This is a genomic window from Marinicauda salina (assembly GCF_003122085.1).
GTDB classification, from domain to species: Bacteria; Pseudomonadota; Alphaproteobacteria; order Caulobacterales; family Maricaulaceae; genus Maricicauda_A; species Maricicauda_A salina.
In genome coordinates this window covers 1-53042 of the sequence record NZ_QEXV01000007.1, presented here as the reverse complement: position 1 = coordinate 53042, position 53042 = coordinate 1, and the positions used below count along the sequence as shown (strand labels likewise).

The 53042-nt window shown below is 70.0% G+C and carries 62 protein-coding genes (1 of these 62 running past the window's edge); 39 read left to right on the top strand and 23 right to left on the bottom strand.

Annotated elements, in window-relative coordinates:
* Positions 1-166, bottom strand: the start of a protein-coding gene (locus DDZ18_RS13195; RefSeq protein ID WP_109253875.1) for a bile acid:sodium symporter family protein. It extends 776 nt beyond the left edge of the window; 166 of the gene's 942 nt are visible here — the first part of the coding sequence; the start codon lies at positions 164-166; its stop codon lies beyond the left edge, outside the window.
* Between the two features lie 449 nt (positions 167-615).
* Here DDZ18_RS13195 and DDZ18_RS13190 point away from each other — a divergent pair, with 449 nt between their 5' ends.
* From DDZ18_RS13190 to DDZ18_RS13180, 3 genes are all read left to right on the top strand, one after another.
* A complete protein-coding gene (locus DDZ18_RS13190) occupies positions 616-1074 on the top strand; it encodes a hypothetical protein (protein WP_109253874.1) in 459 nt (152 codons plus the stop codon).
* A gap of 144 nt (positions 1075-1218) precedes the next feature.
* The gene (locus DDZ18_RS13185; protein ID WP_109253873.1) at positions 1219-2982 is read left to right on the top strand and encodes a M28 family metallopeptidase; all 1764 of its coding nucleotides are present in this window, start codon (positions 1219-1221) and stop codon (positions 2980-2982) included.
* 146 nt (positions 2983-3128) lie between these two features.
* On the top strand, positions 3129-3917 hold the full coding sequence (locus DDZ18_RS13180) for a DUF3800 domain-containing protein (protein WP_158272163.1): 789 nt from the start codon (positions 3129-3131) through the stop codon (positions 3915-3917).
* Positions 3918-4049: 132 nt separating this feature from the next.
* On the opposite strand, the gene DDZ18_RS13175 is transcribed toward DDZ18_RS13180, so the two are convergent.
* Positions 4050-4778 (bottom strand): M48 family metallopeptidase, encoded by a 729-nt coding sequence (locus DDZ18_RS13175; RefSeq protein ID WP_109253871.1) that lies wholly within the window; start codon positions 4776-4778, stop codon positions 4050-4052.
* A gap of 98 nt (positions 4779-4876) precedes the next feature.
* Here DDZ18_RS13175 and DDZ18_RS13170 point away from each other — a divergent pair, with 98 nt between their 5' ends.
* Positions 4877-5113 (top strand): (2Fe-2S)-binding protein, encoded by a 237-nt coding sequence (locus DDZ18_RS13170; protein WP_233245846.1) that lies wholly within the window; start codon positions 4877-4879, stop codon positions 5111-5113.
* Positions 5114-5116: 3 nt separating this feature from the next.
* Here the strand turns inward: DDZ18_RS13170 and DDZ18_RS13165 are convergent, their stop codons facing one another.
* Positions 5117-5500 (bottom strand): DUF4112 domain-containing protein, encoded by a 384-nt coding sequence (locus tag DDZ18_RS13165; protein ID WP_109253869.1) that lies wholly within the window; start codon positions 5498-5500, stop codon positions 5117-5119.
* Positions 5501-5576: 76 nt separating this feature from the next.
* On the opposite strand from DDZ18_RS13165, the gene bfr reads away from it, so the two are divergent.
* From bfr to DDZ18_RS13150, 3 genes are all read left to right on the top strand, one after another.
* Positions 5577-6059 (top strand): bacterioferritin, encoded by a 483-nt coding sequence (bfr, locus tag DDZ18_RS13160; protein WP_109253868.1) that lies wholly within the window; start codon positions 5577-5579, stop codon positions 6057-6059.
* Between the two features lie 274 nt (positions 6060-6333).
* Positions 6334-7116, top strand: a complete 783-nt coding sequence (locus tag DDZ18_RS13155) for a ZIP family metal transporter (RefSeq protein ID WP_109253867.1) — start codon at positions 6334-6336, stop codon at positions 7114-7116.
* A gap of 57 nt (positions 7117-7173) precedes the next feature.
* The gene (locus tag DDZ18_RS13150) at positions 7174-7692 is read left to right on the top strand and encodes a DUF3299 domain-containing protein (protein WP_109253866.1); all 519 of its coding nucleotides are present in this window, start codon (positions 7174-7176) and stop codon (positions 7690-7692) included.
* A 223-nt stretch (positions 7693-7915) separates the two neighbouring features.
* Here DDZ18_RS13150 and DDZ18_RS13145 read toward each other — a convergent pair whose 3' ends face one another.
* A complete protein-coding gene (locus tag DDZ18_RS13145) occupies positions 7916-8413 on the bottom strand; it encodes a GNAT family N-acetyltransferase (protein ID WP_269845079.1) in 498 nt (165 codons plus the stop codon).
* Positions 8414-8574: 161 nt separating this feature from the next.
* On the opposite strand from DDZ18_RS13145, the gene DDZ18_RS13140 reads away from it, so the two are divergent.
* Complete coding sequence (locus tag DDZ18_RS13140; RefSeq protein ID WP_109253864.1) at positions 8575-9513, top strand: DMT family transporter; 939 nt, start codon at positions 8575-8577, stop codon at positions 9511-9513.
* Here the strand turns inward: DDZ18_RS13140 and DDZ18_RS13135 are convergent.
* Complete coding sequence (locus tag DDZ18_RS13135; RefSeq protein ID WP_109253863.1) at positions 9501-10127, bottom strand: TetR/AcrR family transcriptional regulator; 627 nt, start codon at positions 10125-10127, stop codon at positions 9501-9503. The genes DDZ18_RS13140 and DDZ18_RS13135 overlap by 13 nt on opposite strands.
* A gap of 158 nt (positions 10128-10285) precedes the next feature.
* Between DDZ18_RS13135 and DDZ18_RS13130 the strand changes: the two genes are divergently transcribed.
* On the top strand, positions 10286-10492 hold the full coding sequence (locus DDZ18_RS13130) for a twin transmembrane helix small protein (protein ID WP_109253862.1): 207 nt from the start codon (positions 10286-10288) through the stop codon (positions 10490-10492).
* Here DDZ18_RS13130 and DDZ18_RS13125 read toward each other — a convergent pair.
* Complete coding sequence (locus DDZ18_RS13125) at positions 10489-11574, bottom strand: serine hydrolase domain-containing protein (protein ID WP_158272162.1); 1086 nt, start codon at positions 11572-11574, stop codon at positions 10489-10491. The genes DDZ18_RS13130 and DDZ18_RS13125 overlap by 4 nt on opposite strands.
* Positions 11575-11689: 115 nt before the next feature.
* On the opposite strand from DDZ18_RS13125, the gene DDZ18_RS13120 reads away from it, so the two are divergent.
* The 4 genes from DDZ18_RS13120 (at position 11690) to DDZ18_RS13100 (ending at position 15044) form a co-directional block, all read left to right on the top strand.
* Positions 11690-12265 carry a cob(I)yrinic acid a,c-diamide adenosyltransferase gene (locus tag DDZ18_RS13120; RefSeq protein ID WP_109253860.1) on the top strand — a complete coding sequence of 192 codons (576 nt, stop codon included), beginning with the start codon at positions 11690-11692 and terminating at the stop codon, positions 12263-12265.
* 129 nt (positions 12266-12394) lie between these two features.
* Positions 12395-13012 carry a YceI family protein gene (locus DDZ18_RS13115; RefSeq protein ID WP_109253859.1) on the top strand — a complete coding sequence of 206 codons (618 nt, stop codon included), beginning with the start codon at positions 12395-12397 and terminating at the stop codon, positions 13010-13012.
* A 338-nt stretch (positions 13013-13350) separates the two neighbouring features.
* Entirely contained in the window at positions 13351-14100 is a 750-nt protein-coding gene (locus DDZ18_RS13105; protein WP_109253857.1) for an electron transfer flavoprotein subunit beta/FixA family protein, read from the top strand.
* Positions 14100-15044: an electron transfer flavoprotein subunit alpha/FixB family protein gene (locus DDZ18_RS13100; RefSeq protein ID WP_109253856.1), complete on the top strand. Its 945-nt coding sequence runs from the start codon at positions 14100-14102 to the stop codon at positions 15042-15044. The genes DDZ18_RS13105 and DDZ18_RS13100 overlap by 1 nt, the downstream gene beginning before the upstream one ends.
* 288 nt (positions 15045-15332) lie before the next feature.
* Here the strand turns inward: DDZ18_RS13100 and DDZ18_RS13095 are convergent, their stop codons facing one another.
* On the bottom strand, positions 15333-15917 hold the full coding sequence (locus DDZ18_RS13095; protein ID WP_109253855.1) for a TlpA family protein disulfide reductase: 585 nt from the start codon (positions 15915-15917) through the stop codon (positions 15333-15335).
* A gap of 54 nt (positions 15918-15971) precedes the next feature.
* Between DDZ18_RS13095 and argH the strand changes: the two genes are divergently transcribed.
* From argH to DDZ18_RS13075, 4 genes are all read left to right on the top strand, one after another.
* A complete protein-coding gene (gene argH, locus DDZ18_RS13090; protein ID WP_233245845.1) occupies positions 15972-17399 on the top strand; it encodes an argininosuccinate lyase in 1428 nt (475 codons plus the stop codon).
* The gene (gene lptM / locus DDZ18_RS13085; RefSeq protein ID WP_109253854.1) at positions 17396-17605 is read left to right on the top strand and encodes an LPS translocon maturation chaperone LptM; all 210 of its coding nucleotides are present in this window, start codon (positions 17396-17398) and stop codon (positions 17603-17605) included. The genes argH and lptM overlap by 4 nt, the downstream gene beginning before the upstream one ends.
* A 77-nt stretch (positions 17606-17682) precedes the next feature.
* Positions 17683-20133: a DUF4175 domain-containing protein gene (locus DDZ18_RS13080; protein ID WP_109253853.1), complete on the top strand. Its 2451-nt coding sequence runs from the start codon at positions 17683-17685 to the stop codon at positions 20131-20133.
* Between the two features lie 57 nt (positions 20134-20190).
* Entirely contained in the window at positions 20191-21420 is a 1230-nt protein-coding gene (locus DDZ18_RS13075) for an Acg family FMN-binding oxidoreductase (protein WP_109253852.1), read from the top strand.
* Here the strand turns inward: DDZ18_RS13075 and DDZ18_RS13070 are convergent.
* Positions 21417-22142, bottom strand: a complete 726-nt coding sequence (locus tag DDZ18_RS13070; protein WP_158272168.1) for a DUF3426 domain-containing protein — start codon at positions 22140-22142, stop codon at positions 21417-21419. The two genes, DDZ18_RS13075 and DDZ18_RS13070, sit on opposite strands and share 4 nt — an antisense overlap.
* An 81-nt stretch (positions 22143-22223) precedes the next feature.
* On the opposite strand from DDZ18_RS13070, the gene ftsE reads away from it, so the two are divergent.
* From ftsE to DDZ18_RS13045, 5 genes are read left to right on the top strand one after another with little or no spacing between them, the layout of a single operon-like run.
* Positions 22224-22943, top strand: a complete 720-nt coding sequence (ftsE, locus tag DDZ18_RS13065; RefSeq protein ID WP_109253850.1) for a cell division ATP-binding protein FtsE — start codon at positions 22224-22226, stop codon at positions 22941-22943.
* Positions 22940-23833 (top strand): cell division protein FtsX, encoded by an 894-nt coding sequence (locus tag DDZ18_RS13060; protein WP_109253849.1) that lies wholly within the window; start codon positions 22940-22942, stop codon positions 23831-23833. The genes ftsE and DDZ18_RS13060 overlap by 4 nt, the downstream gene beginning before the upstream one ends.
* Positions 23834-23888: 55 nt before the next feature.
* Positions 23889-24485, top strand: a complete 597-nt coding sequence (locus tag DDZ18_RS13055) for a YdcF family protein (RefSeq protein ID WP_109253848.1) — start codon at positions 23889-23891, stop codon at positions 24483-24485.
* Between the two features lie 12 nt (positions 24486-24497).
* Positions 24498-25238 (top strand): lysophospholipid acyltransferase family protein, encoded by a 741-nt coding sequence (locus DDZ18_RS13050; protein WP_199241158.1) that lies wholly within the window; start codon positions 24498-24500, stop codon positions 25236-25238.
* A complete protein-coding gene (locus DDZ18_RS13045) occupies positions 25235-26308 on the top strand; it encodes a DUF2125 domain-containing protein (RefSeq protein ID WP_109253847.1) in 1074 nt (357 codons plus the stop codon). Before DDZ18_RS13050 ends, DDZ18_RS13045 begins: the two co-directional genes overlap by 4 nt.
* Here DDZ18_RS13045 and hisC read toward each other — a convergent pair.
* Positions 26305-27384, bottom strand: coding sequence for a histidinol-phosphate transaminase (hisC, locus tag DDZ18_RS13040; RefSeq protein ID WP_109253846.1), 1080 nt, complete (start codon positions 27382-27384; stop codon positions 26305-26307). The genes DDZ18_RS13045 and hisC overlap by 4 nt on opposite strands.
* A 17-nt stretch (positions 27385-27401) precedes the next feature.
* Complete coding sequence (locus tag DDZ18_RS13035; RefSeq protein ID WP_109253845.1) at positions 27402-28169, bottom strand: class I SAM-dependent methyltransferase; 768 nt, start codon at positions 28167-28169, stop codon at positions 27402-27404.
* A gap of 81 nt (positions 28170-28250) precedes the next feature.
* On the opposite strand from DDZ18_RS13035, the gene gloB reads away from it, so the two are divergent.
* The gene (gloB, locus tag DDZ18_RS13030; protein ID WP_109253844.1) at positions 28251-29018 is read left to right on the top strand and encodes a hydroxyacylglutathione hydrolase; all 768 of its coding nucleotides are present in this window, start codon (positions 28251-28253) and stop codon (positions 29016-29018) included.
* Entirely contained in the window at positions 29018-29482 is a 465-nt protein-coding gene (locus tag DDZ18_RS13025) for a cupin domain-containing protein (protein ID WP_109253843.1), read from the top strand. Before gloB ends, DDZ18_RS13025 begins: the two co-directional genes overlap by 1 nt.
* Here the strand turns inward: DDZ18_RS13025 and DDZ18_RS13020 are convergent.
* Together DDZ18_RS13020 and phbB are read right to left on the bottom strand one after the other, a co-directional pair.
* On the bottom strand, positions 29479-30207 hold the full coding sequence (locus DDZ18_RS13020; protein ID WP_109253842.1) for a DUF4908 domain-containing protein: 729 nt from the start codon (positions 30205-30207) through the stop codon (positions 29479-29481). The genes DDZ18_RS13025 and DDZ18_RS13020 overlap by 4 nt on opposite strands.
* 78 nt (positions 30208-30285) lie before the next feature.
* On the bottom strand, positions 30286-31011 hold the full coding sequence (gene phbB / locus DDZ18_RS13015) for a beta-ketoacyl-ACP reductase (protein ID WP_109253841.1): 726 nt from the start codon (positions 31009-31011) through the stop codon (positions 30286-30288).
* Positions 31012-31187: 176 nt separating this feature from the next.
* On the opposite strand from phbB, the gene phaR reads away from it, so the two are divergent.
* On the top strand, positions 31188-31763 hold the full coding sequence (gene phaR / locus DDZ18_RS13010) for a polyhydroxyalkanoate synthesis repressor PhaR (RefSeq protein ID WP_109253840.1): 576 nt from the start codon (positions 31188-31190) through the stop codon (positions 31761-31763).
* Between the two features lie 132 nt (positions 31764-31895).
* Positions 31896-32234: a hypothetical protein gene (locus DDZ18_RS13005; RefSeq protein WP_146190678.1), complete on the top strand. Its 339-nt coding sequence runs from the start codon at positions 31896-31898 to the stop codon at positions 32232-32234.
* A gap of 142 nt (positions 32235-32376) precedes the next feature.
* Here DDZ18_RS13005 and DDZ18_RS13000 read toward each other — a convergent pair whose 3' ends face one another.
* Entirely contained in the window at positions 32377-32841 is a 465-nt protein-coding gene (locus DDZ18_RS13000) for a hypothetical protein (RefSeq protein ID WP_233245843.1), read from the bottom strand.
* A 165-nt stretch (positions 32842-33006) separates the two neighbouring features.
* Positions 33007-33741: a glycosyltransferase family 2 protein gene (locus DDZ18_RS12995; protein WP_109253838.1), complete on the bottom strand. Its 735-nt coding sequence runs from the start codon at positions 33739-33741 to the stop codon at positions 33007-33009.
* A gap of 125 nt (positions 33742-33866) precedes the next feature.
* Between DDZ18_RS12995 and DDZ18_RS12990 the strand changes: the two genes are divergently transcribed.
* Positions 33867-35558 carry a glycosyltransferase family 39 protein gene (locus tag DDZ18_RS12990; protein ID WP_109253837.1) on the top strand — a complete coding sequence of 564 codons (1692 nt, stop codon included), beginning with the start codon at positions 33867-33869 and terminating at the stop codon, positions 35556-35558.
* Entirely contained in the window at positions 35555-36481 is a 927-nt protein-coding gene (locus tag DDZ18_RS12985; protein ID WP_109253836.1) for a hydroxymethylglutaryl-CoA lyase, read from the top strand. Before DDZ18_RS12990 ends, DDZ18_RS12985 begins: the two co-directional genes overlap by 4 nt.
* Here DDZ18_RS12985 and DDZ18_RS12980 read toward each other — a convergent pair.
* The 4 genes from DDZ18_RS12980 to cysS form a co-directional block, all read right to left on the bottom strand.
* Positions 36429-37352, bottom strand: a complete 924-nt coding sequence (locus tag DDZ18_RS12980) for a glycosyltransferase family 2 protein (RefSeq protein ID WP_109253835.1) — start codon at positions 37350-37352, stop codon at positions 36429-36431. The two genes, DDZ18_RS12985 and DDZ18_RS12980, sit on opposite strands and share 53 nt — an antisense overlap.
* Positions 37353-37358: 6 nt before the next feature.
* Positions 37359-37718 carry a membrane protein insertion efficiency factor YidD gene (gene yidD / locus DDZ18_RS12975; protein ID WP_109253834.1) on the bottom strand — a complete coding sequence of 120 codons (360 nt, stop codon included), beginning with the start codon at positions 37716-37718 and terminating at the stop codon, positions 37359-37361.
* Between the two features lie 82 nt (positions 37719-37800).
* On the bottom strand, positions 37801-38235 hold the full coding sequence (locus DDZ18_RS12970) for an iron-sulfur cluster assembly scaffold protein (protein WP_109253833.1): 435 nt from the start codon (positions 38233-38235) through the stop codon (positions 37801-37803).
* 43 nt (positions 38236-38278) lie between these two features.
* Positions 38279-39670, bottom strand: coding sequence for a cysteine--tRNA ligase (cysS, locus tag DDZ18_RS12965; RefSeq protein WP_109253832.1), 1392 nt, complete (start codon positions 39668-39670; stop codon positions 38279-38281).
* 280 nt (positions 39671-39950) lie between these two features.
* Here cysS and folE point away from each other — a divergent pair, with 280 nt between their 5' ends.
* Positions 39951-40577, top strand: coding sequence for a GTP cyclohydrolase I FolE (folE, locus tag DDZ18_RS12960; protein WP_109253831.1), 627 nt, complete (start codon positions 39951-39953; stop codon positions 40575-40577).
* Positions 40578-40660: 83 nt separating this feature from the next.
* On the opposite strand, the gene DDZ18_RS12955 is transcribed toward folE, so the two are convergent.
* Together DDZ18_RS12955 and DDZ18_RS12950 are read right to left on the bottom strand one after the other, a co-directional pair.
* On the bottom strand, positions 40661-41326 hold the full coding sequence (locus DDZ18_RS12955) for a DUF1013 domain-containing protein (protein ID WP_109253830.1): 666 nt from the start codon (positions 41324-41326) through the stop codon (positions 40661-40663).
* 153 nt (positions 41327-41479) lie between these two features.
* Positions 41480-42478 (bottom strand): NAD(P)H-quinone oxidoreductase, encoded by a 999-nt coding sequence (locus DDZ18_RS12950; protein WP_109253829.1) that lies wholly within the window; start codon positions 42476-42478, stop codon positions 41480-41482.
* A 69-nt stretch (positions 42479-42547) separates the two neighbouring features.
* Between DDZ18_RS12950 and DDZ18_RS12945 the strand changes: the two genes are divergently transcribed.
* The 10 genes from DDZ18_RS12945 (at position 42548) to rpmE (ending at position 49724) form a co-directional block, all read left to right on the top strand.
* Positions 42548-42736 carry a DUF1192 domain-containing protein gene (locus tag DDZ18_RS12945; RefSeq protein ID WP_109253828.1) on the top strand — a complete coding sequence of 63 codons (189 nt, stop codon included), beginning with the start codon at positions 42548-42550 and terminating at the stop codon, positions 42734-42736.
* 100 nt (positions 42737-42836) lie between these two features.
* Entirely contained in the window at positions 42837-43370 is a 534-nt protein-coding gene (gene rcdA / locus DDZ18_RS12940) for a protease adaptor protein RcdA (RefSeq protein WP_109253827.1), read from the top strand.
* 39 nt (positions 43371-43409) lie between these two features.
* The gene (gene thiE / locus DDZ18_RS12935; RefSeq protein ID WP_109253826.1) at positions 43410-44027 is read left to right on the top strand and encodes a thiamine phosphate synthase; all 618 of its coding nucleotides are present in this window, start codon (positions 43410-43412) and stop codon (positions 44025-44027) included.
* Complete coding sequence (locus DDZ18_RS12930; RefSeq protein ID WP_109253825.1) at positions 43967-45100, top strand: tetratricopeptide repeat protein; 1134 nt, start codon at positions 43967-43969, stop codon at positions 45098-45100. The genes thiE and DDZ18_RS12930 overlap by 61 nt, the downstream gene beginning before the upstream one ends.
* Positions 45101-45167: 67 nt before the next feature.
* Positions 45168-45677 (top strand): glycoside hydrolase family 108 protein, encoded by a 510-nt coding sequence (locus DDZ18_RS12925; protein WP_109253824.1) that lies wholly within the window; start codon positions 45168-45170, stop codon positions 45675-45677.
* Between the two features lie 119 nt (positions 45678-45796).
* Complete coding sequence (gene efp / locus DDZ18_RS12920; RefSeq protein ID WP_109253823.1) at positions 45797-46363, top strand: elongation factor P; 567 nt, start codon at positions 45797-45799, stop codon at positions 46361-46363.
* Positions 46364-46386: 23 nt separating this feature from the next.
* Positions 46387-47160, top strand: a complete 774-nt coding sequence (locus DDZ18_RS12915; RefSeq protein ID WP_109253952.1) for an inositol monophosphatase family protein — start codon at positions 46387-46389, stop codon at positions 47158-47160.
* Between the two features lie 111 nt (positions 47161-47271).
* Positions 47272-48279: a hypothetical protein gene (locus DDZ18_RS12910; RefSeq protein ID WP_109253822.1), complete on the top strand. Its 1008-nt coding sequence runs from the start codon at positions 47272-47274 to the stop codon at positions 48277-48279.
* Between the two features lie 7 nt (positions 48280-48286).
* Complete coding sequence (locus DDZ18_RS12905) at positions 48287-49303, top strand: peptidoglycan -binding protein (protein WP_109253821.1); 1017 nt, start codon at positions 48287-48289, stop codon at positions 49301-49303.
* Between the two features lie 199 nt (positions 49304-49502).
* On the top strand, positions 49503-49724 hold the full coding sequence (gene rpmE / locus DDZ18_RS12900; protein WP_109253820.1) for a 50S ribosomal protein L31: 222 nt from the start codon (positions 49503-49505) through the stop codon (positions 49722-49724).
* 171 nt (positions 49725-49895) lie between these two features.
* Here the strand turns inward: rpmE and DDZ18_RS12895 are convergent, their stop codons facing one another.
* The 3 genes from DDZ18_RS12895 to DDZ18_RS12885 all read right to left on the bottom strand — a co-directional run bounded on the left by DDZ18_RS12895 (position 49896) and on the right by DDZ18_RS12885 (position 52921).
* Complete coding sequence (locus tag DDZ18_RS12895; protein WP_158272161.1) at positions 49896-50510, bottom strand: hypothetical protein; 615 nt, start codon at positions 50508-50510, stop codon at positions 49896-49898.
* Positions 50511-50642: 132 nt separating this feature from the next.
* The gene (locus tag DDZ18_RS12890) at positions 50643-51662 is read right to left on the bottom strand and encodes a class I fructose-bisphosphate aldolase (protein WP_109253818.1); all 1020 of its coding nucleotides are present in this window, start codon (positions 51660-51662) and stop codon (positions 50643-50645) included.
* A 71-nt stretch (positions 51663-51733) separates the two neighbouring features.
* The gene (locus DDZ18_RS12885) at positions 51734-52921 is read right to left on the bottom strand and encodes a phosphoglycerate kinase (protein WP_109253817.1); all 1188 of its coding nucleotides are present in this window, start codon (positions 52919-52921) and stop codon (positions 51734-51736) included.
* Positions 52922-53042 lie beyond the last annotated feature (121 nt).

Sequence of the window (53042 nt, the reverse complement as noted above, 5' to 3'; positions counted from 1 at the left end):
CCGCGCCGAGAAAACGGGCGGGATCGCGCCGGAGGAATGCGAACTGCTCGAGCCGGAGCGCGAGCGCGACGGCGAACATCATCGTCATCAACCCGATCGGCAGCAGCGCGTCGAAGCGCGGATCGAGCGTGATCCGCCAGCTCTCGATCTCGCTCATGTCGACCATGCCGCCTCCGGCGCCGGCCCCGCCGGGCGGCGGAGCGAACAGCGTTTACTCTGGACGGGCGGGGGCGGGGCTGTCGAGGGTTGGGGCGGGACTGCACCGGGCTTGATCGGGACGTTTTTCTGCCGGAGGTTGTCCCGGAGCAAACCCGGATCGCGGATGACCCACCATCGCGGGTATGAAGCGCCGAGAGCAGACTCCTTGCCCGTCGGAGGCTACTAGGAAGGGTGCAGAGAGACGAGCGCACTAAAATTTCGGAATTGCAGTAATGAAAAATAAGAATACAAATAAAAAAGTATACAATTTCATTTTGATTGCTGCCATAGGATTTGTGATAATTTCAACTATAACATGGGGCCTCGAAGGATACTTCATATCTTTCTTGATCAGCTCGATATTCACAATAATATCTGCTCATGTTCTCGGCGTAGCCCATACGAAGTGGACAAAGGATGATGATTAAGGGGAGTTGGCTGCGCGGCATTTCGATGGCTCACCGATTTGCCTGCCAATTGAAACCGGTCTGGGGAGCCCAGACACCTCTAGGCAATTTTGCCGGAGGCTTCCTCGCTTTCGGGGCCTTGTTAATTGGAGCGTGCACCCCGTCGAGCCCCAACGACATCCTGACCATCGTCATTATCGATGAGCGCGCTTCTGACGCGAGCGGCGAGCCGGTCGCGCGCATCTGCGGAGACGCCATCGCCCTTCGACGGGTCGAGAACGTCTACGTGCATTCGGAAGTCTATCGCTGCGAGGGCAGCGTGGACGTTGCGCTGGCTGATCCTGGAGGCGACCGTGTCTGTGAAGCCGAAGCGGAGTACATAACGCGACGCCTCGGGCGGATCGTCATCTATTACCGCTTGATGGACACCCGCGCGGGATGCGGGTTCATCAGCCACTTCAGCCTTTAGGTCTCTAGCGCGACAAATCCCGAGTTTCACCGAGCCGACGTCCCGCCGCTGAAGCGGGCGACGCGGGCCCCGGCGCCCGGCGGCCTTGCGCTCGGCGCGCCGGGATGCACCATGCGCCCACATGAATCCTAGGGGAGACCGACTATGACTCGCTTGAGCCTGCTCGCGGGCGCGGCGCTTTTCGCGCTGGCCGCCTGCGGCGAACCCGTCGAGGACGCCGACGTCCAGGCCGACGCCGAAACCGGCGCCGACGCCGGGGCCGCCGAGACAGAAACCGCCGCGGCCGGCGACTGGCCGCCGCACGAAGCCACCGATCCGGCGATCACGGCGGACGACTTCGCCTATCGCGTCTCGACGCTCGCCGACGACCGCTTCGGCGGCCGCGGCCCGGGCACCGAGATCGGCGAACCGGCCGCCGACTGGATCGCCGGGGAGATGGAGCGCGCCGGGCTCGAGCCGGCCGGCGAGGACGGAAGCTGGTTCCAGACCGTGCCGCTTCTGCAGATCACGCTCGACGAGGACAGCTCGTCCTACGACATCTCGATCGACGGCGAGCCGATGGGCCTCCAGCTCGGCGCCGACGCGGTCTACTGGTCGCAGAACGCCGAGGAGCAGGTCACGCTGGAAGCCTCCGACCTCGTCTTCGTCGGCTACGGCGTCAACGCGCCCGAATACGGCTGGAACGACTACGAGGGCCTCGACGTCGAGGGCAAGACGGTCGTCATGCTGATCAACGATCCGGGCTTCGCCGATCCGGACTCCGGCCTCTTCAACGGCCGGGCCATGACCTATTACGGCCGCTGGACCTACAAGTACGAGGAAGCCGCCCGCCAGGGCGCCGAGGGCGCGATCATCGTCCACCAGACCGAGCCGGCCTCCTATCCCTGGGAAGTCGTCCACTCGTCCTGGACCGGCGCGCAGTCCTCGCTGGTGCCGGACCCGGACGCCGACTTCGTCGACGTGCAGAGCTGGATCCAGCTCGAGACCGCCCGCGAACTGTTCAGCGCCGTCGGGCTCGACTTCGACGAGCTCGCCGAGGCCGCGGTCAGCCCGGACTTCGAGGCCGTCGAGATGGAGGGCGCCCAGCTCAGCGCCACGCTCAACCAGTCCTTCGAGACGACGGAATCGCGCAATGTCGCGGGCCGGCTTCCCGGCGCCGAGCGTCCCGCCGAGCACGTTCTGTTCATGGCCCACTGGGACCATCTCGGCCAGCGGCTGAACTTCGCCGGCGACGATCAGGTCTATAACGGCGCCGTCGACAACGCGACGGGCACGGCGGCGATCCTGGAGATCGCCGAGCGCTACGCCACGGCCGAGACGCCGCCGGAGCGCTCGCTCATTTTCGTTTCCGTCACCGCCGAGGAGCAGGGCCTGCTGGGCTCGGCCTACTACGCCGAGAACCCGCTGGTCCCGCTGGACGAGACCGTCGGCGGCTTCAACTTCGACGGCATGCTGCCCACCGGTCCGACCGAGGACGTCGTGGTGATCGGCTACGGCGCGTCCGAGCTCGAGGACATCCTCGCCGAAGAAGCCGAGGCGCGCGGGCGCTATGTCAGCCCCGACCCGACGCCGGAGGCGGGCTATTTCTACCGCTCCGACCACGTCACGCTGGCGCGCAAGGGCGTGCCGATGCTCTACGCCGACGGCGGCTCGGTCCATGTCGAGCACGGCCGCGAACATGTCGAGCAGATCGAGGCGGCCTATCGCGCCGAGGCCTATCACAAGCCCGCCGACGAGTTCGACGAGGACTGGGACCTGTCGGGCTATGTCGCCGACATGGAGCTGATGTACGACGTCAGCCGCCGGCTGACGGACTCGGAGGCCTGGCCGAACTGGTACGAGGGCAACGAGTTCCGCGGCCTGCGCGACGCCATGATGGAAGACGGCGACATGGAGGACGGCGAGTAGCCTCGCCTCCTTCCGCCTGATCAGGGGCCGCGTCTTCGGGCGCGGCCCTTTTTTCAGGCTATTATACTTTACGTTGCTAGTTGCGATTGAGCATTATATTCCCACGCTTAGCCTCTCTTTGATTATCTGGAGCAAGCTGGATCGCCGTGCCAGTCCTCTGCTATCTCGACGACAGCTACGTAGAAGGCGGAAAAGTCACTGCGCTGGCCGGCTATTATGCGCCGAACGATAACTGGGCTGCGTATGAACGCGAAGCTGCAGAAATTTACAGAGATTTTGGCATCGAGACCCTTCACACAAATAGATTTCACAACTGCCGTGATGATTTCGAAGGGTGGAGTTTCGAGTATCGAGATGCCTTTTTAACACAACTATTTGGCGCAGCAAAAGACAATAATATCGCTGGTGTTTCATTCTGCATTACAGGAAATGTCGTAAGGGACTTTAAAAGAGCAAGCAAAAAAACGGCTCAGTTTTCGGCATTGGGAATGTTATTCGGGATGCTAACAACGACGGTATGTGACAACATTGGTCTTTTAGAATTGAGTGGGCCACGAAACGTTTCTTTTTTTATTGAATCAGGCAACAAAAACAATAGAAATATATCGAATATATATAAATCGCTTCGCAACGAAGGTAAAATGCAATTGGTAGATGAATTAGAGTTCATTCAAAAGCATGAATGTCTCGCAATACAACTCGCAGATTTTTGGGCATATTACTCAAGACGATATGCATCGAAAGCGATACAAACGGGTCTTTCTGAAAATTTTGAACCTGGTAGCGTTATAGACAAGATGTGCGCTGCAGCTTTTGCATCATGCCCACATATAATTAAGATATTTACAGGGCCGGTCACATGCCCGATTGATAATCCTAACCTACTTTCTATTGGAGACCCTAAGAGTTATTATTTTGGACCTTCGTGTAGATAGTTATTAATTCTTATCTAAATTTGTTTTTTAAATTAGAATTGGTGTGTCGTCCATTCAGTTCCGGTGAAGTTCGTTCGCCACTGTGGATCGATTCCGCGGATTCGAATAACAAATGTCACCCCTGCTGGTGCTTCAGAAATGCGCCCCGGCCGGCGCGGCCGCGGCGAGCGCCCTGCGCCGCGCGCGGTGGTCGGGCATCAGCCGGTCCATCAGCGCGTGGAAGCGGGGCCCGTGGTTCATCTCGACGAGATGGCAGGCCTCGTGGGCGCAGACATAGTCGATGAGCGCGTCCTCGAACGCCATCAGCCGGACATTCATCCGGATCACGCCGTCCGACGAACAGCTGCCCCAGCGCGCCTTCTGGGCGCGCAGCTTCACGACCGGTTCGGGCAGGCCGAGGCGGTCGGCCCAGGCGATCACTTTCGGCGGGATGACCGCCTCGGCGTCGCGCCGGCGCCAGCGCTCGAGCGCCCGGCGCACGGTCGCGGCCCTGAGATCGCCGTCGAGGCGCTCGTCGACCGACACCGTCACCGCCTGGTCGTCGTGATCGATCAGCGTGCGCGCCTTCGCATGCGGTTCGATGCGCAGATCGAGGCCGCGGCCGAGCCGCGGGATGATCTCGCCTTCCACGCCCTTGAGCGGCTGCGGCGCGGGGCGGTCGGCCCATTTCTCCAGCGTCTTGAGCACCCAGCGCGACTTGTCGCGGATGACGCGCTCGGCCTCGCGCTCGCCGGCGCGGCCGGGCAGCGTCACGACCAGCCCCTCGGGGCCGACCTTGAGCCCGATCGTGCGCCGGCGCGCCGAGCGCTTCAGCGTGTAGGCGACCTCGCGGCCGTCGAGGCGAATCGCGCGGGCGGTCATGAGCCCAGCCTAGCCGCGCCGCGCCGGCGCGCCAGATGCAGTGCGCGGCGGGGTTCGCAGTTGACAATCATTCGCATGATCGGCATATGATTTTGAGAATGATTTGCGGGTATGCCGCCCGCCTGGAGAGCCGCGCGCCCATGTATGTGTGCATCTGCAACGCCCTGAAGTGCCGCCAGTTCAAGGACGCCGCCAAGGCCGGCGCCCGCGACGTGCCGAGCGCGTTCAAGGCGTGCGGCGCCAAGCCCAAGTGCGGCCGCTGCTTCGAGGAGGCCGCGCGCATGCTCACCGGCGCCGAACCCGTCCGCGACCCGCTGGCGACCCCGGCGGAATAGGCTTCACCCCCGCTTCTTCGCCCAGGCGCGCTCGATCAGGGCCAGGCTCTTGAGGTTCGACCGGTAGACGAAGTCGATCGCGTCGCCGAGGACGGGAACCGCGCCGACGACGAGGTCGAGCACGGTGTAGCCCAGGATCCGCGTCTTCACCCACCAGGACAGGCCGAGCTCGTCGGCGGCCTGGAGCATGACCATGCCCCCGATCAGCCCGACGACGAGGTCGCCGGCGACGGGGGCGAGGCCGACGAGCGCATCCACGCCGAAGCGGAACCCGCCCACCGAGAACTGCGCGTCCATGAGATGCGCGACGGCGCGCGCCCGCGCCAGCGCGGGCGGGATGTCGGCCTCGGACTCCGAGGCGGTTCGGGTGCGGCGTCTCCGGCGCATCGCGATAACCCTTCAGGGAACGGCCGGGCTTGTCTAGGATTTGAGCTCACGCCAACCGATTCCGGAGAGTCCTCTCATGAAAGGCGACGCGGGCGTCATCGAGCATCTCAACAAGGCGCTGAAGCTCGAGCTGACCACGATCAACCAGTACTTCCTCCACGCGCGCATCTTCCGCGACTGGGGTTTCCACCGCATCGCGAAGATCGAGTACGACGAATCCATCGACGAAATGAAGCACGCCGACGACCTGATCGAGCGGATCCTCTTCCTCGAGGGGCTGCCCAACGTCCAGGATCTCGGCAAGGTGCGCATCGGCGAGACGCTGAAGGAATGCCTCGAATGCGATCTCGAGGCCGAGCGGCTGGCCCATCCCGTCTACAAGGAGGCGATCGCCTACTGCGAGGAGGTCGGCGACTACGTCTCGCGCCAGCTCCTCGACCACATCCTCAAGGACGAGGAGGAGCACATCGACTTCCTCGAGACCCAGCTCGAGGTGATCTCCCGGATCGGCGAGGAGCGCTACATGCAGAGCCAGCTCGGCGAGGAAGAGGGGAGCTGAGGCGGGGTTCGGCGGCCGCCGCTTGGGGCTGATGAAATTCGATGCTTGTCATCCCGGAAGCCCGCAGGGCTATCCGGGACCTACGTTGAGCGTTTCCCGAATTCTGCCTGCGATTCCGGTAGATCCCGGCGCTCGCGTCGCTCGGCCGGGATGACAGGTTTCCTGGACGGTCCTCCCGGCGAAGCGCTCCGTCTCGGCCCCTTGCATCCCCGCCCCGCGAGGCGTAGAGAGGCGCGGCGTTACACAGTAACGTTCGCCCTCGAAAGGCCGCCGCGTGTCCCCCGTCCTCGCCTCCGCCCTGTTCGGCCTCGCCGCGGCCGCCGTCACCGTGATCGCGCTGGTGATGGTGCGCTTCGCCGCCGGGTTCACGCGGACCCATGCGCCGGTCTTCGCCGCCTTCGCCGCGGGCCTGGTCATCGCGGTGTCGATCCTGCGGCTCCTGCCCGAGGCGCTCGACGCGATCCCGGCCGCGCCCTGGCTGGTGCTCGCCGGCTTCGGCCTGGGCGCGATGATGCAGCGCCTGCTGAGCCTGCGCGGACCGGCCGGCCTGCAGGCCGCCTCGAGCCTCGCGCCGGTGCTGGCGATCGCGCTGCACTCGCTGATCGACGGCGTGGTCTATGCGGTGACCTTCGCCGTCGGCGCCGCGATCGGGCTGGCCGCCGTGCCGGGCCTGGTAATCCACGAGTTTCCCGAGGCGGTGATCTGCTTCGTCCTGCTGCAGCGCGCGGGCCTGTCCGACCGCGCCAGCGCGGGCTACGCCTCCCTGGCCGCGGGGGGCACGACGCTGTTGACCGCTGTCGCCGCCGCGCCCGTCGCCGCCTCGCTGTCGCCGGAAGTGCTCGGCGGACTGTTCGCCGTCGCCGCCGGCCTGCTTCTGCATGTCGGGGCGGTGCACCTGCTGCGTCATACGGAAACGACCCGCTGGACGCTGTCGACGCCGGCCGTGCTCGGCGGCGCCGCGCTGGCGGCGGCGATGACGCTGATGCATACCCCGCCCGCGCGCGATCTCGACACGATCGAGGTCGGCGGCCATTTCCATCAGCACGCCGCGAACTGAGCCCCTGCGACGACGACGCGCTTGAAGCCCGCCGCGCGACGCCGCACATATCCGCCCATGACACGCACGCTGATCCTCGCCCTCGCCGCCGTTTTCGCGCTCGTCGCCGCCGAAGCCCGCGCCCAGTCGAGCGCGCCGCGCGAGCTGGAATGGTCCGACCTGCTGCCCGAGGGCGAGGCGCGGAACATCGCCCGGCTCCAGGAGATGCAAGCCAATGCGATGGGCATGGACCATTTCGGCGTCGACCGCATGCCCCAGATCCGCACCTACAATGTCGTCGACGCTCTCGACGGCGAGCGCGTGAAGATCGGCGGCTACGTCCTGCCGTTCGACTACGCCGCCGACCGCGCGGTGTCGCGCTTCCTGCTGGTGCCCTATGTCGGGGCGTGCATCCACGTGCCGCCGCCGCCGCCCAACCAGCTGATCTTCGTCGAAGCCGAAGAACCGGTCGAAGTCGACGGCATGTGGGACCCGGTGTGGGCCGTCGGCGTGATGCGCACGCGGCGCACCGACAACGATCTCGGCGACACCGCCTACACGCTCGAACTCACCGAGCTGCGGCCCTACACGGAATAACCGCAGGTTTCGGCGCCGGTCCGCCGCATTTCGGCGCCATCGCCGCCGTTAACGATTGCGATCATGGCCTCGCCCGGGCGGACCCCTCCCCCGGGCGGACGGGGCTCGCATAATCCTTGCGTAGCCCTGTCCGGGGCCCGCCCCGGCTGTCCCAGCGCGGTACGCTGTCGTCAGAGGGGGGCGATCGAGCGCCAGCGCGGCGCCGGGCGGGTCCCGCCCTTTTTCAGGGCGCGCCGCCCTTCTCCCGGAAGAACACGACCGTCGCCGCCTCGCGCATGAAGGTGCGCACGGCCTCGCGATAGCCGAGGCTTGCGGCGAGTCGGATCGAGACCGCGTTCTCCGGCGCGATCAGGCAGCAGGTCCGCGCCGCGCCCAGCGTCTCGTCGGCCCAGGCCAGCACGGCGTCCATCGCCTCGCGGGCGTAGCCTTTCCGCTGATGCGCCGGCGCGATCACCCAGCCCGCCTCCGGCGTTCCCTCGATCGGGGGATCGATATCGCGCTTGAACTCGGCCAGCCCGACCTCGCCGACCGCCGCGCCGGTGTCGCGCGCCTCGACCAGCCAGTAGCCGTAGCCCATCAGCGCCCAGTGGCCGAGATAGCGGTTGAGCCGCGTCCAGGTCTCGCTGCGCGTGGACGGCCGGCCGCCGATATGCCGCGTCATTCCGGGATCGCCCCAGATGGCGAAGCACGCCTCGAGGTCGTCGGCGCGATGGCCGCGCAGCCGCAGCCTGTCGGTCTCGAGAACCGGAATATCGAGTCCGATGGCCGCCTCCCGCGCGAATCCGTCAGGCCCACTCTAGCCGAGTTCGCCCCGCGGCCGCATTGTCGCAAACGGGCGAACATGCGATCAGGCCTGCGCCCGCCGCGGGGGAGAAAGCGTCCATGGCCGCCGCACCTGAAGCTTCGCCGCAAGGCTCGGCGCTGACCGGCGTGATCGCGCTGCTCGGCGCGGCGACGCTGATCGGGTTCGCGCCGATCTTCGTCAAGCTGTCGGACCTCGGCCCGCAGGCGATCGCCTTCTGGCGGCTCGTCTTCGCCCTGCCGGCGCTGGCGCTCTGGCTGGCGATCGAGCGCCGCGGCGCGACGACGGCGCCGAAGCGACCCGACCGCCGGGCGATGGTGCTGGCGGGCGTCTTCTTCAGCCTCGACCTCGCCTTCTGGCACGCCGGCATCAAGATCACGACGGCGGCCAACGCCACCCTGCTGGCCAATCTCGCCCCGGTGATTGTCACCGCCGGCGCCTGGCTCATCTTCAAGCAGCGGCCGAGCTGGGGCTTCGCCGGCGCGGCGGTTCTCGCGCTCGGCGGGGCGATGCTGCTTTCTCTGGTCAATGTCGAGATCGCGCCCGAGCGCCTGCCCGGCGACGCGCTGTCGGCGATGACGGCGGTCTGGTACGCCGCCTACCTGCTGGCGATCCATGCGGCCCGGCGCGGCGCCTCGACGCCGCGGGTCATGCTCTGGTCGACGGCGGTCGCGACCCCGTTCGCGCTCGCCTTCACGCTGGGCTTCGGGGAGCCGCTGCTGCCGGCGACGCCGGCGGGCTGGCTGCCGCTGATCGCGCTCGGCGTGATCGTCCACGCCGGCGGCCAGGGCGGCGTCGCCTTCGGGCTCGGCCGCGTGCCCGCCCCGCTCGCCTCGCTGATCATCCTGTTCCAGCCCGTCGTGGCGGCCTGCGCAGGCTGGATCATCTTCGGCGAGGCGCTCACCGCGCTGCAGATCGCCGGCGCCGGGCTGGTGCTCGCCGGCGTCTACATCGCCCAGCGCCTGCGGGTGCGCGGCGCGGTCCGCGCGGCCCGAGAACGCGGCGCTCAGGCTTCCTGAAGCAGCGCCGGCGTCAGGACTTCGAGGCGGGCGCGCAGCTCCGCCTCCGGCGCAAATTCGGGTCCGTGACGGCGCTGGCAGCGCAGCACGCCCAGCAGCATGTCCTGCAGCAGCGCCGTCGCCCGCTCCGCATCGAGGCCGGCGCGCAACTCGCCCGCCTCGACGCCGCGCTCGAGCGCGCGGCGCACGATCGCCCAGACCGCCTCCATGTGCTCGAACGTCTCGTGATAGGCGGGGTCGGTCAGCAGCCAGGTATGGCCGACGGCGGCGGCGAACAGGTCGGCGCGCGACAGCTTACTTTCCAGGATGAGCTGCAGCAGCGCTTCGAGCCGCGTCCTGACATCGCCCGTCAGCGACGCCTCGAGCCGGTCGGCGAGACCGCGCATGGTCTCGGCCTCGTCCTGCAGGATCTCCACGAGCAGGGAGGCCTTCGACGGCGCGGCGTTGAGCACCGTTCCGGGCGAGACCTGCGCGGTCTCGGCGATCGCCTTGATGGTCGCGCCCTCATAGCCCTCCGCGAGGAAGACCCGGCGCGCCGCCTCGAGAACGGCGATGCGGGTCGCCTCCCGCTTGATGTCCCGACGCGTCTTTCGGTCGTCCGAAGCGTCGCGCATGTCCGACACCCTGTATCGTGTACGGAAGAATGTGCGGTCGCGCTTGCGGAAAAGCCAATGAATTCAAAGAATGTTTTGATAACTGGAAATGCCGCGCATCAATTCCAGACGCAGCGCCTCATTTGCCGTCGCGCGCCCGCGACGCTACATGAGCGTCCATGATCGGAACCATCGACATCCTGCTCTACATCGCGCTCGGGATCGTCTTCGCGATCCTGTGCGCGGGCATCTACGCGCTGTTCCGCGGCGGCGAGTTCGGCCGGACCTGGTCGAACCGGCTCATGCGCGCGCGCGTGCTGTTCCAGTTCGTCGCCATCATCATCATCGTGATCGGCTTCTGGGCGAAGGGCGCGCTGGCGGGTTAATCCGGCGCAAATTCATCAACGGCCCGACCGACGGGATCCGCGACCTCTTCGATCCGGCCGTCATTGATCGCGACCGCCGCGGCGCGCCCGGCGTCCGGCCAGACCGCCATCTTCACGAACCACATCGTGTTCGAACCGGCGTGTTCGAGCCCGCCGTCCTCGCCTTCGCTCCAGCCGAGCGCGTAGCCGGACTCGCCCGCGGGCGCGTGCAGGCGCCGCCAGCTTTCCTCTGACAGATAGCGCTCGTCGCCGCGCGCGCCGTCGAGATGCGCGGCCAGGAAGCGGCCGAGATCGCCGAGGCTCATATGCGCCCGGCCCGCCGAATTCATCGCCGGGGGATTGTCCGCCCTGGCGCCGGGCTCGCGCGGGCTGAGCCCGCCGAGCAGGCCCGACCCGTGGCCGCGCGGCTGATCGGCCTCGCCGCGCGTCCCGGGCGGACCCCACCCCGCCGTCGCCATGCCGAGCGGATCGAACACTTCCCGGCGCATCAGCGTCTCGTAGGGTTCGCCGGCGGCGGTCTCGAGCATCAGCCCGGCCACGACATAGCCGGCGTTGGAGTAGAGAAACTCGCCTTCCTCCGCGGCCGGCGACGCGGCGAGAACCCACGCCGCATACCGTCGGCGGTCGGCGGCCGCGTCGCGGCCGGCGTCCGAGCCGGCGAGGCGGACCATGTTTACGGCGCCCAGATTGGCCGGCAGGCGGGCGCGATGGGCCAGCAGGTCGGCCAGCGTCGCCTCGCGATAGGCCGGCTCGATCGTCTCGACCGCCTCGCCGAGCACGTCGCCGACGGTCGCATCCCAGTCGATCGCGCCCTGCTCGACGAGACGCGCGGCGAGCGTCGCCGTCATCGCCTTGGTGTTGGAGCCCAGATGCCAGAGATCGCCCGGCTCGATCGCGGGCTCCTCCCCGCGAATGCGCACGCCGGCGACGCCGACTCGCGCGGCGTCGTCCTCGACCACGAGCACCGCGCCGCCCGGCGAGCCGGTCTCGTCGATCAGCGCGGCGGCGCGTTCCGAGAGGCCGGGGTCGGGCTCCGGCGCGAATTGAAGCATGACGGCTGCGAACACGGCGGCGATCGGCATCGGCTCGTCCTCCTTCCTTCCCGGTTCCGTGCTGGCACGCGCGGCGGGGGTCTGTGAAGATTGTCCGCGACACCGCCCGCGTCTAGCGTGCGCGGCCTCGCTGAGGAGCGCGATCATGGTGCGTCTGACGAAGATCTACACGAAGACCGGCGACAAGGGCGTCACCCGCCTCGGCGACATGAGCGAGGCGGCCAAACACGACCCGCGCGTCGAGGCCTACGGCGCCGTCGACGAGGCCAACGCCGCGATCGGGCTGGCGCGCGCCGCGCTCGGCGATGATCACGAACTCGCCGAGCCGCTCAAGCGCATACAGAACGAGCTGTTCGACGTCGGCGCGGATCTGTGCGTGCCCGACCGCGGCGAGCAACTGGAATGGGAGCCGCTGCGCGCGAGCGACGCCCAGGTCGAGCGCCTGGAATCCGAGATAGACCGGCTGAACGCCCGGCTCGAGCCGCTCGACAGCTTCATCCTGCCCGGCGGGAGCGAGGCCGCCGCGCGGCTGCATCTCGCCCGCACCGTCTGCCGGCGCGCCGAGCGGCGGGTCACCGCGCTCGCCGAGGCCGGCGAACCGGTGAGCGGCGCCGTCATCCGCTATCTCAACCGGCTGGCCGACCTGCTCTTCGTCATGGCGCGCATCGCCAACGAGGACGGGCGCGCCGACGTCAAATGGGTCCCCGGCGAAAGCCGCTGACCCGCGTCTATTCCGCACCGGAACAAGATTTTTCGCGCGTCCGGGGTGGCGAAGCCGGGGGGCGGCTCCCTAAGTCCTTGCGCATGCGGCGACGCGCCGCACGAGGACAGTCACCGGGAGAGACCCGCCATGAAGTTCGCTTACGCCGCCGCCTCGCTCGCGGCCTTCCTGATGGCGCCGACCATGTCGACGGCCGCCTTCGCCGAGCCGGCCGAGTACGAGTTCGACAAGAGCCACACCACGATCCGCGCGAGCTGGACGCATCTCGGCTATTCGCGCCAGTCGCTCCACTTCACCGATTATGACGGCGTGCTCATGCTCGATTTCGAGGAGCCCGAGAACTCGACCGTCGACGTCACCTTCACCCTGCCCGGCGGCCTCTGGGCCGGCGGCGACCACGAGCGCTTCATCGAGCATCTCAACTCGGGCGACTTCTTCCTCACCGAGGAGCATCCCGAGGCCCGCTTCGTCGCCACCGGCTTCGCCACCGAGGACGGCGAGACCGGCACGATGACCGGCGATCTCACCATTCGCGGGGTCACCAACGAAGTCACGCTCGACGTCGAGCTCAACAAGCACGCGCCCAAGCCCGAAAGCATGGGCGGGACGATGACGGCCGGTTTCTCCGCGACGGGAACGGTCAACCGCTCGGACTGGGACATGGGCTACGCCGTCCCGGCGGTCTCCGACGAAGTCGAGATCGTCATCGAGACCGAGCTCACCCTGGTCAGCGACGAGGACGCGTAAACGCGCTCCGCATCGGCCGCTCAGGCGGTCGATCGAGACTTGCAGAGCCGGCCCGCGGGTAATCGCGGGCCGGTTTTGTCTGTGCGCGCCCTGCCATCCTTCGAGGCTCGCCTTCGGCCCGCACCTCAGGATGAGGGACGTGATGCGCCTCCGCCTCATCCTGAGGCGCCCGGCGCCAGCCGGGCCTCGAAGGATGGAGAAATGCAGCCGCCGCCATGCTGCGGTGCGGCGCGTTGACTTAGGCGGTGGCGCCGGGCAGGTTCCGCGCCTAGTTTCTCCGCCATTCAAGACCGCCGCGTCCGCCCGGACGCCGCGCCCAACCGGAACCGGAGCCGTCGATGAAAATCCTCGTCCCCGTCAAGCGGGTGGTCGATTACAACGTGAAGGTCCGGGTCAAACCCGACCAGAGCGGCGTCGACCTCGCCAACGTCAAGATGTCGATGAACCCCTTCTGCGAGATCGCCGTCGAGGAGGCGATCCGCATGAAGGAGAACGGCCTGGCCGAAGAGGTCGTGGCCGTCTCCATCGGCTCCCAGCAGGCCCAGGAGACGATCCGCACCGCGCTCGCCATGGGCGCCGATCGCGGCATCCACATCGTCACCGACGAGACCGTCGAGCCGCTCGCCGTGGCCAAGATCCTCAAGGGCGTCGTCGACGAGGAGAGCCCGGATCTCGTCATCCTCGGCAAGCAGGCCATCGACGACGACTCCAACGCCACCGGCCAGATGCTGGCCGCCCTGCTCGGCTGGCCGCAGGCGACCTTCGCCTCGAAGGTCGAAAAGGACGGCGACGAGCTGAAGGTCACCCGCGAGATCGACGGCGGGCTGCAGACCGTGGGCATGTCGACGCCGGCGATCATCACCACCGACCTCAGGCTGAACGAGCCGCGCTACGCTTCGCTGCCGAACATCATGAAGGCCAAGCGCAAGCCGATCGACCAGAAGAGCCCGGACGATTTCGACGTCGACATCGCGCCGCGTCTCGAGGTCCTCAAGGTCACCGAGCCGCCCAAGCGCAAGGGCGGGGTGAAGGTCGAATCCGTCGCCGAGCTCGTCGACAAGCTGAAGAACGAAGCGGGGGTGCTGTAATGACCGTGCTCGTCATCGCCGACCACGACAACGCCGAGCTGGGCGAATCCACCCGCGCGGCGGTCACCGCCGCCAAGAAGATCGGGGGCGACGTCCACGTCCTCGTCGCGGGCAAGGACGCCGGCGCGGTCGCCGAGGCCGCCGCCAAGGTCGACGGCGTCGCCAAGGTGTTCCACGCCGACGCCGAGCCGCTGGAGAAGCAGCTCGCCGAGGCCATGGAGACGCTCGTCCTCGGCCTCGCCGACGACTATGACGCGATCCTCGCGCCGGCCACGACGACGGGGAAGAACTTCATGCCCCGGATCGCGGCGAAGCTCGACGTGATGCAGATCTCCGACATCGCCTCGGTCGAGGACGCCGAGACCTTCATCCGCCCGATCTATGCGGGCAACGCCATGATGACGGTGAAGTCCTCCGACAAGAAGAAGGTGATCACGGTCCGCCCGACCACGTTCGAGAAGGCCGGCGACCAGGACAGCGCCGCCTCCGTCGAGACGATCGACGCGCCCGAGGCGGCCGCGGCCTCGCGCTTCGTCTCCGAGGAGCTGTCGGAATCCGACCGCCCGGAGCTGGCCTCGGCCAAGATCGTCATCTCCGGCGGCCGCGGCATGGGCAACGGCGAGAACTTCCAGATCCTGGAGCGCGTCGCCGACAAGCTGAACGCCGCGGTCGGCGCCTCGCGCGCGGCCGTCGACGCCGGCTTCGTGCCGAACGACTACCAGGTCGGACAGACCGGCAAGGTGGTCGCCCCCGAACTCTACATCGCCGTGGGCATCTCCGGGGCGATTCAGCACCTGGCCGGCATGAAGGACTCCAAGGTCATCGTCGCCATCAACAAGGACGAGGAGGCGCCGATCTTCGAAGTCGCCGATTACGGCCTCGTCGCCGACCTGTTCGACGCCGTGCCGGCGTTCGAAGAGGAGATCGGCAAGATCGGCTACTAGGCCGCGCCTTCATCACTCGAATGGACAATCCCCGGGCCCCGCGGCCCGGGGTTTTTCTTTGCCTTCCTCGCCGGATACGCGACCGGGATCTTGGCAGACACCCCACCCCGGCCCTCCCCTCAAGGGGCGGGAGAATCCAATCGCCGCCGACTGACTCTTTCCGATCGGGCGACCGGCGCACGCGCGACTCCCTCCCCCTCAGGGGGAGGGCCGGGGTGGGGGTCCAGTCTGATCGCCGCCAATGAACCTCTTCGTTCAGACGATCGGCGATAGGCGGTGCGGCCCGCCTCAATACCGCTCCACCGCGGCCTCGATCAGCGCGAAGGCGTCCTCGCTCGCCCAGTCGGCCTCGCCGCTCATCCGTCCGATCTCCGCGCCGTTGCGGTCATAGAGGATCGACACCGGCAGGCCGCGCGCGCCGACATCCATCGCCGCGCGGAAGGACTGGTCGTGATACAGCTCGAGATGGACAAGCTCGTTCTCGGCGTAGAAGGCGCGCGCATCCTCGATCGATCGATCCATCGACACCGGCACGACCTCGAAATCCGCCGAGCCCAGCTCGGCCTGCAGCGCGTCCAGCGCCGGCATCTCGACGACGCAGGGCGCGCACCAGGTCGCCCAGAAATTCACCAGGATGACCTTGCCGCGCTTGTCGGCGAGCGTGATCTCCCGGCCGCCGCCGGTGAGGATCGGGTTCTGCGGCTGGGGCGGGGCGTCCTCGACGCTGCGGAAGCCGCGCATCTCGCCGACGGCGAATCTGTCCAGCGCGTCCGGCGTGGAATCGCCCAGCGCGGAAAAGATGACGTACAGGATTGCCAGCCCGCCCAGGATCGGCAGGGTTATGAGCCCGATTTTCAACGGCGACGGCTTCATGTCAGAACCTTCCCTTCCGATCCCTTCGTCCCGCGAGCGGAGACGCGCCGAACCATGAGCCGCGCCGACAAGCCCGACGCCGCGAAACCCGGCGGCCGCGACATGTGGGGCGGACGCTTCGAGACCGGCCCGTCGGCCGCGCTCGAGGCCATCAACGCCTCGGTCGATGTCGACAAGCGCCTCTACGAACAGGACATCGCCGGCTCGCTCGCCCACGCGGAGATGTTGGCCGCCTGCGGGATCATTTCAAGCGACGATGCGTCACGGATCCGCGAGGGGCTGGAGGCGATCCGCGCCGACATCCGCGCCGGCCGCTTCGAGTGGTCGACGGCGCTCGAAGACGTCCACATGAATATCGAGGCCGCGCTCAAGGAGCGCATCGGCGAGGCCGGCGGGCGGCTGCACACCGCGCGCTCGCGCAATGACCAGGTCGCGACCGATTTCCGGCTCTGGCTGCGCGAGGCCTGCGCGCGCGCCGAGGACGGCCTCAGACGCTACCAGGTCGCGCTGGTCGACCAGGCCGAAGCGCACGCCGACTGGGTGATGCCCGGCTTCACCCATCTGCAGACCGCCCAGCCGGTGAGCCTCGGCCATCACCTAATGTGCTGGGTCGAGGCCGCCGAGCGCGATCGCGGCCGCCTCGCCGACGCGCGGCGTCGAATGAACGAAAGCCCGCTGGGCGCGGCGGCGCTGGCGGGCACGGCGTTTCCGATCGACCGGGAGATGACGGCGAAGGCGCTCGGCTTCGACCGGCCGATGGCCAACTCGCTCGATGCCGTCGCCTCGCGCGATTTCGCCTTGGAGGCGCTGTCGGCGGCGACCATCGCGGCGGTGAACCTGTCGCGCTTCGCCGACGAGATCGTGCTGTGGTGCTCGCGCCGATTCGGCTTCGCGACGCTCACCGACGCCTTCTCGACGGGCTCGTCGATCATGCCGCAGAAGCGCAATCCCGACGCCGCCGAGCTGGTGCGCGCCAAGCCGGGAAGCATCGCCGGCGCGCTGCAGGGCCTCGTCATCGTGTGCAAGGGCCTGCCGCTGGCCTATTCAAAGGATCTCCAGGAGGACAAGGCCGGCGTCTTCGCCGCCTTCGACGACCTCATGCTCGCCATCGAGGCGATGGCGGGCATGGCCGCCGATCTCAGCTTCGACCGCGATGCGCTCGAGATCGCCGCCGGCGAGGCCTATTCCGACGCCACCGATCTCGCCGACTGGCTGGTGCGCGAGCTGGGCCTTCCCTTCCGCGACGCCCACCACGTCGCCGGCGCGGCGGTGAAGGCCGCCGAGCGCCGCAGCCTGCCGCTCGCCGAGACGCCGCTCGCGGTCTTTCAGGAGATCGAGCCGCGCATCCATGACGGGGTCTTCGCCGTGCTGTCGGCGCGCGCCTCGATGGAGAGCCGCACGAGCTATGGCGGGACCGCGCCAGACCGCGTGCGCGAACAGATCGCCGCCTGGAGACGCCGCTTCGAGGAGGACGCCTCATGAAACGACTCGCCCTGACCGCGCCCGTCGCGCTGATTCTTCTGTCCGGCTGCGGCATTCGCGGCGATCTCGAGCGCCCGCCCCCGCTCTGGGGCCCGGACGAGCGCACCGACGCCGAGCGCGCCTACGAAACCGAGAACGGCGAGGCCGAAAGCGAGGCCGGAACCGAGACCGATGACGGCGAAGCCGCCGACGAAAGCGAAGGCTGACGGCCGGACCACCTGTCGGAATCGTCATGCAGCGCCCCCGTGCCAAGCCGGCCCGTGACGACTAGACTTTTCCGCGTATGCGCACGACGCCGCTGATCCTCGCCCGCGCCGCGCTTGTCTGGGAGCGCGCCGCGCCGGTTCTCGCCGGCCCGCTCGCCGTGATCGGCGTCTATGCGGGCCTGGCCCTGTTCGGCGTGTTCGAGCGGCTGGGCGATCCCGCGCGCGCGCTGACGGCTCTGGCGCTCGCCGCGATCGGCGGGTTCGCCGCGGTTCGCGCCGCGCGACGCTTCACCTGGCCCGCCCGCCGCGACGCCGAGCGCCGGGTCGAGGAGGACAGCCGGCTCGCCGACCGGCCCTACGAAGCCCTGCGCGATGCGCCGTCGGCCGGCGACGACGCGCTGTGGGCGGCCCATCGCGAACGCATGGCCGTCCGGTTGGCCGGCGCGCGGACCCGCCGGCCGAAGGCGGCCTGGGCGGCGCTCGACCCGTGGGGGGCGCGGGTGGCCCTCGTCCTGATGCTCGTCGTCGGCGGGCTGGCCGCCGGCGACCGCCTCAACGCCCGGCTCTACGACGCCTTCCTGCCGCGCCCGCTGGCCGGCGGCGGAGCAGCCGCCGTCGCCGATCTCTGGATCGAGCCGCCCGAATACACCGGCCGGCCGACGATCTATCTGCGCGACCGCCGCGAGCTCGAGATTCCCGAAGGCTCCGTCCTCGCCGCCCGGGTCGCCGGCGTGCGGGGCGCGCCGCGCGTGTCCGGCGCGGAGGCCGAGATCGAGCAGATCGGGCCGCGGACCTACCAGGTCCGCGCCGTCCCCGCCGAAGACGGCGAGATCGCCGTGCGCGCCGGCGCGCTGCGCGAACGGGTCCGCCTCGCCCTCATTCCCGACGAACCGCCGCATCTGGCGCTGGCCGCCGAGCCCGAGGGCGACGCCGAGGGCCGGCTCGGCCTCGAATTCGTCGCCCGCGACGATTACGGCGTCGAGGCCTTCGCGCTCGAGTTCGCTCCGGAGCCCGACGCCGGCGATCCCGCCGACGACGCCTGGGAGCGCGTCGAGATCGCGCCGGGTTCGGTCACGGTCGCGGGCGAGGACGGGCTCAAGGGAGCCGAGATCGATCTCGCCCGCCATCGTCTCGCCGGCGAGCGCGTGCTGATCCGCATGACCGGGACTGACGCCGCCGGCCAGACCGGGCGCAGCGCGCCGGTCGCGATCACCCTGCCGCAACGGGTCTTTCTCGATCCGCTGGCCCGCGCCGTGGCCCACGAGCGCAAGGGCTTTCTCGGCGTCTCCGACGACTACGCGCCCATGCCCGAGGCGGAGCCCGCGCCCGCTCTCGACCGGCCGCGCTATCTCGACGACCAGCCCGACCGGCGCATCGAGCGGGCGCCGGACGAGGTGCGCCGGCTGGCGCTCGCCCTGGATGCGGTGAGCGACGCGCCGCCGCGCTTCTTCGACGACCCGATCGTCTACATGGGCCTGCGCACGACGCTCCACGAGGTCCGCCGCGCCCGCGAGATCGACGCGCTCGGCCATCTCGACGAGGATCTCTGGCAGATCGCCCTGCGCGCCGAGCTGGGCAGCCTCGCTGACGCCGAGGCCGCGCTGCGCGCCGCCGAGCAGGCGCTGATGGACGCCATGGCCCGCGGCGCCGACGCAATGGAACTGTCGGCGCTGTTCGACGCCTTCGAGCAGGCGATGCAGAACTACATGGCCGCGCTGGCCCGCGAGGCCGCCGAGGAAGGCCGCTTCGCCGAAGGCGGCGGAGGCGGCGGCATGAACTCCGACGCTCTGCAGGAGATGCTCGACGCGCTCCGGGAGTCCGCCGAGCTGGGCGACACGTTGAACGCGCGCCGGGCGCTGGCCGCGCTGGCGGAAATGCTGCGCAACATGCAGATGCAGCTCGCCCGCGGCGGGCAGGGCGATGGCGAGAGCGAGATGTCGCGCGCCCTGCGCGAGGCGCTCGAGGAGCTCGGCGATCTCATCGGCGAGCAGCGCGAGCTCATGGACGAGACCTTCCGCGGCGAGGACGGTCAATCCGGCCGGCCGCAGGGCGGCGGCGAGGAGGACGGCGAGGCCGGCGGCGGCGAGGCGCCGCGCGATCTCGCCGGACGCCAGGGCGCGCTCGGCGAGCGCACTGGCGAGTTCTCCGAGAGCGCGCCCGGGGGCGCGGCCGCCGAGGCGCTCGACGAGGCCCGCCGCGCCATGCGCGAGGCCGAGGAGGCGCTGCGCGGGGGTGATCGCGACCGGGCGCTCGACGCCCAGGACGAGGCGTTGCAGGCGCTGCGGGAAGGCGCGGGCGAGGCCGCCCGCCGCCTGGCCGAAGCGCGCGGCCAGCAGGGCCAGGACGGCGAGACCGATCCGCTCGGACGATCCGGAAGCGGGGCGATGGGCGGCGGCGTCGACCTGCCCAGCGAGAGCGAACGCCAGCGCGCCCGGTCGATCCTGGAGGAGCTGCGCCGCCGGGCGGCTGAACAGAACCGTCCCCAGGACGAGCTCGACTATATCGACCGGCTGCTCGAACGCTTCTGACGCGCCCATCTCGGCGTGGTATTTTCGGACGTTCTCGGAAAACGGGGAGGTCAGGCGATGGCGGACCAGAAGAAGCGACGCACGCTGCGCCTGCTCGGTTTCGGCGGGGCGGCGCTTCTGGTCGTCGGCGCCGGGGGCGGCTGGGTCGTCACCCGCACGCCGCGCGAAGCGACCGAACCCTGGCGGATCGCGGGCGAGCCCCACGAGGATCCGCGGATCACGATCCTGCGCTGGGCCGTGCTCGCGCCCTCCTCGCACAATCTCCAGCCCTGGATCGCCGATCTGTCAGAGCCCGGCGTCGTCACCGTTCTGCCGGACACCGGCCTGCTGCTGCCGCGCACGGACCCCTTCGCCCGCCAGACCGTCGTGAGCCTGGGCGGCTTTCTCGAGGCGATCGATCTCGCCGCGGCCGCCAATGGCTTCGCGACTGAAACGACGCTGTTTCCCGAGGGCGTCTATCCGATGTCGCTCGACGACCGGCCGGTCGCGCGCATCGCGCTCGCCGAAAATCCGGAGGCCGAACCCGACGTCCTGTTCGACCAGCTCGGCGCGCGGCGCACGATCAAGACCGCCTACGATCCCGGCCGTCCGCCGCCGCCCGAGACGCTGGAATATCTGCGCCGCGGCGCCGAAGCGTCGCGCGTCGCCTTCGGCGCGGAGACGTCGCCCGACGCGGTCGCGCCGCTGCGCGAGATCGTGCGCGAGGCCGGGATCCGCGAGCTGATGACGCCGCGGGTTCAGGCCGAGACGGTCGCGGTGATGCGCATCGGCAAGGCCGAGATCAATGCGAACCCGGACGGAATCGCGCTGCAGGGACCCGCGATCGAGGCGATGGCCGCCGCGGGCATGGTCACGCGCAGCGCGATGATGGACCCCGAGAGCACCGCCTTCCGGCAGGGCGTGACGATGTACGAGGAGCAGGCGGCCGGGACGCCGGCCTTCGTCTGGCTCGCCACCGAGCGCAATGACCGGGAAAGCCAGGTCGCCGCGGGACGGTCATGGCTCCGCATGCAGCTCGAGGCGACCGCGCGCGGTCTCGCACTCCACCCGATGAGCCAGGCGCTGCAGGAATACCAGGAAGTCTCGGAGTTCTACGACGCCGTCCATACGCGCCTCGGACTCGGCGGGCGACTCGGAACCATCCAGATGCTCGCCCGCGCCGGCTACGCCGATCCGCCGGGCCATCCCCAGCCGCGCTGGGCGGCCGCCGACAAGCTTGTCGGCGGCGCGGGGACCGCGGCGCAACGGCCGAACCTGCGCGTTCCGGAGAGCGCGTTTCGCGCCTAGTCTGCTTGCCCGGCCGGCCGCGCATCGGGATCGAAGATCACCTCGATCTCGGCGGCGGCCTCCGGCGGATCGGGCATGATGGTGCGGAAGCGCTCCATCGCCTCGGCGTCAAGTTCCGGCGATTCCATCAGCACGACCCACTCGACCAGCGGCGCGCCGTCGGCGTCGAGCAGGGCGGCGCGCAGCGGCGGGATCTCGCGCGCCCGGCCGGTGATGTTGACCACGTCGCCCTCGATCGCCAGCGCGGGCGCGCCGTCGGTCTCCTCGCGCGCCACCGAGAGATTGCGCACCTCGAGGCCGTAGGGATTGACCGGCGCGCCGACTGCGGCGAACGCCGCGCTCGATTGCGGCCAGACGCGCATGATGTCGACGCGCATGATCCAGGCGCCGCCCAGCATGACCGCGAACATGGCCGCGACGCCCAGCCAGCCGACGCCGGAGACGGCGAGGCGCGCATTGCGGCGGCGCACCTCGGCCCGGCGGCGGATCAGCTCGTGGGGCTTGAGCGGCCGGGCCTGCAGCGTCGGCGCGGAGACCGGCTCGGCCTTGAGCGGCGTCTCCTCGACCGCGGGGACGTCGACCGCTTCGCTCAGCGTCAGCGCCTCGGCCTCGACCTTCCAGGAATGGCCGCAGGACGCGCAGCGCACGCGGCCGCCGCGCGCGCTCAGCGCGTCGTCTTCGGCGCGATACCGCGTGTCGCAGCTCGGACAGGTCACGATCATGGACGCAGACCTCTTTGCTCCTGCATAGTCCGCCTCGCGCTCCTTCCGCCGATCCGACCGAATCAGGGCCCGACCCATCCGATGACCGCCGAAGCGCGAGACCCCGACACGCCGTCGAACGGCGCGGAACCGGCCGTCCGGTTCCAGGGAGTCGGCATGCGCTACGGCCGCGGACCGGAAGTCCTGCGCGACGTCACCTTTGATTTACCACGCGGAGGTTTCCAGTTTCTCACCGGCCCGTCGGGCGCGGGCAAGACAACCCTGCTGCGGCTGATCTATCTCGCCGAGCGACCGTCGAGCGGGCTCATCTCGCTGTTCGGCCGCGACGCCTCGATGATCCCGCGCGAGTCCCTGCCCGGTCTGAGGCGGCGCATCGGCGTCATCTTCCAGGACTTCCGCCTGCTCGATCATCTCACCGTGTTCGACAACGTCGCCCTGCCGCTGCGCGTCGCCGGCCAGCCGCGGGCGAGCTACGCCGAGGATGTCGGCGAACTGCTCGCCTGGGTCGGACTCGGCGAGCGCATGGACGCCCATCCCGCGACCCTGTCCGGGGGCGAGCAGCAGCGCGCCGCGATCGCGCGCGCCGTCGTCGCCAAGCCCGACCTGCTCATCGCCGACGAGCCCACGGGCAATGTCGATCCCGCGATGGCGCGGCGGCTGATGCGGCTCTTCGTCGAGCTCAACCGGCTGGGCACGACCGTGCTGGTGGCCAGTCACGACTTCTCGCTGGTGCGCTCGCTGGACGCGCCGGTGATGGAGCTCGCCGGCGGGCGGCTTGCGCACGGGGCGCGGGCGGCATGAGCGAGGCCCCGCCGAAGTCGGGACCGCTGCTGCCGCCGGACGCCGACCGCGACCGGCCGCTCTTCGCGGTCGCCTCGATCCTGGTTTTCCTGGCCTGCCTCGCCGCGCTCGGCGCGGCCGGCGCCTGGGGCGCGGCGGCGGGCTGGACGGCCCAGCTCACCGACGAGATCACGGTCCAGCTCATGCCGGCGGAAGGCCGCGACGCCGACGCCGACGCCGCCGAAGCGGCCGGGCGCATCGCGGAGCTGCCCGGCGTCGTCGATGTCGAGGCGCGATCGCGCGCCTCCGCCGAGGCCCTGCTGCGCCCGTGGCTGGGCGACGGCGCCCTGCCCGATGATTTGCCCGTGCCGCGCCTGATCGCGGTGACCGTCGACCCGGCCGAACCGCCCGCGCCGGGCGCGATCGAGGCCCTGCTCGAGGACGCGCCCTACCAGGTCCTCGTCGACGATCACGGGCGCTGGGCGAACGCCGTGGCCCGCGCGGCCGGCGCGGTGCGTTATTTCGCCTTCGGCCTCGTCTTCGTGCTGGGGATCGCGGCGGCCGCCGTGGTGGCTTTCGCCGCCCGGGCCTCTCTGGCGGCGCGCTGGGAGATCGCCGACGCGCTGCATCTCGTCGGCGCGCCCGACCCGTTCATCACCGGCCTGTTCCAGCGCCGCTTCTTCATTCTCGGGCTGAAGGCCGGGCTGGCCGGCGCGATCTTCGCCACGCTGGCCGCGCTCGGGCTGGCCATCGCCGGCGGGCCGGCGGGTTCGCTCTTCTTCCTGCCGACGCTGGAGCTGCACTGGAGCGCGGCGGCCATTCCGCCCGCCGCGGCGATCCTGTCCGGGCTGATCTCGGCGCTGGCGGCCCGGGCGGCGGTGCGCTCGGCGCTCAGGGCGCGCTGGACATGACGGCCTCGCCTTCGCCGCAAAACCGCGCGATGATCCCCGACATGGAGCCGCAAGGATGAACGAACGCGCGCTCGGCATGCTGCGCCTGGCGGCCTTCGCTGTGACGGCGGGGCTGGTGATCGGCTTCGCGCTGTTCGTCCGCGAGGCGACTACTCACGGCCCCTCCTCGAGCGCCCGCGGCGACGCGATCGTCGCGCTGACGGGCGGCGAGGACCGGGTCGCCACGGCCGTCGGCCTGCTCGAAAGCGGCCGCGGCGAACGCCTGCTCATCTCGGGCGCACACCCCGACAGCGCGGCCGACGCCGTCCGGGCGGCCGTCGGCGGCTCGCCGGCGCTGTTCGAGTGCTGCGTGGACTTCGACACGGCGGCGACCGACACGCTGTCGAACGCCGCCCAGACGGCGCGCTGGGCGCGCTCGCACGACTATGGCCGCCTCGTGGTCGTGACGTCGGACTATCACATGCCCCGCGCCCTGCTGGAGCTGCATGCGGCGATGCCCGAAGCCGAACTCGTGGCCTATGCTGTGCGCGGTCCGGCGCCGTGGTCGGACGCCCGCGCGGCGCGGCGCTGGGTCCAGGAATTCTTCAAGTACGCCGCGGTCTATGCGCGGGTGGGGGGCCGACGCGCATCCCCGCAACCGGCCGGGCGCTGAGCGGGAGCCCCGATGGCGGTCCTTGGATCAGCCCTCTTCGTCGTCTGGATGTACGGCCTGATGGCGGTGATGGGCGTCGTCTGCGCGCCGAGCCTGCTGGGGCCGCGCAGCTGGACGCGCGCCTGCATGCAGGTCTATCTCGACCTCGTATTCGGCGGGCTCAAGCTCCTGTGCGGGATCCGTTACGAGGTGCGCGGACGCGAGCATATTCCCCATGGCGGGGCGCTCGTCGCCTCCAAGCACCAGTCGATGTTCGAGACGCTCGCCTTCTGGCGCATACTCGACGACCCCGCGATCATCCTGAAGAAGGAGCTGGTCTGGCTGCCCTTTTTCGGCTGGTATGCGATGAAGCTGCGCAACATCTCCGTCGACCGCGCCGCCGGGGGGACGGCCATGCGGAAGATGCTGCGCCAGGCGCGCGAGCGCGCCGAGGAAGGCCGCCAGGTCGTGATCTTTCCTCAGGGCACGCGCGTCGATCCCGGCGCGGCGGAGAGCTACAAGCCCGGCGTGGCGGGGCTGTACGCGGCGATGAAGGTTAAATGCGCGCCGGTGGCGCTGAACTCGGGCCTGCACTGGCCCGGGCACGGCTTCATCCGCCGGCCGGGAACGATCGTGGTGGAGTTCTTGCCTGCGATCGAGCCGGGACTGTCGAGGGACGCATTCATGTCCGAGCTTGAGACACGCATCGAAACCGCCTCCGACGCGCTCGTGGAGCGCGAAACGGACGCGCAGCGCGCGGCGGACGCGGCATGACCGACACCTCGCAGATCGATCACCCCTACTACCAGGCGCTCAACCGCAAGCGCGGGCCGTCGCGCAAGCTGCTTTTCGTTCCGCTCGGCCTCTTCGTCGTTCTGCTGATCGTCCACGCCGTCTACTGGTTCTACGCCGCCGGCCGCATCCAGGAGCGCGGCGAGGCGTGGGTCGCCGAACAGCAGGCCGCCGGCTACGAGATCAGCTACCACCAGCTGCGCGTGACGGGCTATCCGTTCCGCTTCACGCTGCGCGCCCGCGATCCCGAGATCGTCGCCCCGGCCGCCGACGGCGGCTGGCGGGCCGACATGCCGCGCTTCGCCGCCAGCGCCCAGCTGTTCAGCTTCAATCACTGGATCCTCACCTTCGGCTCGCCGCTCAACCTGGAGACCGAGATCGACGGAACGCCGGCGCGCTACGCCATCGAGGCCGAGCAGGCCCGCGTCAGCCTGGCCGGCGCGGACGGCGCGACCGACCGCATCGGCGCGGAGATCGACGCGCTCACCATCGCCACCACCGAAGGCCCGCGCCCCGCGGTGTCGGCGCTCGGCGCGGTGCGGCTTAACGGCCGGATCGAAGACGGCGACCGCCTGCATGCGCGCATCGAGGCCAATGGCGCGCAGCTCGCCGCCGGCCTGCTCAGCGAGGACGTCAGCGCGACGTTCGGTCCGGAGATCAGCCGGCTGCGCCTCGACGCCGAGCTGACCGAGTGGAACGAGCTCGCCGCCGAGGGCGATTTGGCCGCATGGACGCGCGCGGGCGGGCGGATCCTCGTCAACGCCGCCCAGATGCTCTGGGGACCGGCCGAGGTCGCCGGCGAGGGCGATATCAGCCTCGGCGAGGATTTCACGCCCAGCGGCCGCCTGTCGGTGATCGTCACCGATCCCGACGTGCTGGTCGGCGCGCTGGTCGAGGCGGGACTCGTCGCGCCCGACCAGGGCGAGGCGCTGCAGCTGGCGGCCATGATGGCGCCGCGGCGCGGCGGCGGGCTGGCCCTGCCCTTCCGCCTGCAGAACGGCGGAATCTTCCTCGGCCCGGCGCGGCTGGGCGGGCTGTCCGATCCGGACTAGCGCGCGACGAACTCGCCGAGCGCGTCGGCGACGGCCCGGTTGTCCTCGGCCAGCCCCACCGAGATCCTCAGCGCGTTCGGCAGCCCGTAAGGCTGAAGCGGGCGCGTGATCAGGCCGCGTTCGGCGAGGAAGGCGTCGGCGTCCTCGGCGCGCCTGCCGTCTTCGTCGGGGAAGTGGACCAGCACGAAATTGCACACCGACGGCGTGACCTCGAGGCCGAGGCCGCGGATCTGCTGGACGAGCCAGGCGACCCACTCGTCGTTGTGCGCCTTGGAGCGCTTGACGAAGTCGCGGTCGCCGATCGCCGCCGTCCCCGCCGCGATCGCGGGCAGGTTGACGTTGAACGGCCCGCGCACGCGGTGGAGCACGTCGACGATCTCGGGCCGGCCGTACGCCCAGCCCAGCCGCAGGCCGGCGAGGCCGTGGATCTTCGAGAAGGTGCGGGTGCACACGACGTTGTCGTACGCGTCGACCATCGCCATGCCGCTCTCGTAGTCCGGCGCGTCGACGAACTCGGCGTAAGCCGCGTCGAGCACGAGCAGCGTGTCGGCGGGCAGGCTCTCGCGGAGACGGCGCACCTCGGAGGCCGGAATATAGGTCCCGGTCGGATTGTTCGGATTGGCGAGGAAGACGATCTTCGCGTCGTCGCCGGCCGTCTCGAGGATGGCGTCGACGTCGGCGCGGTAGTCCGTCTCCGGCGCGGAGACGATCTCGGCGCCCGACTGCTTGGCGACCAGGCGGTAGACGAGGAAGCCGTACTCGGTCTGGACGACCTTGTCGCCGGGATCGAGATAGGCCCGGCCGATCAGCTGCAGGAGCTCGTCGGAGCCGGCGCCGCAGACGATGCGGTCAGGGTCGACCCCTTCGGCCGCGCCGATCGCTTCGCGCAGCTCGCCGGCGCCGCCGTCGGGATAGATGTGCAGCCGCTCGGCGCAAGCGCGGAACGCCTCGGCGGCCTTCTCGCTGCAGCCCAGCGCGTTCTCGTTCGAGGACAGCTTCGCCGCGCCCTCGGGCGCCGCCGCGCCGGGCTTGTAGGGTTTGATGTCGAGAATGCCGGGCCGGGGCTGCAGGGTCATCGGAACTCGCTTTCTGGCTAGTCGGGGTCCGCGCGGTCGCGCGGCCGGCCGGGAGATAGCGCGGGCGAGGTCGCGCCTTCAAGCGCCTTGCGCCGGGCCGGCGCCGTCGCGCCGGCGGGACGCACCGCGCCGACATGCTTGACGGCCTCGACGAGAATGAGCCCGCCGAAGGGCGGCCACAGGCGCTCGCCGGCCTTCTCGAAGCCGTCGGCGATGCGTTCGCGCGTGCTCCAGCCCCAGGGCGGGGCGTAGAGCGCGCGCGCCCAGGCGACCGGCTCGAACAGCGCATCGTCGAGCAGGCGCGTCAGCTGGCGTCGCGAAAAGGGCCGGCCGTGGCCGAAGGGGGTGTCGTCGGCGCGCGACCAGGCGCCGGCGCGGTGAGCGACGACGATCACCATGCGGCCCTCGGGCGCGAGCACGCGCCACAGCTCGCGGAGCAGCCGGCCGTGATCGCCGGCCTCCTCCAGGGCGTGGGCCAGGATGATCCGGTCGAACTGCGCCTCGGCGAAGGGCAGCCGGATCTCCTCGCCCAGCGCGCAGGCGTTCTTCGCCTCGCGATCCTCCGGCCAGGGCACCGCGCCCTGGACGTCAGGCATGTAGGCCACCGCCCGGCGCGCCGTTCCGCGATAGGGCTCCAGATAGGGCCCGGCGAAGCCGTAGCCGAGCAGGTCCAGCTGCGGCGCGTCCGGCCACAGCGCCAGGAGCCGGCGCAGCGCCATGTCGCGCGCCGCACGGCCGCGGCGGCCGCGGTAGAAGCGATCGATCTCGAGGGCGTCGGTCCGCATCGGTCACAGGCTCGCATTCGTTTCAACCGTGATGATAGGGTGGCGCACCCCTCCTGGTAAGGCCGCCCCCGCGAGGAGACGATGACGCTTGAGGTCCGGCAGTTCCCCTGCCTGAGCGACAATTACGGCTATCTCATCCGATGCTCCGAGACCGGGGCGTGCGCGGCGATCGACACGCCCGACGCCGAGCGCATCCTCGCCGAGGCGGAGGCCGCCGGCTGGCGCATCACCGACATCTGGAACACGCATCACCACTGGGACCACGCCGGCGGCAACGAGGCGATCCGGGACGCGACGGGCGCGAAGGTGACCGCGCCTGCGGCCGAGGCCGACAAGATCGGCCATGTCGACCTGGCCGTCCGCCACGGCGACGTCGTGCGTCTGGGAAACCTCGAGGCGCAGGTGATCGATGTCGGCGGCCACACGCTCGGCCATATCGCCTACTGGTTCGAGACCGAGCGGACGGCGTTCGTCGGCGACGCGCTGTTCGCGCTCGGCTGCGGGCGGCTGTTCGAGGGCGCGCCCGCCCAGATGCAGGAGAGCCTGTCGCGCCTGCGCGCCCTGCCGCCGGAGACGACGATCTACTGCGCGCACGAATACACCCAGGCCAATGCGCGCTTCGCGCTGACCGTCGACCCGGACAATCCCGAGCTGAAGGCCTACGCCGAGCGCGTCGACCGGCTGCGCGCGGAGGACCGGCCGACCGTGCCGACCTCGATCGCCGCCGAGCGCGCGGCCAATCCCTTCCTGCGCTGGGACGATCCGCGCCTGCGCGCACGCCTCGGGATGGAGGACGCCGACGATGTCGCGGTGTTCGCCGAGGTCCGCCGCCGCAAGGACGCGTTCTGATGGAGGCGATCAGCGGCGATCTCGGCGCCGGGGAGATCATCCGGCTGCTCGGCATGGCGCCCCATCCCGAGGGCGGCCATTTCGTCGAGACATTCCGCGACGCGGCGGGTCCGGACGGACGCGCACGCGCCACCGCGATCTATTTCCTGCTGCAGGCCGGCGAGGTGTCGGCCTGGCACCGCGTCGACGCCGCCGAGATCTGGCTGTGGCACGCCGGCGGGCCGCTGGCGCTGACGATCTCGGAGGACGGCGAGACGGCCCGTTCGCTGCGCCTGGGGCCCGGACTGCGCCGGGACGAGCGGCCCCAGGGCGTCGTGCCGCCGGGCGCCTGGCAGGCCGCCGAGAGCCTCGGCGCCTGGACGCTGGTCAGCTGCGTCGTCGCGCCGGGATTCGAGTTTTCGGGGTTCGAGCTGGCGCCGGACGACTGGCGGCCGGGCCCGGGCGGAGCGCCGCCGAAGACCTAGTCGGCGACTTCCAGCGTGCGGCGAATGTAATCCGAGGACGGGCGGCCCCCATAGCCCATCGCGGGACTCACTGAAATGTCGAGCACGCCGTCCTCGTAGCTGGCGCGCGGCCGTTCGCCGACCCCTATGCGCACGACCCGGAGCGACCGGACGGCGCGGCGGGGCGCGGCGTCGACGGCGCGCTCGATCATCGCCATCGCGTCGAGGATGAGCGCGTTCTCCTCGGGACCGGGCGCGGTCAGCTCCGCGGTCACCGACCCCCGCGTCAGCGCCGCCAGCGAATCCGCCATCGCCTCGGCGGCCGCCTCGAGATCGGCGCTAGAGACCGGTTCGGCCTCAACGGGCTCGGCCGGGCCGACCCGGTCGACCAGCACGCCGTCGGGCGCGTTCGGCGGGAAATAGGTGACGCCGCCCAGATTGGTCGTGCGCAGAAGCACCCGGTCGGTGTCGGTCACCCAGACCTCGCCGCCGCCGGCGGCGCGCGCGGCGCGAACCGCGTAGACTTCCTCGGAGCCCTCCGGGCGGACCAGCGCCGGCCGGCTCGAGCGATCGAACAGGAACCGGCCGCGCCCGTCGGCGCGCTCGTACCACGCCGCGGCGGGCTGGCGCTCGGCGTCGCGCTCGACCAGCCGGGACAGCGGATTCGACCGCTCCCCGGACTGGGCGTGAGCCGGTCCGGCGAGCGCAGCGGCGATCCACAGCAAAGCGACAAGAGCCCTGAACATACGGCGATCGATTAGGCGGCCAGTAGGGCGATTTCGGGGCGGACCGGCCTGCGAACTGCAGCCGGCGTCGGCGAAATTTCAGCTCGCGAGATACTGGCCGCCATTCGCCGTCAGCGTCGAGCCGGTGATGAATCCGGCGTCGTCGGAGACGAGGAAGCGCACGCAGCGGGCGATCTCCTCGGGCTCGCCGAGCCGGCCGATCGGGATCTGGGCGACGATCTTCTCGCGCACGTCCTCGGGCACCGCCATCACCATGTCGGTGGCGATATAGCCGGGACAGATCGCGTTGACGGTGATCCCCTTGCGGGCGCCTTCCTGGGCGAGCGACCGGGTGAATCCGAGATCGCCGGCCTTCGAGGCGGCGTAGTTGGCCTGGCCGAACTGGCCTTTCTGGCCGTTGATCGACGAGATCATCACGACCCGGCCGAAGCCGCGCTCGCGCATGCCGGGCCAGACGACATGGGTGATGTTGAACACGCCGGTGAGATTGGTGTCGATCACCTTGTTCCACTGCTCGGCGGTCATCTTGTGGAACGGCGCGTCGCGGGTGATCCCGGCGTTGTTGACGAGGATGTCCACCGGGCCGAGATCGGACTCGATGGCCGCGACGCCCTCGCGGCACCCCTCGTAATCGCCGACGTCCCACTTGTAGGTCGGCAGGTCGGTCTCTTCGCGGAATTCGAGCGCGGCCTGGTCGTTGCCGGCGTAGTTGGCGGCCACCTTGTAGCCCGCCTCCTTGAGCGCCAGGCATATCGCCTTGCCGATGCCTCGCGTGCCGCCTGTCACCAACGCTGTGCGCGCCATGAGGAAATCCTCCCTGTCCCATCGGTGAAAGACTGACTATTGTGCGCCGCGAAGGCGCGGCGCCGCACGCGCCTGCGACAACGCAAGGGTCTTTCTGAACGCGAACGTCTGTGATGTCGAGTGCGTAAGCCCCGCATCGCGTTCCGCCCCGCTGACAGGGACCGAGGGAGAAGCCGATGCCCGCCGACGACAACTCCGCCGTCGTCATCAAGAAGTACGCGAACCGGCGCCTCTACGACACGTCCGCCAGCCGCTACGTGACGCTTGATCACCTGCGCGAGCTGGTGAAGGCCAATCGCGACTTCCAGGTGATCGACGCCAAGACCGGCGAGGACCTGACGCGCAGCGTGCTCGCCCAGATCATCTTCGAGGAGGAATCCAAGGGCGCGAACCTGCTCCCGGTCGAGTTCCTGCGCCAGCTGATCAGCTTCTACGGCGACTCCATGCAGGCTTTCGTGCCCGACTATCTGCGCATGTCGATGGAGACGCTGTGCCGGCAGCAGGACGAGCTGCGCAAGCAGATGACCTCGGCGATGGGCGGGGCCGGCGCGATGCCGATGCTCGAAGAGCACGCCAAGCGCAACATGGCGCTGTTCGAGCAGGCGATGAAGATGTTCACGCCCTTCCCCGCCGAAAGCGGGACGGGCGAGGAAACGCCCGCCGGGTCCGACGATCGGGGCGAAGTCGAGTCCCTGCGCGCCGAGCTCGAGGCGATGCGCGCCAAGATCGACAAGCTGGCCGGAGACCGCTGAACGCGGCGTGCCGTTCCGGCACGCCTGAGCGCGCCGACGCCGCCGATGCGGCCCGCATCCGCACGTTTACCGGCTGTTAGGACCTCTTGACGGGAGGTTAAGTCCGGCCCGCATCTTGCGGTCATGGATCCCATGATCGCGAATATCGGCCCGAACCCGTCCGTCCCGACCCGCCGCGCCTCCCGCGTGGAGCGCACGGCGCGGGCCGATTCCGACGCGGACCGCCGCCGGGGCGAGCAGGCGCTCGTGCCCGCCGGCGCGCGGCGCGATCATCCTTCTTCCCGGCGCGAACGGCCCGACGCGAGCGCCTCGACGGCCCGCACGGCGACCACGCTCCAGATCGAGGCGGGACCGCCCTTGCGCGGCCTGCGCGCCGACGAGACCGAACGCCGGCGCTATCGCGACGCCTATGCGAGCGCGGCGGCCGGCGTCGCTCCCGCGCCGCGTCCGGCGATGGAGACGCGGGCATGAGCGAGCGCCTCGCCCTGCGCGCCCTTCGGGCGGCCGACGGCGCGATCGCGCTGGCCGTGTTCTTCGTGATGATCTGACGACCGATGCGAAAAGGGCCGGCCCGCGAGCGGACCGGCCCTTTTGCGTCACGTTCGCCGCGTCGTCAGCCTGCGCCCAGGTCGCGCCGCGCCGCGATGGCGGTCACCGTGAATCCGGCGACCACGTCGAGCAATGTCATCAGGGTCAGCAGGAAGAAGGTGGACGTCGCGAACAGCGGCGCCATCAGGAACAGCCCGAGGCAGATCACGAAGACCCCCATCGACAGGCCGTGATTGACGATCGTCGAGGTGCCCGAATTCGCCGACTTGACCATCTCGATGAAAAGAAAGACCAGGCCGAGGATCAGGATGATGTCGCCCGTCGACAGCGTCCAGACGCCGCCCGACAGCATGTCGACGCTGAACAGCGTGCCGTTGAGCGCGCCTTCGCGGCACGGCTCGGCGTCCGGCGCGGCGTTCTCCATCCCCGCGCACGTACCCGACTGGAAGCGATCGATATCGCCCACGAAACCCTCGGCGCCGCCTCCCGACATCGCCGAGGCGTACGCCACCGCGATGTAAACCAGCACCGGAATGATCATTTTTGGAAACATTCCGAACATGGATCCCCCCTTGTTTTGATTGCCGTTCTGATCAGCGCTGGCGAGGCCGAGCGCCACGCCGCTTCCCGAAACTGGCATGTCCCCGCTCCCTGTCACGCGCGTGAGGCCGACCGGCCGGGCCGGCCTGTCGCGTCACGCCTCGTCCCAACCGCCGGTCTTGCGCGCCCGACCGTTGAGCCACATCACACCTAGCATATCCGTCAACGAGGCGAAAAGGCGACCGAAGTTCGAGTACTTCGACTTGCCCGCCATGCGCGGCCTGTGGCCGACGTCCCGGAACTCGACCTGGAAGCCCTCGCGCTTCATCAGCGCGGGTATGAAGCGGTGCTGGTGATCGAAATAGGGCAGCAGGAGATAGGCCTCGCGCTTGAACGCCTTGAGCCCGCAGCCGGTGTCGTCGGCGTCGTCGTTGAGCAGGCTCTTGCGCACGCCGTTGGCCAGCCGCGAGGCGAAGCGCTTCCAGGCGGTGTCCTTGCGTCCGACCCGCCGGCCCGAGACCATCGCGAGGTCCGCCGGCGCGTCCGGGCGCGTGAGCGCGGCGATCAGCGTGGGCAGGTCCTCGGGCGGGTTCTGGCCGTCGCCGTCCATGGTGCACACCACCGGGGCGCGCGCCGCGATGACGCCGGTGCGGATCGCCCGCGACTGGCCCGCATTCTTCCGATGGCTCAGGATCCGCAGGCTCGGAATGTCGGCCTTCGCCCCGACCAGCTCCTCGAGCGTGCCGTCCGTGCTGGCGTCGTTGACGAAGATGATCTCGTGGGGGACGTCGCGCAGGACGTCATGGACCTCCGCGGCGAGGCGGGCGGCGTTGCCGGCCTCGTTGTGCATCGGCGCGACGACGGCGATCTGCGGCTCGGTTTGCGCCATGGGTCGGGACGGCTTCGGACTGCTCGACGGACGGGCTTGGGCTCGTTGCGTTTCATAACGATAATGTGCGTGCGCGCACGTATTTTTTCTGCGCGCGCCGAGCTGGCGGGGCCGCTTTGCAAGACATGTTCCCCGACTGGGCGGAGCGGCGCGCCCCGTGGATCGTCGCCGGCCTCGCCGCGATCGCCGCGCTCGCCGGCGTCTTCACCTTGCCCGTGCTGGACCGCGACGAGGCGCGCTTCGCCCAGGCCACCGCGCAGATGCTCGGGACCGGCGATTTCGTCGAGATCCGCTATCTCGACCAGCCCCGCCACAAGAAACCGGCCGGCATACACTGGCTGCAGGCGGCCAGCGTCTCGGCGCTGTCGTCGGCGGAGGCGCGCGCGATCTGGGCGTATCGCTTGCCCTCGCTCTTCGGCGCGACGCTGGCCGCGCTGGCCGTGTTTCTGGCGGCCTCGGCGCTGCTCGACCGCCGCGCCGCCTTCGCCGGGGCGGCCCTGTTCGGAACCAGCCTCGTCCTCGGCGTCGAGGGCGGGATCGCCAAGACCGACGCCGTGCTTGCCGCGACGGTCGCGCTGGCCTTCTGGGCGTTCGTCCGGACGCGCCTCGCGTTCGACGAAGGCCGCCGGGCATGGCCCTGGGCACTCGCCTGCTGGATCGCCGTGGCGGCGAGCGTGCTGATCAAGGGGCCCGTCGGCCCGGCCATGGTCGGCCTCGCCGTCATCGCGCTCTCGCTGTGGGAGCGGCGGATCGACTGGTGGCGGCCCTTCCTGCACTGGAGCGGCCCGCTGGCCGCGGCGGCGATCCTCGCGCCCTGGCTGATCGCGGTGCAGATCGCCACCGACGGCGCCTTCATCCGCGAGGCCTTCCTCGGCGACATCGCGCCCAAGCTGGTCTCCGGCCACGAGACCCACGGCGCGCCGCCGGGCGTGCATCTCGCGATGCTGCCGGTCCTGTTCTTTCCCGCGATCGTCTTCCTGCCCGCCGGGATCGCCGCGGCCGTGAACGCGCTGCGCGAGGGCGGCGCCGCGGCCGGGCATGCGCGCCTGCTCGTCGTCTTCGCCGCGCCGCTCTGGATCGTGCTCGAGCTGACGCCCACCAAGCTGCCGCACTACGCGCTGCCGACCTATCCCGCGCTGGCCGTCCTCGCCGGGTGGGGCTTCGCCGCCTGGGGAGAGACCCGCCGGCTCTGGCGGGCGGCGGGCGCGGCGCTCCTGCTCGTCGGCGGAGCGGCGGCGGGTCTCGGAACGGTGGCGCTCGCGCGCTGGTTCGACGGCCCGGAGGTCGTCGCGGCGACGACGGCGACGGCCGTGATCGTGGCTGCGATCGCCGCAGCCGTCGCGGCTCTCGGCGCCCGTGCGGGTCGCGCCGCCATGCTCGCCGTCGTCGCGGGACTGGCCTGGCATGTCGGCGCGCGCGGCCTGGTCGCGCCGCGCGCCGAGGCGCTCTTCCTCGCCCCCCGCGCGATCGCCGCGATCGAGCGCGAAGACCTGCGCCCGGCGGACGCGACCGTGTGGTCGACCTATACCGAGCCGAGCCTGGCCTTCCTGCTCGGCGGCGACGTGCGGCTCCTGGGCTTCGGCGAGCTCGCCGCGCTTTCGCCCGATCTCGACCGACCCCATATGGTCGTCATCGACATGAGCCGCTGGGCGGAGAACGCCGGCGCCGACCGCGCCGCGCGCGAGGCCTTCTTCGCGCGTCTGGACGCCGCGGCGTGCCGGCGCTACGCCGTCGAGGGATTCAATTACAGCCGCGGCGATCCGGCGGTGCTGCTGATCATGACCACCGGACCGTGCGGCGAAACGGAGACGAGATGAGCAAGACAATCGACATCGTCGAGGTCGGCCCGCGCGACGGGCTTCAGAACGATCCGGTCCTGCTCGACACGGACGTGAAGCTGGAATTCGTCGAGCGCCTCATCGACGCAGGCGTGAAACGCATGGAGGCGGCGAGCTTCGTCAATCCGAAGCTGGTCCCGGCGATGGCCGATTCCGCCGAGCTCATGACGCGCGTCCCGCGCGATCGCGGCGTGTCCTATATCGGCCTGGCGCTCAATGAGAAGGGCATGCGCCGGGCGATCGACGCGGCCTGCGACGAGATCAATTTCGTCATGGTCGCCTCGGAGGGCTTCGGCAAGCGCAACCAGAACGCCACGCCGATGGAGACCGCCGACGCGCTCGACCGCATCGCGCCGCTGGCGCTGGAGGCGGGCATTCCGTTGTCGGCGACGATCTCGGTGGCCTTCGGCGACCCGTTCGAGGGCGAGGTCGACCGCGCGGTGGTCGCCGAGCTGGCGCGCCGCGCCGAGGCCGCCGGCGCCGTGGAGATCGCGCTGGGCGACACGATCGGGGTGGCCGATCCGTGGGAGGTCCGCGCCCGCCTGGACGCGGTGCGCGAGGCCGCGCCGAAGGCCCGCCTGCGGGTGCATTTCCACAACACCCGCAACACCGCGCTGGCCAATGTCGCCGCCGCCGTGGATGCGGGCGTCGACGTGGTCGACGCGTCGGCGGGCGGCATCGGCGGCTGCCCCTTCGCTCCGAAGGCCACGGGCAACGTGCCGACGGAGGATGTCGTCTACATGCTCGAACGCGGCGGCTTCGAGACCGGGATCGATCTCGAGAAGATGATCGCCGTGGCGAAGTGGCTCGAGGACGAGGCGCTCAAACACCCCGTGGAATCGCTGCTGTCTAAGGCCGGCGGGTTTCCGAGCGCGGCAGCGCCGGCGACGGCGGCGGGCTGAACACGCCGCGCACGCGCAGCCAGGCCGCCCGGCTCATGATCGCCGCGCAGATCACCGGGATCGTCAGCACCATGACAGGCCGCGACCAGGCCGGGCTGAATTTCCAGAAATAGCGCGCGAAACCGCGCGCCTTGTGCGCCTCGACCGTCATCAGGTCCGCCCGGCTGGTCGCGCCGTGATGGACGACCTCGGCGCGCGGCTCGAACACGACGCGGCCGCCCGCCTCGCGCACGCGCCGACACAGATCGATGTCCTCGACATGGAGGAAATAGCCCTCGTCGAAACCGCCCGCGGCCTCGAACGCGGCCCGCGGCGTCATCATCGCCGCGCCGGACACGGTCGGCGTGTCGACGGCCTCGGCGGGCAGCGGCTCGGCCTCGCGGTGGATGTCGCGCACCCAGGGCAGAAGCCGGGACAGTCCGAGATAGCCGCCGATGGCGGTCGCCAGGGTGAGCGCGCCGCGCCGCCCGCCGCGCTGTTCGCGGCCGTCGGGGTGGACGATGCGCGCCCCCACGATCCAGCTCTCGCCGAACGCCGCTCCGGTCTCGGCCATCCGCGCCGCCGCGCCGGCGGGCAGCACGGTGTCGGGATTTAGGAAAAGCAGACGGTCGCCGGACGCCGCCGCCGCGCCGATATTGCAGCCGCGGGCGAAGCCGAGATTGGCCCCGGTGCTGATCAGGCGGAAGCGCGGCTCGCGCGCGGCGAGCGCCTCGAGCGCCTCGACCACGTCGGCGGGATTGTCGTGATTGACGAACACCAGCTCATCGATCTCGGGCGCGGCCAGCGCGGCCTCGATCGCATCGAACAGGGCCGGCCCCGTATGCCAGCTCACCATCACGATGCTGATGCGCGCGCCCGATCGCTGCGCCACCGCGGATCACTCCCGGCCCGTCTCGGCGGGCCTCTCGATCTTCAGCGCCCCCGCGCCGGCCCGCTCGGGTCCGTCGCGAAAGCCCCAGACGCGCCACCAGGGCGCGTCGCTGCGCTCCATCGGGGCGGGGTCGAACCCGTGCGTTCCGCCCGGCCGGCAGCGCAGCACGCGGCCAAGCGCCAGCCAGCCGCCCCGCCACAACCCCTGGGCGCGCACCGCGTCGCTGGCGTAGTGCGAGCAGCTGGGCTCGTGGCGGCAGCGCACGCCGAAGGCGTAGAGCACCGGAGACAGGATCACCCTGTACGCCGCCAGCGCCGCGAGCCCGATCCGGGCCGGCAGTCGCAATATCCAGCGTGCAGGTTTCATCTCCACCCCTCGCGCCTCGTTATGAAGGCCCGCACCGCGGCTGTCCAGACGGGTCGGTGCAGGTGCGAATGTCGACAGGCGCTCACGCGCGCGGTCTTTCGGCGGCGTCTTCGAGCGCCGCGGCGGCGGCCTCGAAGGCGAGCATGATCGAGCCGTGGCGCGCGGGATAGTCCCGCGCGCCCTCCAGCGCGGCGAGGCCGGCGAAGCGCCCCTCGGGCGGCGGCCCGCCGGTCTTGAGCATGGCCTTGAGCGCATCGCGCGCGCCCGCGACCTCGACCAGATCGGCGCCGATCGCGTCACGCGCGAAAACGCTGGCTGCGGCCTGGCCCAGCGCGCAGGCGTTCACCTCGAGCCCCACGTCGGCGATGCGGCCGTCCTCCACGACGAGATCGACGTCGATCGCCGAGCCGCAGATGCGCGAGACCTTGCGCGCGCTCGCGTCCGGCTTCGTCAGGCGGCCGAGATGGGGGATCTCGGCGGCGAGCTTGAGGACCTCGGTGGAATACGGATCGGCCATGGGGCTCATGTCCGCCCTCGGAGCGGCGATTTCAAGGCCGACGTCACGCCTCCCCCAGCCGCCACGTCGTGCCCTCCGGACCGTCCTCGACGACGACGCCGCGCTCCTCGAGCCTGGCGCGCAGCGCGTCGGCTTCGGCGAAATTCTTGGCCGCCCGTGCCCGCGCGCGCTCCTCGATCAGCCGGTCGATGTCCTTGCGCGCCTCGGCGTCGACGGCGTCGAGCCCGAACCAGGCGTCCGGATCGTCCTGCATGAGACCCAGCAATTCGCCGGCGGCGAGCAGCTCGCCCTTCGCCCGCGCGCGGTCGGCCTCCGTCTCGGCCTTGTTGGCGCGGCCGGCGATCTCAAACAGCGCGGCGAGCGCGCGGGGCGTGTTGAGATCGTCCAGGAGCGCGGTCATGACCGCGTCGGGCGGGGCGGCGTGGGCGGCCTCGACGCCCTTCAGTCGCCGGAGCACGCCGTAGAGCCGGTCGAGCGACTTGCGCGACCGCTCCATCAGCGCGTCGTTCCAGTCCAGCGGCGCGCGGTAATGGCCCGTCAGCAGCCCGTAGCGGATGGTCTCGCCCCTCACGCCCTGCGCCATCAGCTCGTGCGGCTTGACGATGTTGCCGAGCGACTTCGACATCTTCTCGGAGTCCATCGACAGGAAGCCGTTGTGCAGCCAGTAGCGCGCCAGCGGCGCGCCGTGATGGGCGCAGACCGACTGGGCGATCTCGTTTTCGTGGTGCGGGAAGATCAGGTCCTGGCCGCCGGCGTGGATGTCGATCGTCTCGCCGAGATTGGCCTCGATCATCGCCGAGCACTCCAGGTGCCAGCCGGGCCGGCCCGGGCCGAAGGGACTCTCCCAGACCGGCTCGCCGGGCTTGGACGGCTTCCACAGCACGAAGTCGGCCGCGTCCTTCTTGTAGGGCGCGACCTCGACGCGGGCGCCGGCGATCATGTCGTCGAGCGAACGCCGCGACAGCGCGCCGTACTTTTCGTACGCCTTCACCGAGAACAGCACGTGGCCCTCGGCGACATAGGCGAAGCCGTCGTCGACCAGCCCCTCGATCATCTTGATCATCTCGGCCATGTGGCCGGTCGCGGTCGGCTCCAGGCTCGGCGGCAGGTTGCCGAGATCGGCGTTGTCCTCGTGATAGATTCGCGTGAAACGCTCGGTGATGACCGAGATGTCGACGCCCTCCTCGGCGGCGGCGGCGTTAATATTGTCGTCGACATCGGTGATGTTGCGCGCATAGACGACGCGCTCGGCGCCGTAGAGATGACGCAGCACGCGGAACAGCACGTCGAACGTCACCGCCGGGCGGAAATTGCCGATATGGGCGGCCGAATAGACCGTCGGCCCGCAGACATACATCGTCACGCGCTCGGGGTCGGCGGGCGTGAAGACGCGCTTCTCGCGCGCGGCGGTGTCGTAGAGGCGCAGCGATGTCATGTCGGTCCTGTCGGCGCATTGGCGAGACCCCGGCATTGGCGCCGGGGCGGGAAAAGGTCTACAAACCCGTCCGCGCGGAAGCAAAGTCGTTTCATGCAGTGGAATTTCCGCGGAGGCGACTTATCTAGGGTCCGGACACTGTGAACTGTCCGGTCGCAAAACAAGACCCGGCGCGGTGTGGCGGCCGAAACCGTTGCGAAGCGCTGGATCCGGAAACCGGAACTTGACGCCGGCGTCTAATGACCCGGCCGAACCCGACAACGAAAGGATCCGCGTTCCCATGGACGCCATCACCGACAAGACCATGCTCGAAACCGCAGAAGAAGTTCCCGCCCGCCCGTCCCGCGAGGAGGCCGAGGAGGCCGTGCGCACGCTCATCCGCTGGGCGGGCGACGATCCGCGCCGCGAGGGCCTGCTCGACACGCCCGGCCGCGTGGTGAAGGCCTACCAGGAATGGTTCGCCGGCTACGAAAAGGACGCCGCCGACGAGCTCGGCCGCGTGTTCGAGGATGTCCAGGGCTATGACGACATGGTCATGCTCACCGACATCGACGTGGAATCGCACTGCGAGCACCACATGGCGCCGATCATCGGCACGGCCTGCGTGGCCTATCTGCCCGATCGCGCCGTGGTGGGCATCTCCAAGATCGCCAAGGTCGTCGAGATCTTCTCCAAGCGGCTGCAGACGCAGGAGACGATGACCGCCCAGATCGCCGACGCCATCGAGGAGGCGATGAAGCCCCGCGGCGTGGCCGTCTTCGTCGACGCCAAGCACCAGTGCATGACCACGCGCGGGGTGCATCACCCCAACGTGTCGACGATCACCACGACCTTCACCGGCGAGTTCAAGGCCAATCCGGAGCTGCGCGAGCGCTTCATGCGCCTGACCGAAAAATCGCGGCGCTAGGGCGAAGGCGAACGCCTGAATCAAAAAGCCCTCCGGCGATCGCCGGAGGGCTTTTTCGTGCGCGGAAGCGGCCGTCTGCCCGCTCAGTCCTCTTCGCCGCCCTCGGCGCCCTTGCCGAACAGCTCGTCGAGCGTCGTCGGCGCCGCGCTCGACTCGGTCTCCTCGGCGGGCTTGAGCGTGTCCTCGGCCTGCTCGACCTTGCCTTCCTCCTCCATCTTCTTGCGGCGCGAGGAGGCCTTCTTCACCGCATCGTCGAGCTCGATCTGGGTGGTGAGCCCCAGCGAGACGGGATCGGTCGGCTTGATGTTGGCCGAGTTCCAGTGGGTGCGCTCGCGCACCGCCTGGATCGTCGTCTTGGTCGTGCCGATCAGCTTGGAGATCTGAGCATCGGTCAGCTCGGGATGATTGCGCACAAGCCAGGCGATCGCGTCGGGGCGATGCTGCCGACGCGACAGCGGGGTGTAGCGCGGTCCCTTGCGCTTGGCCGGTTCGTGGAGGTCGGCGAATTTCGCCTTCGACGGCGTCATCCGGTAATCGGGATCGGCCTCGGCCTTGGCGATTTCCTCGCGGCTGAGCTGGCCGGCGGCGACCGGATCGGCGCCGCGCACGCCCGCGGCCACATCGCCGTCGGCGATGCCCTTCACCTCGAGATGGTGGAGATTACAGAAATCGGCGATCTGCTCGAAGCTGAGCGCGGTGTTGTCGACCAGCCAGACGGCGGTCGCCTTCGGCATGAGGATGTCGGCCATGATCGGTGGTGCTCCGTAGCAGCAAAAAGAAAACCCGGCGCGGTCGCCGGGCTTTCGGACGGTCCGACCCCGAGCGATCGAGCCGCATGCGGGGATTTGCGCCCTATATAGCGCGTGCGGTCCCGCGATGGAACACCCGGTAAGCGAAACGGCTCAGGGTTTCAGCAGGATCTTGCCGGCGTGCTCCATCGCGTCGAGGCGCGCGTGGGCGGCGGCGACGTCGTCGAGATCGAACACCGAGTCGATCAGCGGCCGGACCTTTCCCGCCGCGATCCACGGCCAGACGGTCTCGCGCACGGCCGCGGCGATCGCGGCCTTCTCCGCGTCCGGCCGCGAACGCAGGGTCGAACCGGTGATGGTCAGGCGCTTGAGCATCAGCCGCATCAGGTCGATCTCGACGCGTGAGCCCTTGAGGAAGGCGATCATCACCAGCCGGCCGTCCGTGTTGAGGATCGAGAGGTTCTTCTCGACATAATCGCCGCCGACCATGTCGAGGATCACGTCCGCCCCGCCGGACTCCTTCACGGCGGCGGCCCAGTCCGCCTCCCGGTAGTTCAGCGCCTTGTCCGCGCCGAGATTGCGGCAGGCCGCGCACTTTTCCTCCGTGCCGGCCGTCACCGTGACGTGCGCGCCATGAGCCTTGGCCATCTGGATCGCGGTCGTGCCGATCCCGCTGGCCCCGCCATGGACGAGCAGGCGCTCGCCCGGCTTGAGTCCGGCCCGGTCGAAGACGTTCGTCCACACCGTGAAGACGGTCTCGGGCAGGCCCGCGGCGTCCTCCAGCGGGACGCCGTCGGGGGCGGGCAGCACCGAACCCGCCGGGGCGCGGGCGATGTCGGCGTAGCCGCCGCCGGCGAGCAGGGCGACGACCGGATCGCCCGCGGCGAAGCCTTCGACGCCTTCGCCGGTCTCGAACACGGTTCCCGACACCTCGAGCCCCAGCCCCTCCGGCGCGCCGGGCGGCGGGGGATAGAACCCCATCCGCTCGAAGGCGTCGGGCCGGTTCACGCCGGCGGCCGCGACCCGGATCAGCACCTCGCCCGGCGCGGGCGGCGCGAGATCGCGGCGCGAGATCGCCAGCGCTTCCGGCCCGCCCGGCTCCGGGGCGGTCACGATGCGCGTCGTACGGCCGTCTGAAAGATCGGGATTCATGACTCGGGACTCCGGCGACTCGGTTCGTTAGGATGCCCGGCCTGTGCAGCGGACATGGAGGCTCGGCCCATGTTTCACGATGATCCGCCGCGGGAGAAGCCCGGCGCCGTCACGCCCGGCGAGGATCTCGGCGCCATGTCGGTGGAGGACCTGCGCGAACGCGAGGCCCTGCTGCAGGCCGAGCTCGAGCGAACCGCCGCGATGATCAAGCACAAGGAGGCCGGCCGGGCGGCGGCCGACGCCGTGTTCAAGCACTGAATTAACCATGCATGACAGGGGCTTGGCCCCTTGCTTGCTTGAGGGGACCAGAGCGGGACGGACCCTGTCCGCCCCTGACGACAGCGCGAGGGACGCGACAATGACACCAGTGCAGCCCGGCTCGACGGAACTCGCCGGCATGACCGCCCGCGTGGCGGAATTCGCCGGTTCGGAGATGTTCCGGCGCTTGTTCCGCGAGGGCATGGACCTCGTCGAGGAGACGGCGGCCTATCTCGACGGGCCCGGCCGCGAGGACGCCAAGCGTCTCGGCCGCGCGGGCGCGCTGTCCTACGCCGCGGAGTCGATGACGCTGACCACCCAGCTCATGCAGTCGGCCTCGTGGCTGCTCACCCAGCGCGCCGTGGCCGAAGGCGACATGACGCCCGAAGAGGCCGCCGAGGAGCGCTATCGTCTCAATCCGGGCGCGCGCAAGGACGCGCACTGGCCCGCCGACGACGAGCCCTGCCCGGCGCGCCTGGCCGATCTCGCCACGCGTTCCGAAGCGCTCTACCGCCGCCTTGCGCGGCTCGACGCCGAGCTCTTCGACGGAACCGCCGAGCCGGCCGACCCGGAGGCCAATCCGGTCGCCCGCCAGCTTTCCGCGCTCGAAAGCGCGTTCGGCGCGCAGGGCTGAGCGCTTGGCGCGGAGCGCGCGGGGGATTATCTCCGCGCCATGTCTCGCTGCGAACTCTATCTCCTCACTCCGCCGCGCATCGACGCGGCGTTTCCCGACCTTCTGCGCCGCACGCTCGACGCCGGACGCGTCGCCGCGCTTCAGATCCGGCTGAAGGACCATTCCGAAGCCGAGATCGCCAGCCTGGCGCCCGAGCTGATCGCGAGCGCCCGCGAGCGCGGAGTCGCGGCCATTCTCAACGACCGGCCCGATCTCGCCGCGAAGCTCGACGCCGACGGGGTGCATGTCGGACAGGAGGATGCGAGCATCGCCGAGGCCCGCGCTGCGGTGGGCCGCGACCGGATCGTGGGGGCGACCTGCCATGACAGCCGCCATCTTGCTATGCTGGCCGGCGAGGCGGGGGCGGACTATGTCGCATTCGGATCGTTCTTTCCGACCGCCACGAAAACGCCCAAGACCTCGGCGCCTATAGAGATTCTGGAATGGTGGAGCGAGCTTTTCGAAATCCCATGCGTGGCGATCGGCGGCATCACGACGGAGAACGCCGCGACGGTGATCCAAGCCGGCGCGGACTATATCGCCGTCTCGGGCGGGGTGTGGTCGCATCCCGACGGACCGGAAGCGGCGGTGCGGGCCTTCTCGCAGCTTTTGTCCTGAGCCTCGCCCCGGCTTCGGCGCAGACCGCGCCCGAGCTGCCGCCCTCGCTCGCCGAGGAGATCGAGCGCGATCACACGGCCGACGCCGTGGAAGGCCGCTCGCTCACCGACACCGCCATGGCGCGGGCTTCGGCCGCCTACACCGCCGGCGACTACGACTCCGCCCTGCTTCATGCCCAGCGCGCCTCGGCGGGCGGCGAAGCGCGCGGCGCGACGCTGGCGGGCCATATCCGCCTGCACGGCCTGGCCGGCGAGCCCGACGACGAAGCCGCCGTGCGCTGGCTGCAGCGCGCCGCCGACATGGGCGAGCCCGACGCGCTCGTCATCCTCGCGCGCCTGGCCGAAGCCGGCCGCGGCGGGCTGTCGAGCTGGCAGGCGCGCGAGTTCCTGAGCCAGGCCGCCGAGCTCGGCGACCCGCGCGGCGCGCTGGAATACGCCCTCTACATCAAGGAGCGCGGCGATCCCGGCGCGGCCTCGGTCGCGCTCGACTGGTTCCGGCTCGCCGCCGAGTCCGGGCTCAGCGACGCCTATCGCGAGTACGCGATCGCGCTCGACCAGTGGCCCCACGGCCCGCGCGACCCCGCCCGCGCCCGCCCCTGGTACGAGCGCGCCGGCCGCGCCGGCGACGCCGCCTCGGCGATGGAGGCCGGGCTGATGTACCGCGCCGGCGACGGCGGACCCGCCGACCCCGCCCGCGGCGCCGAGCTGATCCAGATCGCCGCCGAGCTGGGCCTGCCCGAAGCCATGGGCCGCCACGCCTTCCTGCTGTTCCAGGGCGTCGGCGACGCGCCGCCGGAGCCTGAGCGCGCGGCGAGCTGGGCGCGGCGCGGCGCCGAAGCCGGCGATCCCGAGGCGCAGTTCATCCTCGCCTACGCGCTGGCCACCGGCGACGGCGTGACCCGCGATCTGGAGCGCGCCTATTTCTGGGTGCGCCGCGCGGGCTTCACCCGCGAGGAGGCCGTCGTCGACAATCCCGACCGCCAGCGGCTGCAGGCCGCCCTCGAACGGGCCCTGCCCGAGACGGCGGTCGCGCGCATCGAATCCGAGGCGATGGCCGCGGCCGGCAGCTTCTAGGCCGTCTTCTCCCCGGGGCGCCCCGGCGGGCCTATTCTCGCAGGCCGTGCGAGGAACGGGGCCGGCGATGAGCGCTTTCGAACACGCCCTCGATCACGTGCTCGAATGGGAGGGCGGCTTCGTCGACCATCCCGACGACCCCGGCGGCGCGACGAACATGGGGATCACCCTCCGGACCCTCGCGGACTGGCGCGGCGGCGATGCGAGCGTGTCCGACGTCAGGGCCCTCACGCGCGACGAGGCCGCCGCCATCTATCGCGCCCGCTACTGGGATGCGGCGCATTGCGGCGCGATGCCCGCTCCGATCGGCTTCCTCACCTTCGACGGCGCGGTCAATCACGGCGTCGGCCGGGCGGTGAAGCTGCTGCAGCGCGCCGTCGGGGTGCCCGATGACGGGCTTGTCGGCCCCGTGACGCTCGGAGCGGCCAACGCGGCCGACCCGGGCCGGATCGTCGAGGAGACCGCGGCGCGCCGCATGGCGTTCTACGCCGGACTCTCCAGCTTCGACACGTTCGGCCTCGGCTGGTCGCGCCGGCTGATGAGCGCGCTGGCGCGGGCCGTTCGACTGGCGGCGTGACGCCGCGCGGCCTGCTTGCCGGTCCGCCCGCCCGCTGTTAAACGAGCGCCCGACCCCGGGCTGCGCCGCCAGCGCGCCCGCGCCGCCGCAGACGGCGACCGCATCCAGGACCCATCGCGATGAAGATCAACGGCAACGAAATCAAACCCGGCAACGTGCTCAAGCACCAGGACTCGCTGTGGGTCGCGGTGAAGACCGAGCACGTCAAACCCGGCAAGGGCGGCGCCTTCGCCCAGGTCGAGCTGAAGAACCTCATTGACGGGCGCAAGCTCAACGAGCGCTTCCGCGCCGCCGACAAGGTCGAGCGCGTGCGCCTGGAGCAGAAGGATCACCAGTTCCTGTTCGCCGAGGGCGACATGCTCCACTTCATGGACACCGAGACCTACGAGCAGATCGCGCTTCCCATCGAGTTCGTGGGCGAAGAGCGCGCCGCCTATCTCACCGACGGCATGATGGTCACGGTGGAGTTCCACGAGGACAAGCCGATCGGCTTCGAACTGCCCCAGCATGTCGAGCTCGAGGTCACCGACACCGAGCCGGTGATCAAGGGCCAGACCGCGGCGAACTCCTTCAAGCCCGCCATGCTCCAGGGCGGGATCCGCACCCAGGTTCCGCCCTTCGTGGGCGTCGGCGAACGTATCGTCGTGGCGACCGAGGACGGCGGCTACGTGCGCCGCGCGGACTAGTCTTGGCCGCTCCCTCCGCCCTCATGCGCGTAATGACCGACGCGGCCCGCAAGGCGGGCCGCAAGCTGGCGCGCGACTTCAACGAGGTCGAGCACCTCCAGGTCTCGAAGAAAGGCCCGGCGGATTTCGTATCCGCGGCCGACCACCGCGCCGAGGAGATCGTGTTCGAGGCGCTCTCCCACGCCCGGCCGGGCTACGGCTTCCTGATGGAGGAGCGCGGCGAGGTCGAGGGCACGGACAAGACGCATCGCTGGATCGTCGACCCGCTCGACGGCACGCTCAACTTCCTCCACGCCCAGCCGCATTTCGCCGTCTCCATCGCGCTCGAGCGCGAGGGCGAGCTGATCGCCGGCGTCGTCTACAACCCGGCGACCGACGAGCTGTTCCACGCCGAGAAGGGCCGCGGCGCGTGGGCCAATGACCGCCGCCTGCGCGTTTCCGCGCGCAAGCGGCTGGAGGAATGCGTGATCGCGACCGGCACGCCCTTCTTCGGCAAGTCCGGCCACGCCCGCTTCCTCAAGGAGCTCCACCAGGTCATGCCCAACGTGGCGGGCATCCGGCGCTACGGCGCGGCCTCTCTGGACCTGGCCTGGCTGGCGGCGGGCCGCTTCGACGGCTTCTGGGAGCGCGATCTCAAGGCCTGGGACATCGCCGCGGGCATGGTCATCGTGCGCGAGGCCGGCGGCTTCGCCGGCGCGATCGCGGAGACCGGCGACGTGCTGGAGACCGGCGACATCGTCGCGGGCAACGAGCACACGATCGGCCTGCTGCGCGAACGCCTGGGAGCGGCGGCGTAGACGGCGCTGCGACGACCGGCCCGCCGCCTTAATTGCGGCAAGAAACTTGCCTCACTTGGCGGATAGGGTGATCCATGAACGCGGATCCCGCTGGTTGAGGACTGTTCGTCGATGGCGACTCGCAAACCGCCCATGCCCGGCTCCCGCCGGGTCACGTTCACCGGACCGGGCCAGTACGTCTTGTGGATGGCGGTCTTCCTGGCCGCCGTCATCGGGCTGGCCGCGCTGCTGCACCAGCCGCTGATCGACGCCTTCGAGGCCAATCCCGCGATCAACGGGGTGATCGTGGGCGTGCTGATCATCGGCATCCTCTACACCTTCCAGCAGGCGCTCGCGATCGGGCCCAGCGCGCGCTGGCTGATGCGCCTGCGCGAGAGCGAGCATCCCGAGGACCTGCCCGCCCCGCCGGCGCTGATCGCGCCAATGGCCGCGCTGATGAGCGACGCCGCCGACGGGCGCGCCCAGCTGTCGGCCTCCTCGACGCGTGTGGTTCTGGATTCCGTCGCCGCGCGCATGGCCGAGAGCGGCGCCTTCACGCGCTATTTCGGCCGGCTCCTGATCTTTCTCGGCCTGCTGGGCACGTTCTACGGCCTGCTGCTCGTGGTCTCCGACGTCGGCGACGCGGTGCGCGCGGTCTCGGCGACGTCGAGCGGCGGCGAAGCCGACGCCGCCGCGCTGATGAGCGCGATCGAGGATCCCATCCAGGGCATGGGCACGGCCTTCGCCTCCTCGCTGTTCGGCCTGGCGGGCTCGCTGGTGATCGGCTTTCTCGAGCTGCAGGCGAGCCGCGCGCAGAACCGCTTCTACAACGAGATCGAGGAATGGCTGTCCTCGATCTCGCGGCTGGCCGCGGCCGGACCCGCGGGCGGCGGCGAGGAGACCTCGGCGGCCTATATCGGCGCGCTGCTCGAACAGACCGCCGACACGCTCGACCGGCTCTCCCACGTGCTCGAACGCCACAACAAGCAGCTCGAGACGACGCTGGCGCGCTTCGCCGACGACGCCGCCGAAAGCCAGCGCGAGGCCGCGCGCATGCTGCGCGACGAGATCAAGGTGCTGATCCGCTCGCTCGAGGCCCAGGCGCGCATGGGCCGCGGCCGCGGCGGGGACGGAGAGTGACGCCGCGATGAGCCTGCCGCGCCACATCCACATGCGCGAGGGCGACTCCGGCGATTACTGGCCGGGCTTCGTCGACGCGCTGGCGACGCTGCTGCTGGTGATCATCTTCCTGCTGGCGGTGTTCACCGCCGGCCAGTTCGCGCTGTCCCAGGCGCTGTCGGGCCGCGACGAGCAGCTGGCGAACCTGAACGCCCGGCTCGCCTCGCTCGCCGAGGAACTCAATCTCGCCGAGAGCGAGAACGAGCGGCTGAGCCTGCGGGTGCGGGAGCTGACCGAGGAGAACGAGTCGCTCACCGACGCCAACGCCGCGATGACCGCGCAGATCGACGAGCTGGAGACGCGGCTCGCCGCGGCGAGCGAGAGCCTCGCCGAGGAGGAAGAGCTGAACGAAGAGGCCCAGGCGACGATCACGCGGCTCAACAACCAGATGGCCGCGCTGCGCGAGGAGCTCGCCCGGTTGAACGAGGCGCTCCAGGCCGCCGAGGAGCGCGAGGCCGAGCTTGAATCCGAGATCGTCAATCTGGGCGAACGGCTGAACGCGGCGCTCGCCAGCGAGGTCGCCCGGCTGGCGCGTTTCCGCTCGGAGTTCTTCGGCCGGCTGATCGACATTCTGGGCGACCGCTCGGGCGTCCGGGTCGTCGGCGACCGCTTCGTGTTCGAGACCGACGTGCTGTTCGCCTCGGCGTCGGCGACGCTGTCGCAGGAGGGCCGCCAGTCGCTGGTGCCGATCGCCAACGCCATCATCCAGCTCGAGGACGAGATCCCGACCGACATCGAGTGGGTGGTCCGCGTCGACGGCCACACCGACCCGGTCCCGCTCGGGCCGAACGCGCCGTTCGACTCGAACTGGGAGCTGTCGACCGAGCGCGCCCTGTCGGTGATCAACTGGTTCGAGGAGCTCGGCGTGCCGAGCCAGCGCCTGATGGCGGCGGGCTTCGGCGAGCATCACCCCATCGCCGAGGGGCGCAGCGCGTCGGCCAACGCGCAGAACCGCCGCATCGAGCTCAAGCTCACCTCGCGCTGAGGGCTACGCGACGGGTTTTCCACAGGATTCGCGAACCGCGCGATCGGCTAAGTCATTGAGCCTTCACGCCGGCGCCCGCGATGTCTTGCGCGGCGCAAAACCGGGGTGTATACACCGCGGCTCGATTTGCACAGGATGCGTTTCGCGGGCGGTCCCCAAGGGCCGCCCGCGGCTTACAAGGAAGGCTCGGAGCCGCGTCATGAAAAAGGACATTCATCCCGACTATCACACGGTCGAGGTCGTGATGACGGACGGCACGAAGTTCAAGACGCGCTCCACCTATGGTCAGGAGGGCGCGACGATCACGCTCGACATCGACCCGCGCACGCATCCGGCCTGGACGGGCGGGACGCAGCACCTGGTCGACCGCGGCGGACGCGTCTCGCGCTTCAAGGACAAGTTCAAAGGCTTCGGCGTCTAAGCGCCCCTCCCCCCCTCATCACGGGGCGTCAGAGCCATACTACGCTCGGCCGAGGCCTTTTAAGGAACGCCCGCAGTCCCCCTCAGCTGCGGGCGTTTTCCTTTTCCGGCGCATGAAACGACGAAACCCCGGAGCGCCGCTCCGGGGTTTCGTCTTTCTCGGGCTCGCCGCTCACGTCCCTGATATGCGGTGCCAACCCTCGGCAGGCAGGGATTGCACCGACCACCTTCCCACGCCGAACCGTTCCCCGGGGAAATCACTCGGAACCGCGCAGGGCGGTGCGTACAGGAATCCCGCCGCTCCGTCAGGAACGCCAAAGAAGGTGGGGAAAAAAACCATCACGCCGCATTCGGTCGGCATTGCAAAAATGCTTTCGCCTGAGACAAGCCAGCGGTCGCCGGCGGTCAATCGACGTCTGCCGAGCAATACCTCCCCGGGACCACCGTCAAGCGCGATATCGCGGACAACATCCTCCATGCCGGCGCGTTTCAGCGCGAAATCCGTGCGCATGCTCAGCGTGCTGAACGGAATGAGGAAGAGGGACGCTATCGCCGCGCTCAGCGTCAGCAGGGGCGCGACCCCGCGAATGGTTCGTTCGCGCAAAGCGACGTAGCCGGCCAAACATAGTGCGGCGGCGACGGCGACAGCGGCTGGTACGGCAAGGTAGACGAACAGAAAAATCAAGAAGCCGGCCGAGCCAGCGATCCAGTACCAAGCGAACGCCAACGCTGGTAGAGTGATCGCGATCGCCAAGATCACCCACCGGATTCGGATGCCGACCGTCATCATTGAAACGCGCTTCCGCACATCTCGTCGAGATGAGCAATCGTGAAGCGACCGAGCGTCGATAGCAAGCGGAGGGGCCTACTCTACTCTTGCCGAGAGGCGCGAGGTGATCCTCGAAGTTTACGGCCCCGCCTACTTCTCCAGGCTTTCCTTCCACTCGCCCAGCGTGGCCAGGCCGTTCATCTCGGCGCGGTGGTTGAACGCGGCCTGGGCGGCTTCGACGTTCGCCTTCTTCCCGCCCCAGGCCTTGAGCGGGGCGGCCTGCAGGGCGCGGCCGTAGGAGAAGGTGAGCAGCCAGGGCAGGTCGTGGTCGGCGGTCATGGCGTTGAGATGCGCCGTGGCGTCGATGTCCGACTGGCCGCCCGACAGGAAGGCGATGCTCGGCACGGCGGCGGGCACGGCGTTGAGCAGGCACTGGATGGTCATGTCGGCGACGTCCTCGACGCCGGCCTGCTCGGGGCAGTCCTTGCCGGAGACGACCATGTTCGGCTTGAGCACCGTGCCCTCGAGCACGACGCCGTGGTCGAACAGCTCCTGGTAGAGCCGCTTGAGCACGAACTCGGTGACCTCGTAGCAGCGCTCGATGTCGTGATCGCCGTCCATCAGGACCTCGGGCTCGACGATCGGGACGATGTTGGCCTCCTGGCAGAGCATCGCGTAGCGCGCCAGCGCATGGACATTGACGTCGACGCAGTACTGCGACGGCATCTCGTCGGCGTCGACGCCGATCACGGCGCGCCATTTCGCAAACCGCGCGCCGAGCTCGTAATACTCGGCGAGCCGGTCGCGCAGTCCGTCGAGGCCCTCGGTGACCTTCTCCTCGGGCGAGCCGGCGAGCGGCTTGGCGCCGGTATCGACCTTGATGCCCGGAATGGCCCCGGCGTTGGCGATGATCTCGGGAAGCGGCGTTCCGTCCTCGGCCTTCTGGCGGATCGTCTCGTCATAGAGGATCACGCCGGAGATGCGCTGGTTCATCGCCGGCTCGGTGCGGAACAGCATCTCGCGCCAGTCGCGGCGGGCCTCCTCGGTGGATTCCAGGCCGATCGACTTGAAACGCTTGGCGATGGTGCCGGTGGATTCGTCGGCGGCGAGAATGCCCTTGCCCGGCGCGGCCATGCGCAGCGCGGTTTCGTTCAGCTGGTCGATGTCCATGGGGGCTCCCCCTCCCTTCCCGTCGGCGACGGCCGATGGATCGCGTCCCCGGCCGGCGCGGTCAAGTCCTCTCAGTCTTCGAGCGCGGCGACGCCCGGCAGCGTCTTGCCTTCCAGCCATTCGAGGAAGGCGCCGCCGGCCGTCGAGACGAAGGTGAAATCCTCCGCCGCGCCGGCGTGGTTGAGCGCGGCCACCGTGTCGCCGCCACCGGCGACCGCCGTCAGGCCGTGATCGCGCGCCCGCGCCGCGGCGAAGCGCGCCGCCTCCACGGTGGCGGTGTCGAAGGGCGGCGTCTCGAAGGCCCCGATCGGGCCGTTCCAGACCAGCGTGCGCGCCGCGGCGATCGCATCGGCGAGCAGGTCGACCGTCTCCGGGCCGCAGTCGAGCGCCATCTCGTCGGACCGGATGTCGTCGGCCTGCGCGACGCGCCGCTCGGCGTGGGCCTTGAACTCCTTGGTCACGACCAGATCGACGGGCAAGAGCAGCGCGCAGCCCGCCGCGCCGGCGGCGTCGATAATGTCGCGCGCGGTGTCCACGAGGTCCGGCTCGCAGCGACTCGCGCCCACGTCATGACCCTTGGCGGCGAGGAAGGTGTTGGCCATCGCCCCGCCGACGAAGAGCCGGTCGACCTTTTTGACCAGGTTCTTCAGCAGATCGATCTTGGTCGAGACCTTGGCCCCGCCGACGACGGCGAGCACCGGGCGGTTCGGCGCCTCCAGCGCCGCGGTGAGATGATCGATCTCGCGCTGCAGGGCGAAGCCCGCATAGCCTGTGAGAATGCGCGCGACGCCCTCGGTCGAGGCGTGGGCGCGGTGGGCCGCCGAGAAGGCGTCGTTCACGTAGAGGTCGGCCAGGCCGGCGAGCGCGGCGGCGAAGTCGGGATCGTTGGCCTCCTCGCTGGCGTGGAAACGGGTGTTCTCCAGCAGCAGCACCTCGCCCGCGGCGAGCTTCGCGACGGCGCGCTCGGCGGCTTCGCCGACGCAGTCCTCGGCGAAGGCCACGGGCGCGGCGAGGAGCTCCGAGAGCGGCGCGACGACGGGCTTCAGGCTCATCTCGGGGACGCGCACGCCCTTGGGCCGGTCGAAATGCGCGATCAGCACCACCTTGGCCGCCTTCGAGCGCAGATGATTGATCGTCGGCAGCGCGGCCTTGAGCCGCGTGTCGTCGGCGACCACGCCGTCGCGCATGGGCACGTTGAAATCGACGCGGACCAGGACGGTCTTGTCGGCGACGTCGGCGTCCTCGATGCGGCGGATCATGCGCTCTTCATCCTCTCGTTCCGGGCCGTCGCCTGACCCCGGTCTCCCTCCCCCCGCGGGGGAGGGTCGGGGTGGGGGGCGCCGGTCCGGCCCGCGACTTGGCCCCCCCCGGGGCCACCCC

Coding starts and splice junctions, on each gene's coding strand:
- DDZ18_RS13005 (WP_146190678.1), top strand. CDS start 31,896: ATGATCGCGAATATCGGCCCGAACCCGTCCGTCCCGACCCGCCGCGCC.
- DDZ18_RS13140 (WP_109253864.1), top strand. CDS start 8,575: ATGGCCGCCGCACCTGAAGCTTCGCCGCAAGGCTCGGCGCTGACCGGC.
- DDZ18_RS13150 (WP_109253866.1), top strand. CDS start 7,174: ATGACACGCACGCTGATCCTCGCCCTCGCCGCCGTTTTCGCGCTCGTC.
- hisC (WP_109253846.1), bottom strand. CDS start 27,384: ATGACCCTGCAGCCCCGGCCCGGCATTCTCGACATCAAACCCTACAAG.
- folE (WP_109253831.1), top strand. CDS start 39,951: ATGGACGCCATCACCGACAAGACCATGCTCGAAACCGCAGAAGAAGTT.
- DDZ18_RS13020 (WP_109253842.1), bottom strand. CDS start 30,207: ATGTTCAGGGCTCTTGTCGCTTTGCTGTGGATCGCCGCTGCGCTCGCC.
- argH (WP_233245845.1), top strand. CDS start 15,972: ATGAGCCGCGCCGACAAGCCCGACGCCGCGAAACCCGGCGGCCGCGAC.
- DDZ18_RS12985 (WP_109253836.1), top strand. CDS start 35,555: ATGAGCAAGACAATCGACATCGTCGAGGTCGGCCCGCGCGACGGGCTT.
- DDZ18_RS12995 (WP_109253838.1), bottom strand. CDS start 33,741: ATGGCGCAAACCGAGCCGCAGATCGCCGTCGTCGCGCCGATGCACAAC.
- DDZ18_RS12955 (WP_109253830.1), bottom strand. CDS start 41,326: ATGGCCGACATCCTCATGCCGAAGGCGACCGCCGTCTGGCTGGTCGAC.
- ftsE (WP_109253850.1), top strand. CDS start 22,224: ATGACCGCCGAAGCGCGAGACCCCGACACGCCGTCGAACGGCGCGGAA.
- DDZ18_RS13035 (WP_109253845.1), bottom strand. CDS start 28,169: ATGCGGACCGACGCCCTCGAGATCGATCGCTTCTACCGCGGCCGCCGC.
- DDZ18_RS13050 (WP_199241158.1), top strand. CDS start 24,498: ATGGCGGTCCTTGGATCAGCCCTCTTCGTCGTCTGGATGTACGGCCTG.
- DDZ18_RS13170 (WP_233245846.1), top strand. CDS start 4,877: ATGATTTGCGGGTATGCCGCCCGCCTGGAGAGCCGCGCGCCCATGTAT.
- DDZ18_RS13115 (WP_109253859.1), top strand. CDS start 12,395: ATGAAGTTCGCTTACGCCGCCGCCTCGCTCGCGGCCTTCCTGATGGCG.
- DDZ18_RS12890 (WP_109253818.1), bottom strand. CDS start 51,662: ATGGACATCGACCAGCTGAACGAAACCGCGCTGCGCATGGCCGCGCCG.
- yidD (WP_109253834.1), bottom strand. CDS start 37,718: ATGAAACCTGCACGCTGGATATTGCGACTGCCGGCCCGGATCGGGCTC.
- DDZ18_RS12895 (WP_158272161.1), bottom strand. CDS start 50,510: ATGACGGTCGGCATCCGAATCCGGTGGGTGATCTTGGCGATCGCGATC.
- thiE (WP_109253826.1), top strand. CDS start 43,410: ATGTCTCGCTGCGAACTCTATCTCCTCACTCCGCCGCGCATCGACGCG.
- cysS (WP_109253832.1), bottom strand. CDS start 39,670: ATGACATCGCTGCGCCTCTACGACACCGCCGCGCGCGAGAAGCGCGTC.
- DDZ18_RS13060 (WP_109253849.1), top strand. CDS start 22,940: ATGAGCGAGGCCCCGCCGAAGTCGGGACCGCTGCTGCCGCCGGACGCC.
- DDZ18_RS12915 (WP_109253952.1), top strand. CDS start 46,387: ATGCGCGTAATGACCGACGCGGCCCGCAAGGCGGGCCGCAAGCTGGCG.
- DDZ18_RS13025 (WP_109253843.1), top strand. CDS start 29,018: ATGGAGGCGATCAGCGGCGATCTCGGCGCCGGGGAGATCATCCGGCTG.
- DDZ18_RS13120 (WP_109253860.1), top strand. CDS start 11,690: ATGGTGCGTCTGACGAAGATCTACACGAAGACCGGCGACAAGGGCGTC.
- DDZ18_RS13175 (WP_109253871.1), bottom strand. CDS start 4,778: ATGACCGCCCGCGCGATTCGCCTCGACGGCCGCGAGGTCGCCTACACG.
- DDZ18_RS13075 (WP_109253852.1), top strand. CDS start 20,191: ATGGCGGACCAGAAGAAGCGACGCACGCTGCGCCTGCTCGGTTTCGGC.
- DDZ18_RS13070 (WP_158272168.1), bottom strand. CDS start 22,142: ATGATCGTGACCTGTCCGAGCTGCGACACGCGGTATCGCGCCGAAGAC.
- DDZ18_RS13045 (WP_109253847.1), top strand. CDS start 25,235: ATGACCGACACCTCGCAGATCGATCACCCCTACTACCAGGCGCTCAAC.
- DDZ18_RS13105 (WP_109253857.1), top strand. CDS start 13,351: ATGAAAATCCTCGTCCCCGTCAAGCGGGTGGTCGATTACAACGTGAAG.
- lptM (WP_109253854.1), top strand. CDS start 17,396: ATGAAACGACTCGCCCTGACCGCGCCCGTCGCGCTGATTCTTCTGTCC.
- rcdA (WP_109253827.1), top strand. CDS start 42,837: ATGACACCAGTGCAGCCCGGCTCGACGGAACTCGCCGGCATGACCGCC.
- gloB (WP_109253844.1), top strand. CDS start 28,251: ATGACGCTTGAGGTCCGGCAGTTCCCCTGCCTGAGCGACAATTACGGC.
- DDZ18_RS13055 (WP_109253848.1), top strand. CDS start 23,889: ATGAACGAACGCGCGCTCGGCATGCTGCGCCTGGCGGCCTTCGCTGTG.
- DDZ18_RS12970 (WP_109253833.1), bottom strand. CDS start 38,235: ATGGCCGATCCGTATTCCACCGAGGTCCTCAAGCTCGCCGCCGAGATC.
- DDZ18_RS13095 (WP_109253855.1), bottom strand. CDS start 15,917: ATGAAGCCGTCGCCGTTGAAAATCGGGCTCATAACCCTGCCGATCCTG.
- DDZ18_RS12950 (WP_109253829.1), bottom strand. CDS start 42,478: ATGAATCCCGATCTTTCAGACGGCCGTACGACGCGCATCGTGACCGCC.
- DDZ18_RS13080 (WP_109253853.1), top strand. CDS start 17,683: ATGCGCACGACGCCGCTGATCCTCGCCCGCGCCGCGCTTGTCTGGGAG.
- DDZ18_RS12910 (WP_109253822.1), top strand. CDS start 47,272: ATGGCGACTCGCAAACCGCCCATGCCCGGCTCCCGCCGGGTCACGTTC.
- DDZ18_RS12925 (WP_109253824.1), top strand. CDS start 45,168: ATGAGCGCTTTCGAACACGCCCTCGATCACGTGCTCGAATGGGAGGGC.
- DDZ18_RS12905 (WP_109253821.1), top strand. CDS start 48,287: ATGAGCCTGCCGCGCCACATCCACATGCGCGAGGGCGACTCCGGCGAT.
- DDZ18_RS12990 (WP_109253837.1), top strand. CDS start 33,867: ATGTTCCCCGACTGGGCGGAGCGGCGCGCCCCGTGGATCGTCGCCGGC.
- DDZ18_RS13185 (WP_109253873.1), top strand. CDS start 1,219: ATGACTCGCTTGAGCCTGCTCGCGGGCGCGGCGCTTTTCGCGCTGGCC.
- phbB (WP_109253841.1), bottom strand. CDS start 31,011: ATGGCGCGCACAGCGTTGGTGACAGGCGGCACGCGAGGCATCGGCAAG.
- DDZ18_RS12885 (WP_109253817.1), bottom strand. CDS start 52,921: ATGATCCGCCGCATCGAGGACGCCGACGTCGCCGACAAGACCGTCCTG.
- DDZ18_RS13165 (WP_109253869.1), bottom strand. CDS start 5,500: ATGCGCCGGAGACGCCGCACCCGAACCGCCTCGGAGTCCGAGGCCGAC.
- phaR (WP_109253840.1), top strand. CDS start 31,188: ATGCCCGCCGACGACAACTCCGCCGTCGTCATCAAGAAGTACGCGAAC.
- DDZ18_RS13135 (WP_109253863.1), bottom strand. CDS start 10,127: ATGCGCGACGCTTCGGACGACCGAAAGACGCGTCGGGACATCAAGCGG.
- DDZ18_RS13125 (WP_158272162.1), bottom strand. CDS start 11,574: ATGCCGATCGCCGCCGTGTTCGCAGCCGTCATGCTTCAATTCGCGCCG.
- bfr (WP_109253868.1), top strand. CDS start 5,577: ATGAAAGGCGACGCGGGCGTCATCGAGCATCTCAACAAGGCGCTGAAG.
- DDZ18_RS13100 (WP_109253856.1), top strand. CDS start 14,100: ATGACCGTGCTCGTCATCGCCGACCACGACAACGCCGAGCTGGGCGAA.
- DDZ18_RS13130 (WP_109253862.1), top strand. CDS start 10,286: ATGATCGGAACCATCGACATCCTGCTCTACATCGCGCTCGGGATCGTC.
- rpmE (WP_109253820.1), top strand. CDS start 49,503: ATGAAAAAGGACATTCATCCCGACTATCACACGGTCGAGGTCGTGATG.
- efp (WP_109253823.1), top strand. CDS start 45,797: ATGAAGATCAACGGCAACGAAATCAAACCCGGCAACGTGCTCAAGCAC.
- DDZ18_RS13190 (WP_109253874.1), top strand. CDS start 616: ATGATGATTAAGGGGAGTTGGCTGCGCGGCATTTCGATGGCTCACCGA.
- DDZ18_RS12945 (WP_109253828.1), top strand. CDS start 42,548: ATGTTTCACGATGATCCGCCGCGGGAGAAGCCCGGCGCCGTCACGCCC.